The organism is Cyanobacterium sp., assembly GCF_054166785.1.
The window spans coordinates 115,343-173,013 of the sequence record NZ_JBSZCP010000018.1 but is presented as its reverse complement, the minus strand read 5'-3'; the positions used below and the strand labels follow the sequence as shown (position 1 = coordinate 173,013).

Sequence of the window (57,671 nt, the reverse complement as noted above, 5' to 3'; positions counted from 1 at the left end):
TCGGCATATTTTGCCCACAAAGTGACATTGTCGAGGGTAGCAGGTAAAACACGCCCCGTAATAGCCAATACCTTGGCACTAGCATCAATTCCCTTTTCCAAATCATGGGTAATATCTGCCATGGCGGTCAAAAAAAGATTACCAAAACTATGATTTTTTAACCCTTCCCCCTCCTGAAAACGATATTGGAATAATTCCGTTAATAGGGTTTCCTCCTTTGCTAAAGCCGCAATGCAATTGCGAATATCTCCTGGGGGTAATACCCCCAATTCCCTACGTAAAATACCCGATGAGCCACCGTCATCAGCCACCGTCACCACCGCCGTCACATTACCACTATATTTTTTAATTCCCCGCAAAAGAGTTGATAAACCCGTACCGCCCCCCAAGGCAACTATTTTTAGTCCTTTATTTCGCTGGCGACGATTCCACAATACATCAATCAACTGTTGATCGTTATCGGGTTGTAATACATCCGTAATTGATCCAAACGCTCCTTTTTGTCCCCAATATAAGAGCAAGATACCCACAAAAAAAGCCAATGGCCCAGAAATATAATTGGGAATTACATTGGTGATGCGGTTAAGAGAATCGATGATAAATTCTATCAGGCGATTAATGGGGGTTAGTTTCACCCAAATAGCCAACCCTAAAATGGTAAATAAAACACCTAACAAACTGATAATTAACCAACGTTTTACAGAAATGCCGGGGGATAGCCATCGATACCAGCCATTATTTTTTTTGCGATCGTTGTTTTTACCCATATCAGTTTATAAGTTCAGTGGTGGAAGGCTTTGATGATGTCAGGGGCCCAGGGGAAAGAATAAATTTCCTTCCGAAACAGGCTTTTGAGCATCTGAAAAATTCTCCCTTTCAAAACTCATGGTAGCCGATAAATGGGAATCTCCCAAATATATACCAAAGATTTAAGGCAAAAGTGATAGGACTAGACAGAGGGAAGAGGTAATATTTTTATGGTTATTTTTACTTCAAATGATGGTATTGTGAAAGAAATAAACACTAAAATTGTAAGTGTTACCAATTTTCTTTCAAAACCTGTACAGCCTAATAAGGTTTTAAATATGACTGGCAAACATCGACCTTAAATAATTGAGAATGAGTAGTAATATAGGTGATTTAGAAAAAGAACTTTTTTTGAAAGAAGTTGAAATAAATGAGAAACATCAACAATTAAGGGAAAACTTAAAGGGTCTTTATCATGAGCTATCTTCCGCACTTTTTAGTAACCATAAATTATCGATCAAAAAAGAGATAAACAACATAGAACAAGAGATTGAAAGTGATTTGTTAAGTCTTCAAGAGAAGAAAAAAATGATTGCTAAAAAAAAGGAAGATTTGATGATAAAAAGTAGTGAACTTCAACTAGCTTTTTATGAGGCAATAGAGAATAAAAAAGGCATCAAATCAACTAATAGGGATGATCAGAATCCGCTATTAGATCTTATTGAACAAATGGCTCTGGACGGAACAGATAGTATTAATTTTGATAATTTTTATAAGGAACAAATATCATTCTTGGATAAAAAAATAAAATTAAAGTTAATACAAAAGATAATGGAAGATATTCTGGAAGATACATAAAAAAATCAATAAAACTTCTAAATTTAAAAATTAATTATTAACTTGTTATATGAATCCGTTATTTCTCCTCATTGATGGACATTCCCTCGCTTACCGTGCTTATTATGCCTTTGCCAAGGCGAGAAAAGGGCCATTACGTACTTCCACAGGGATTCCCACCAGTGTTTGTTATGGTTTCCTAAATTCTTTGTTTCAATTAGTTGATAGTTATCAACCAGAATTAATGGCGATCGCATTTGACCTCAGAGAAGCTACTTTTCGCCATACTGCTGACGCTAATTATAAGGGCGATCGCAAAGAAACTCCCGATGATTTTATGGAAGATTTATATAACCTCCAGCAACTATTACAAGCCCTTAATATCAGCATTGTCACAGCCTCTGGTTATGAAGCGGATGATGTTTTAGGTACCCTTGCCCTTCAAGCATCCCAACAAAATTATGCCGTAAAAATAGTAAGTGGCGATCGGGATTTATTTCAATTAGTAGATGATAAAGCTCAAATTAGCGTCCTCTATCCCGACAAACATTTAGGGAAATATAACGAATTTACAGAAAAAGAAGTTTTTGACAAAATGCAGGTAAACACCAAGCAAATAGTCGATTTTAAAGCCCTCTGCGGTGACAAATCTGATAGCATACCAGGGGTGCTAGGAATAGGAGATAAAACAGCAGTTAAACTATTACAAGAATATGATAATTTAGCTAATGTTTATAAAAATATCAATAATATAAAAGGTGCGATTCAAAAAAAACTTATTAATGGAGAAAAAGATGCTCTTCATTCTCAGTATTTAGCTCAGATAGTTACTGATATAAATTTAGAAAATAATCTGAATAATTATCAATTGACTGGAATTAATACAGATCAAGCCATAGCATTATTAGAACAATTAGAACTAAAAAGTTTTGTTACTCAAATTAATAAAATTCAAGATAAATTAGGAGGAGAAGAATTTAAACTAACTTCCCCTAATGAGTCACCAGAAAATGAGCAATTATCTTTGTTTAATACTCCCTCTAAGCAAGAAATCATTAACCCTATTATTGTCGATACCGAAGAAAAGTTAAATAATTTTATCAATGTTTTAAAACAACAAACTGATGGGAAAAAACCCCCTGCATGGGATACAGAAACCAACTCCCTCGATACTCAACAAGCAGACTTAGTCGGCATTGGTTGTTGTTGGGGTGAGACGGAAAAAGAAAGCGTTTATATTCCCCTTAAACATACCCAAGGGCAACAGTTAAGCACCGAATTAGTCTTAGGAAAATTAAAGCCTATCCTTGAAAGTCATTCATATCCCAAAACCTTTCAAAACGCTAAATTTGATCGCTTAATTTTTGCCCATCAAGGCATTGAACTAAAAGGGGTTGTGTTTGATACCATGTTGGCAAGTTACGTTTTACAACCCGAACAAAGTCATAAATTAAGTAGTCTTTGTTTGCAATATTTAACAGATACAGTATCCCAAAACTATGATGATTTAGATATTAAAAAAGGGGAAACTATTGCTAATTTATCCATTGAAATCGCTGCTTCCTATGGTGCGTTAGATGCGATCGCCACTTATAAATTAACCCTAATATTACAAGAAGAATTAAATAAAATTCCCGAACTAAAAGAAGTATTTAACCTAGAACTAAAATTAGAACCAATTTTAGCCCAAATGGAAAGGGATGGCATTACCATTGACAAAGAATATTTAGAGCCATTATCCCAAAAAATAGGTAAAGATTTAGAAGAAATTGAACAAAAAGCCTATGAATTAGCAGGGGAAAAACTTAACCTTGCATCGCCAAAACAATTAAGCACATTATTATTTGAAAGACTAGGACTAGATACCCGTAAAACAAAAAAAACTAAAACAGGATATTCTACCAATCAAGTAATACTAGAAAAGCTAGAAAAAGATCATCCCATCATTCCTGAAATCTTGCAACATCGCACCCTTTCTAAATTAAAATCTACCTATGTAGATAGTTTACCTACCCTTATCAATCCAGATACCCAAAGAATCCACACGAATTATAATCAAACCGTCACCGCCACCGGGAGACTCTCATCATCCAATCCTAACTTACAAAATATCCCCATTCGTTCCGAATTTTCTCGCCAAATTAGACGGGCATTTATTCCCCAAGAAAATTGGTTATTTTTAGGGGCAGACTATTCCCAGATTGAGCTTAGAATTTTAGCCCATCTTAGTCAAGAACCCATTTTAATCGAAGCCTATCAAAATAATCAAGATATTCATACCGTTACTGCCCAATTATTATTAGATAAAAAAGACATCAATTCCTATGAAAGAAGCCTAGGAAAAACCATTAATTTTGGGGTGATTTATGGTATGGGGGCGCAAAAGTTTGCCAGAAAAACAGGGGTAAGTGTGAAAGAAGCTCAACAGTTTATTCAAATTTATCAGGAAAAATATGCTGGTATTTTTAATTACCTAGAAACTATGAAAAAAGAAGCTCTTGGCAATGGCTATGTAACTACTATTTTAGGAAGAAGAAGATATTTTAATTTTGGAAATAGCGCCTTTAATTCATTAAGAGGAAAAGCCCCAGAGTCTATTAATTTAGATGAGTTAAAGTTCAATAATTATGATGCTCAAGCCTTAAGGGCTGCAGCTAATGCTCCCATACAGGGTTCTAGTGCCGATATTATTAAGATGGCCATGGTTAAAATTAATGATTTATTGTCATCCTATGAAAGTAGATTATTATTACAAGTCCATGACGAATTAGTTTTTGAGATTCCTCCCCATGAAGTGGAAGAATTGACCATTAAGCTAAAAGATATTATGGAAAATGTGGTTAATTTATCAATACCTTTAATTGTGGATATTCACACAGGGAAAAACTGGATGGAAGCGAAATAAGTTAATTAATAATTGACCATTGACGGTTAACCATAACTATCTCTTTCCTTGTGTTTTCTATCTCTCCTCTTAAATTAGGCAAAAAACAAAAAATATTTTTGTCATAGCAAAGGGGCAAAAAATTCCGATAAAATAAGCTAAAGGCAATAATATTAATAAATTATCATGACTTCTGCAGAGGTTAACAACCCTAGTACCCTAGATAGTATCATCAAATTATTACGGTGGGATAAACCCGCAGGACGACTCATTTTAATGATTCCAGCCCTCTGGGCAATATTTGTGGCGGGGGAAGGTAAACCGCCCCTTAGTTTAATATTTATCGTTATTTTGGGAAGTCTGGCGACAAGTGCCGCCGGTTGTGTGATCAATGATTTATGGGATCGTAATATTGATGATAAGGTAGAAAGAACTAAAAAGCGTCCCCTCGCTTCACGGGCGCTGTCGGTGAAGGTTGGTATTGTTGTTTTTATTGTCTCCCTTGGTTGTGCGGCTGGGTTGGCTTTTTTTCTCAATCCCCTCAGTTTTTGGTTATGTGTGGCTTCTGTACCCGTGATTGTCTGTTATCCTTTGGCTAAGAGGGTTTTCCCTGTGCCTCAGTTGGTGTTATCCATTGCTTGGGGTTTTGCGGTGTTAATTAGTTGGAGTGCGGTAACGGGCAATTTGAGCGATAATGCTTGGATTTTATGGGGTGCAACGGTGTTATGGACTTTGGGGTTTGATACGGTTTATGCCATGGCGGATAAAAAGGATGATTTACAGGTAGGAATTAATTCTAGTGCCATCTTTTTTGGGGATTTTGTGGCGGATGCAGTGGGTTTATTTTTTGCTCTGACTGCTGGTTTATTTGCTTATCTTGGTGCTGTGAATGGTTTTTCCTTCATTTTTGGGGTGACATGGGCGATCGCCGTTATCCTGTGGGTAGGACAGTATATCGAGTTAAGAAAAACTGATGGGGAGTCGATTAACTATGGTGGTATTTTTGGGCAAAATGTGACCATTGGCTTTATTTTGTTGTTGGGTATTATTGTAGGCATTCGTTAGGGGTAAAGGACATTGAGTCAGGAAAATTGGTTAGGATTAATGATTGGTAATTCCCGTTTACACTGGGCTTATTTTGTGGAGAATGAGCTACAGCAAACCTGGAATACTATCAAGGGGGATTCTTTACGGGAGTTAGAGGATATAATTCCCCCAGAAATTAATGGTTATTTAAAAAAAGAAATTCCTCTCTATGTGGCTTCTGTGGTGCCTTCTGCCACTCGTTTATATCTACAATTACCCCAGACTATCATTATTGATGTACACTCTATTCCCATTGAAGGTATCTATAATACCATGGGGTGCGATCGCACTTTAGCCCTTTGGGGAGGGGGTTGTAAATATGGATTTCCTTGTCTGGTTATCGACAGTGGCACGGCTTTAACCTTCACGGGGGCAAATGATACTAGGAGATTAATCGGCGGTGCTATTCTACCCGGGGTAAAGTTACAAATGGAAACCCTTTTTTTTAATACTGCGGCCCTTCCCGAAGTGGAAATATTAGAGCAATTTATTCCCCGTTGGGCAAAAAACACCCCTAATGCCATTCAAAGTGGGGTAATCTATACTATTCTTGGGGGCATCAAAGGATTTATAGATGATTGGTTAGAAAAATATCCTTCTTCTTCTATCATTCTTACGGGGGGGGATACCATGTTATTAAAACAATATTTTGGAAAAATTTATCCCTCTTTAGCAGATAAAATTATCTTTGATTCTGATCTCATTTTCTATGGCATGAAAGAGTATAAAATCGAAGCAGTAAAGTAATTGAGAATGAATAATAAAAATAATAACCTATTAAAACTTAAACCCTATGGAAAATAGCTTAAAGTTATGAACCTAAAAATATCGATCAAAATTTTACTATTTGAAATTATTTTATCTTTTAGTCTTTTTTTAATCTTTAACTACATTGGATAATTGTGAATTTTCATTATCAACACCGTTGCTTACTCCACTGCTGATGCGGTTTATAATAGATTAGGAAACAATTGTATTAAAACCTGAGACAATAATGGCGATCGCACCTAATACCAGTATTAAACCAGAAAATCTTATCACCCCAGATATTTTTAAACCAGCCCGTTATTTAGGTAACGAATTAGGCTCAAAACATAAAGATTGGGAAAGTGCCTCGGTGCGCTGGGTGTTAACATATCCTGAAATTTACGAAGTAGGAGCGTCAAACCTTGGGCATATTATTCTCTACAATATCATCAATGCTCAACCACGGCAAATGTGCGATCGCGCCTACCTTCCTGCCCCCGACTTATCCCAAAAAATGAGGGATACCCATACCCCCCTCTTTGGACTAGAAACCAAAAGAGACGTAAAAGAATACGATATATTAGGCTTTAGCCTTAGCTACGAATTAGGTGCCACCAATATCCTCGAAATGCTCAGTCTTGCCCATATTCCCCTCACCTGGCAAGAAAGAAAAGATACCGACTATCCCCTCATCTTTGCAGGGGGGCAAACAGCCACCTCAAACCCCGAACCCTACGCCGATTTCTTCGATTTTGTAGCCCTCGGTGACGGAGAAGAATTGTTACCCGAAATTGGTTTGGTGATTGAAGAAGGAAAAAAAGACGGCTTAACTAGAACAGAATTACTACTTGACCTTGCCCAAGTGCCGGGGGTGTATGTACCGCAATTTTATGATATGCAACCCGATGGCAGTGTGAAGCCCAACCGTGACGATGTACCAGAAAGAATTTTGCGCAGGGTAGCCACCCCCATCCCAGCCTATTCTATCGGTTTAGTACCCTATGTGGAAACTGTCCATGATCGCCTTACGGTGGAAATCCGTAGGGGATGTACCAGAGGATGTCGCTTTTGTCAACCAGGGATGTTAACTCGCCCTGCTAGGGATGTGGAACCCGAGGCGGTGGTTGATAGTATTGTAGATGGTATGAAAGCCACAGGATTTAACGAGTTTTCTTTATTATCCCTCAGTTGTTCCGATTATCTCTCTTTACCTTCCGTGGGTATCGAAATCAAAAACCGTCTCAAGGATGAAAATATCTCCCTTTCTTTACCTAGTCAGAGGGTAGATCGTTTTGATGAAAACATTGCTAATATTATCGGTGGTACTCGTAAAACAGGGTTAACCTTTGCCCCTGAAGCAGGTACTCAACGAATGCGGGATATTATTAATAAGGGTTTAACTAACGAGGAATTGTTGCGGGGTATTCAAACCGCCGTCAGGGAAGGATGGAATCAGGTCAAACTTTATTTCATGATTGGCTTACCTGGGGAAACCGATGAGGATGTATTGGGTATTGTGGAAACCGTCAAATGGTTACGTCAAGAATGCCATCACCTCAGTAGTAAGCGTCTTAATTTTAATATCACCATCTCCAACTTTACCCCCAAACCCCATACCCCTTTTCAGTGGCACTCCGTTTCTACCTCGGAATTTTTGCGTAAACGGGATTTACTCAAGGATGCTTTTTATCATCTTCGGGGTGTGAAGGTGAATTATACCGATGTGCGTATCTCCGCCATTGAAGATTTTGTGGGTAGGGGCGATCGCACTTTAGCCCCCGTAGTCCGTCGCGCGTGGGAATTGGGTGCCGGGATGGATTCTTGGTGGGAAAGCATCGACAAGGCTTATCAGGCATGGGAAACCGCCATCGAAGAAGCCGGGTTGATCTGGAAATATCGTAAAGTCGAAAGCGGTGAATGGAATATTTTTGATGCTCAAAACCCAGAGGAAAACCATGATAACATCAACTATTATGCCCCGTTACCATGGGATCATTTAGATACGGGGATCGATAAAACATGGCTCAAAGAAGACCTAGAAAAAGCCTTGGCAGAAGCCACCGTGCCAGACTGTGCCTTTGATGGTTGCAGTAGTTGCGGTGTTTGTAGCCCCGATTTTGGTCATAACATCGTTGTCACCCCTCCCCCCATTCCCGACTATGTGGGCAACTTTAAACCTAACCAAGAAAAAGCCCAACGGATTCGAGTATGGTTTGGTAAACAGGGGGATATGGCATTATTAAGCCATCTGGACTTAGTACGTTTGTTCGATCGCGCCGTGAGAAGGGCAAGTCTTCCCATTTCCTACACAGGAGGTTTTCACCCCGGCCCTAAAATTTCCATCGCCCTCGCCCTATCTTTGGGGATGACAAGTAACGGTGAAATTGTTGATTTTGAAAATCATACCCGCATGGATATTGATGAGTTTGTGGAAAAATTACAGGCTCAACTTCCTATGGAATTACCTTTAATTAAGGTGGAAGAATTACCCATAAAATCGGCTAAGGCAACGCAAATATTAGACACAGCGGAATATTTGGTAACCCTATCTGCTGATAACAATATTAGTCTTCATCAGTGGCAAAATTGGATTAATGAGGTTAACAATGCCTCGGAAATATTGATGGAAAAAAACTCTAAAAAACGTAAGAAAAAAATGGTCAATTTAAGGGCTAATTTATTAAGTTTATGCTTGGCTGATGATAATTTTGAGAAGTCAGAAACTATTACTATTAAATATACAGGAAGTGCCAAAAATGATGGCTCTTTATTAACCCCTGATCATGTTTGTTATATGTTAGAGCAGGTTAGCTCAGAAACATTGACTATTACTAAAGCCCATCGAGAAATGATCCTCTTAACCGATCATATTACTCAATAAAAACCATTTAATAAGGGGTTTAACCCCCTTGCCCCCCCCGTGCTGATGATAGACCTTGATCTCGAATTGTTATGATGGATTAGAGCCACCTTTGGTATCTTATTAACCATGAAAAAATTTACTGCCAAAATATTCAGCTTAAGTTTCGTTACCCTAACCACTATCTTTTTATTGGTGGTGGCAAATGTGCCTACTCAAATTCTTTTAACCAAAGTGCGATCGCCCCAACCCCAAGCTATTTTGGTATTAGGCGGAGGCACAGGTAGGGAACATTTCGCCCTTGAGTTTGCCCAGAAACATCCTAATTTACCCGTATGGGTTTCTAGTGGTTCCCCTTCCGAGGGGCAGGTTTTAATTAATGGAGATCTTGATCCTGAGCGCGTTCATTTAGATAACCGTGCCACGGATACGGTTACGAACTTTACCACCACAGTAAATGCTTTACTGGAAAATAATATTCATCATGTTTATCTCATCACCTCAGATTTTCACATGAGACGCTCCCGTGCGATCGCAACGGTGGTGTTTGGGAGTAGGGGAATTATTGTAACTCCTGTTTCCGTATCCTCTGGACAACAAAGGGAAGAAACCTCTCGAGTTATTCGGGATGTGGCAAGATCTTTTTTATGGATATTTAGTGGCCGTACAGGGGCAAGTCTTAATCCCCGACTAACCCAACAAGCCCAATTTTCCATAACTGACCTGATTTAAGTACGTTTCATAAACAAAAAAAACCCCGTGATTACCATGGGGCTTAATTTTATCTTTGTGATTTGATATGGGCGATACTGGATTTGAACCAGTGACGTCCTGCTTGTAAGGCAGGCGCTCTACCACTGAGCTAATCGCCCTCGTTGCGTTCACCTCTATAATTATAACAACTCTTTTTTAAAAATGCAACATGCCTTCTGGAAAAAATCACGACCGAATTACATGGCTTTGTTTACCATGGATTTTCATCGGCACTATCATCGTCTCAAAAGACCTATTGACAGGCTTTGTAGTCGCTTCTGGATTTTTATTTAGCGGAATGATGTTTGGTCCTGATTTGGATATTTATTCTGTGCAGTTTAAAAGATGGGGTCACTTTAAGTTTATCTGGCTACCCTATCAAAAATATTTGCGTCACCGTTCTTTTTTTTCCCACGGTTTTATCATTGGCACGGTAATTCGTAGTCTATATCTTTCTTTGATCATACTATTACTTGGTTTTGTTTTAGGGGCGATCGCCCTTACAATTTTCCCTCAAATATGGCAATGGCAAGGAATAGTAAACAATCTAAGGATAGTTGGAACCATTTATATAAAAGAAATCGTAGCCCTGTTTATCGGTTTAGAATTGGGGGCAATGAGTCATTATGTAGCTGATGGTATCGGGTCATGGTTAAAAAAGAGAAGTAAAAAAAACAACAAAAAATCCCCTAGAAAACCTCAGTTAAAAAGAAAACCTACCAGAAAATCTCCTCGAAGGAAAAATTGACCCATACACTAGATAGTGATTATTCCCTGACGTTCGGTTATACTCATTTATGAAACCTAGGGCAACAGGTTATCATGAACATGTGCGAAACGTTATTAGTATGACATTAAGTAATGATTGTATCTGATCCTCTATCTCTCAAGTTAATAGATCTTTTTCCCTCCAATGGTTCTTTTAACTCTCAATTTGTTGGTGTTGCCTCTGAAAAAAGTGAGGTTAAGGCACAGCAAGAGTGGTATAGTGCGATCGCATCCATAGAACAACTATTACATCTAACGATTCCTGCCCACTCCCCGAAAACAGTACAAGGGGTAGTAATTTCATCACCAAGCCCAGCCATTACCCACACCGAATTATTACAAAATTTAGAAGTAGCGGTTTTTTCCTCCTCCCTCGAGCGACAAATGGTATTGCCTGTGTGTGAAAAAAATACCGTAGTCACAGAAAAAATATTTTCCCCCATCAACATCCCTTTACAAGATCAAGATTCCTTTAATAACGAAGATTTTTGTCTTGTGCTAACCAATGAATTTAGCTGTTTACTGGTAAAAGGAATAAACTCCCAAAAACAAGCTATTTTTAACTTTTCCTTTGACCCAGATTTAATTAATCAAGCATGGGCATTATTAAGAAAGAAAATAGTCCTTAACTATCAGTATCAAGAAAACTATTTACAAGAATTAATAACTACATTTAGTCCTAGAACTCCCCATTATAAAATAGTCAGTCACTTCAGCCAATTTTTATTGGAAAACTTAAGGTTAATTGCTTTAAAACCATCAGAAGAAATTATTTCTAAGCCCTCAGAAAAACGTCATCAAAGCATTTCTCTTAAAAAAACTCCCCTGCCTCCATACCCAGAAATTGAATTACTACAAGCCCTTACCCATGAAATCAGAACCCCTCTAACTTCCATTAAAACCCTCACAAAGTTATTACAAAAAAAAGCAAAAGCATTTCCTGAATTAACTAAATATTTAGAGATGATTGAGCAGGAATGTAGTGAACAAATTAACAGAATGGATTTAATTTTTCGGGTTGCCGAATTAGAAGCAACTCCCCATAAACACAAAGAGCTTAATCTAGTTCCTGTATGTTTAGAACAAATTTTAAATCAAACTATTCCTATCTGGAAAAGACAAGCACAAAGAAGAAACATTGTCCTCGATTTTATTGTACCGAAAAAGTTACCCCAAGTAGTAAGTGACCCCGTTATTTTAACGCAAATGTTGGGGGGATTAATGGAAAAATTTACTCGAAATATTCCTAGCGGTGGACATTTTCAGGTGTTAGTTTTACCGTCAGGGGATCAACTTAAGTTACAGTTTTTGTCGGAGTCCAATTTGAATAGTAATCAGGTAAAATGTTTGGGAAAATTACTTTTATTTCAACCAGATACGGGTAGTTTATCTTTGAATCCTGATGTTACTAAACATATTTTTAATGTTTTGGGCGGTAAGTTAATTATTAAGCAAAATCAAAATAAAGGGGAAATTTTAACTATATTTCTTCCCCTCGGAAAGCAACAGAGAATGATGGGTGGTGAATCATAGCCTACAGATGCCCAAGGCAAGGGGGTTTTATTGTTTTTGGGGCGTTGGTGAGTTAAGGTATGATTTTTGGTTTAGTTCGGCAATGGTAATGATAGTTCTAGTATTATAAACCGTTTCCTTCCCTAAGGGCATGATAGTCGGGGGTGTTTGTCCATGCAAATTTTAGGGAGTTGGTGAGGTTTTTATTACCACTTGTCATAAAGATGATTAGGGCGATGGTTGCCATGATTCCTGCGATGGTGAAAAGAAGGGTATAACCGCCAAGATCAAGAAATAATGTCCCAATCACGGCACTACCGAGGGCAACTCCCACATCAAAACCGCCGATACAGACGGAAAAAGCTCTACCTCTTTCTTTGAAGGTACATCGATCTGAAATGAGGGCTAGGGTAATGGGGATAAACATTCCAGCCCCTGCTCCTTCAAATAGGGCGGCGATGATAAGAGCGAGGGGGGTTGTGGCTTCTGCTAGTAAAATCATGGAGATGATATAGCAAAGAAGACTTAGGGTAATGAAACGTCCTCTACCATAGACATCGGAGGCTTGACCTGCAAAAAAGCGCATGGAAAATGAGGCGATCGCCGTTCCTGTATAAAAAAGACCTACGTTAAAGTTAATATCTAAATCTCTGATATGGAGGGGTAAAAAGGTAACAATGGTACTAAATAATGAACCGACTAAAAGTAAGGTTAGGGTAGGTACGAGAAATGAGCGATCTAAAAATAGTTCTTTGAAACTACGCCCTAGGTTATTTTGTGGGTTAGGGTTTTGAGAGGATTTTTTCTGTTCTTCTCTGATTTGTGCTTGTCTTTCGGGGGGAAATTCCCTCACTTTTGAGCCAAGAAATAATGATAATAGTCCACATCCTGCACAGAAGGAAAAGAGAATTTGATAGCTACCATAGGTTTGTAAGAAACCACCCACAGCCGGGCCAATGGCCATGCCGAGGGGAATTACTAAACTCATATAGCCGATTAGTTCTCCTTTTTGTTTGGGGGGTGATATGTCCACCACGAGGGCGTTATAACCTGTGGTAAAGGCGGCAATACTGATGCCATGAAATGCTCTAATGCCCATGAGTTGGGGAATTTCACTCAAGAATAAGTAACCTAAAGGAGCGATCGCCGCTACGGTGGCACCAATGAGGATAATTACTTTACGGCTGGGGTAATATACTAGATTACCAAAAAAGAATTTACCGACTTTAAAAATAAATTGGGTGATAGTTTTGGAGAGGGGAACTTTTTGCAGACAAACATCTAGGCTTTGATCGGCTAACTGCCCCAACCACACACGAGAGCCTAATAAACCGACGATAAAAAAGCTCATGACGATGGCTACTTGTTTGGGTTCTGCTCCCATGTCTTCAATGTAGGCAGGAAGGGTGGGAAGCAGGGATGACATACTCATCCAAAATAGTAGTCCACAGGCGAATAAAATGCCGATGTTAAAAAGTTGTGGGCGCTCGATGGTTTGAAATACCTTCAGAAAATTCACTGTTTGTGACGATTTTTGTTACAAAAGTTCATCTTCCATTATCCCTTAAAAAAAATATTATGGCAGTTCTACGGAGCTTGGTTTGGCAATATGGGGTAAGCCCCAACCTAGTTTTTCTCGGAGGATGCGGAAGAATTCGGGGGATTGGAGACGGATAAATTTGGCATTGTAGGGCGATCGCACCATACGCACTTCATCATCGGGTAATATATAACATCCAGCGTTACCATCCCCCACCATCACCATTTGATTATTGGTAGCAGGATAGATAGTAACAGGTTCTTTGTCAGAAAAAACCAAAGCCCTAGAAGCGAGAGAATGGGGGCAAATGGGGGCAAGTTGGAACACAGGCACATCAGGGGTGACCACCGGACCTCCTGCACTGAGGGAATAAGCGGTAGAACCTGTGGGGGTGGAAATAATTACCCCATCGGCGGCAATGTCCACGGGAGCATGGCGACCAATTTTGATTTCAAAATGACACATACTGGTGAGGGGTTCACGGTGTACTACCACTTCATTGAGACAAAGGGCTTCCCAGAGTTTTACTCCATCCCTGACTACATTTACTTCAATCATCGATCGCACCTCCATCTCAAAATCTCCCTCTAACACCTGTGCGATCGCCATATCTAGCTGATTAAGATAAATTTCGGTTAAAAAGCCCAAATGTCCTGTATTCACCGTCAAAACAGGGATATTGTGGGGAGCAACCTGACGACAGGCGGACAAAACAGTACCATCTCCCCCTAAAACGATGGCGAGTTCCATGGTTTGGTCAAACTCTGGTTCGGCTATCTGTTCGATAGGGCTATGACATACGGGGCGATCGGGATAAGAATAACCTAAAATACCAGTGTAGCCCGTGGCTAAATAAACATCGTAACCCTTTGCCATTAAACTTGATTGTAATTCCGCAGCGATTTGACAGGCAATAGGTTTCACATCGTTGTAGATAACACCGATTTTAGGCATCAATAAATATTCCTAGTAAAATTTGACCGAGAAAGACTTAAGTTCCCATAACACCATAGGCATTATACCAGAATCAGCGATTTTTCCCCATGTACTTTAACTATTTTCATGGAGATTGCAAACTGTTCATTTGATTTTGAGCATAGCCAATTAAATTTTGTGCTTGCGTATAGGATGTTGAATTTTTATCTACCTTTTTCAAGGTGTCTATGATGCGTTGAATTTGTACAATACGCCGATTAACATTATCAGTGGAATCATCCATATTTACCATGGTCGAACGATAGTTATTAATTAAATCTTCTGCCCTCTTAAAATAGTTTAGAGAATTTTCTTCTATTTCTTTTCTGAGTCTGACATCCCGCAAATTATTTTCATATTCAACAATAATACGATTAGCCTGACGATAACCATCTAAGTCCGTTTCGGGTATTCTATTTAATTCATTAATTGCTTTTTGCCAAAAATCTTCAATATCTGACCATTCACTGACGGTATAAGGGGGATTTTGCGATCGCACCTTAGCCAAATTAGCAAAATCTTGGGCGGTACTTACAAAAGTAGCTAATCTCTCATTATTAGCAGAAAAACCCACCATATCCTCAAAATCTAACTGATGGGCAACCAATTTTTGTCTGGCAATGGTACCCGCAAAAGTAGATGGAGAAATCAAATTAAACTCATTTAGCATAGTGCGCCATTGTTGAATAATTTGTCTTCTTTCTTGATCAGAATTACTATTTTGATATTGATTTTTTATTTGCCCTAACTGTTCTTCTAAATTGTTTAAAGTAACTTTAGCATTATTTCCCTGAAAAACTTTCGCCTCTAATTCCCCTACCTTTCTGCGCATTGTCATAAACTGAGATCCAGAAAAACTAGAACGATAAAAAAAACGAGAACCTCCATATCCCATCAATTCATTTTGAGCAATAATAGGAATTTTATCCAAATAAATCTTACCTTCTGCTAATCTTTGAGAACCTAATTCCAGATCTGGAAAATCTGTAGCATTATCAATTAATTGCTCTGCTTGTTCTGTTAAATTTAGAGCTTTTTTAAAGTTATTTTCTACCACAATTTGACTAGGTAAAAGTAGAATAGGAGCATGATTATTTATGGGGCGACGGATGGCGGCGTAGGGTAAATTGACAATATATAAAAATCCAATGGGAATGCCAATTCCAATACCGCTAATAATTAATCGTCTAATGGATGACTTAAATTTCGGCTCTTGTGTTTGAGGAGAATCTTTTGTTTTTGTATTATAAATCTCTTCTTCTAGTTGTTCTAACCTTGTTTTTGGTTCAATTTTTTGTGGGGCTAACTTTAGGCTATTATTTTCTTTTTTTTTCCTAAAAACCGTTTTAAAGAACATGGTAAGCTCAAATATTTTTTATGAATATTATATATTCTGCCCGTAAAACATCCCTAAACTCTCACCCAAGGGAAAAAAGACTAGGGGGAAAGTATCCCCCGACAATTAAGGAAAAATCAATAACTAGATTAAAAAATTAATTATCAATTATCCATGGTCAATTATTTATTAAAATATGCTTCTAAAGCTTCGGTAACGATTTGATTCATGGCTTTTTTCTCTTCTCCAGAAACGGTTTTTAGCTTTTGGTACCATTCCTCATTAACACTGATGCGATGTTCGTTACGTTTTGCACGGGGTTTTTTCTCGCCTTTTTTCATAGTTTTTTTATTGTTAGGTTGATAAGTTTGAGCATATTCTCTGAGCGCATCGAAACCAACACGGTTACAAAAATCGCCAAAGGTTTCATTTTTCTTTTTGCTATCACGGAAATAAACAAATAGAGGTTCTAAAAATTGTTCTAATTCTGCAATATTGAGCTTTTCTTGATAGGTACGAGCTAATCTAGTTTGATTGGGGCAACCTCCTAACCACATTTGATAGACGTTGGGTGCTGAACCTACAAAGCCTAATTCTGCCATATAAGGGCGCGCACAACCATTGGGGCAACCTGTCATCCGAATTACGAAGGTTTCCTCCGCCATACCTAGTTTTCCTAGGAGGGTATCAATGCGATCGACGATACTAGGCAAAATTCGCTCAGATTCGGTGGTGGCAAGTCCACAGGTGGGCATAGCAGGACATGCCATGGAATAACGGGTAAGATGGTTGACTTTGTCAGGATCTAATTCTACGCCGTTATCACGAAAAATTGTGTTAATGTCTTCTTGCCATTGAGGATCAATTTCATAGAGAATGATGTTATGGTTGGCTGTTAGACGGGTGGGTAATTCGTATTTGGTGATGACTTGTTTGAGGGCGCTTTTTAGTTGGAAGTTACCATCGTTTTTGACTCTACCGTTTTCTACGGAAATACCAAGGAATAGTTTACCGTCTCCTTGCTCATGCCATCCTAGATAGTCTTCATATTTCCATTTGGCTAGTTTTTTGAAAGGTTCTAATTTTTTACCGAGGTATTCTTCTACTTTGGTTTTAAATCTTTCTACTCCCCAATCGTTGATTAAATATTTCATTCGGGAATGACGGCGGTTAGTGCGATCGCCATAATCCCTTTGAGTAGCGACTACTGCTTTCACCAAATCAAAAACATCATCTTTTTTCACATAACCAATTTCATCGGCGGTGCGAGCAAAGGTTTCTTCTTTTCGGTGGGTACGCCCTAAACCACCCCCCGCAAGGACGTTAAATCCTTGTAGTTCGCCTTTTTTGTTGGTAATTACCACTAAACTAAGGTCGTGGGTATAAACATCAATGGAATTATCCCCAGGTACGGTTACAGAACATTTGAACTTACGGGGCATATACTGAGTACCATAAATAGGCTCAGGGGAGTCTTCAAAGTTGCTACCATTAAGGTTTTTTTGACGGGCTGCCTTAACTTCGGGGGCTTCTTCGGCGGTGATGGCTTTTTCTCCATCTAACCAAATTTCATAATAAGCACCACTTTGAGGGGCTAGTAAATCGGCGATTTTGTCGGCATATTCCCAAGCATACTGATAATCTAATCTATTTTTATAGGGGGCGGGGGGGGCCATGACGTTACGGTTTAAATCACCGCAAGCCCCAAGGGTAGAACCCATGTTCTGGACGATGGTTTTAATAACGGTTTTAAGATTTTTTTTGAGAATACCGTGGATTTGATAACCCTGTCTGGTGGTAACTCGGAGGGTATGGTTACCATATTCTTCGGATAGTTGTTCGAGGGCGAGGTAAAGTTGGGGAGGGATAAACCCCCCGGGGTTACGGGTGCGCAACATAAACTGATAGTCTTTTTCTTGCCCTTTTACCCGATTATCTCGGTTGTCTTGCTGATAGGAGCCGTGAAATTTTAATATTTGGATACCATCTTCACTGAAATGGGTTGTGTCTTGCGTTAACTCGGTGGCTACTGGTTCTCTTAAAAAGTTACTACGCTCTTTAATTCCTTCCACTTTTGAGCGTTTTTTCTCAATGGTTGAACTGTCTGTCATTACTTTTTTGTGTTTTTTGTCAGATTCCTATTTACTATTCTAGTGCGATCGCACTTAATCTGTCATTACAGACACAAAAGTTAAGGATAAATCAAAGGATACTCCTCCACGGGAATATAAACCCCATCACATTGGCCCTTATAACGATACTCCACCAAACTAAACTGATTATCGAGCCACTGATAAACCCCATAACTACCACAATCTCCCAAGCCCCTCGCTTTTCTATCCACTATCAACTGCTTCATGTCAGGGTCAAACTCCACCGCTCCCGTTAATAAAGAAGTTTCGCCAATTTGTAAACGTCCCCCTCGCTCCTCAAAAACCGTAAAACTTAAATCATAAATTTGATGTTGTGCTTGATTAGCATCATAAAAAAAATATTGATAACTCCCCTGATACGCCCCCACAAAACAAAAAACTTCCACCAAATATTCCGTAGTATTCAACTCATAAATATTAGTATTTTCAGTAGAGAGAAGGTGATTATCACTGTTGCAAATCCTTAAGCCCTCTTTTTCCCCAAGACTTTTAATAATTACCTCATCATCTAAAGAAGGAACATCCGCCAACCCTTCCAACCGAAGAAAAGAATTATTTTCACACCCCAAAACTAACTGTAGTGTCATTAGAACAAAAAGAAAGAAAAGATTATTGTTGTAATAAAAAATGTTTCGTTTTAACAATTTATAGGATGTAATGTATTTGCTTAAATGTAATCTTAACTTATATGATATAAGGTTAAACAACCAAATCATCGAGGGAAAAAGTTGAGTAGAAAATATTTATTTACCTCCGAGTCCGTCACCGAAGGTCATCCCGATAAAATATGTGACCAAATATCTGACACTATCTTAGATGCTTTATTAAATGAAGATCAATATAGTAGAGTAGCTGCGGAGGTTGTAGTCAACACAGGATTAGTCCTTATTACAGGGGAAATTTCCTCTAAAGCTCAAGTCAATTACATTGACCTAGCCCGTAAAAAAATCGCTGAAATTGGCTACACCGATGCTAATAATGGTTTTTCTGCCAATAGCTGTTCCGTCTTAGTGGCCCTAGATGAACAGTCCGCTGATATTGCCCAAGGGGTAAACCAAGCCCAAGAACAAAGGGAAAAACTCAGTGATGATGAGTTAGATAAAATCGGAGCAGGAGATCAAGGTTTAATGTTCGGCTTTGCCTGTGACGAAACCCCAGAATTAATGCCCCTACCCATCAGTCTTGCCCATAGGATGTCCAGAAGACTAGCCGCCGTTAGGAAATCTGGAGAATTACCCTACCTCGGTCCTGATGGAAAAACTCAAGTGACCGTAGCCTATGAAAACGATCGCCCCGTAGGCATTGATACCATCCTCATCTCTACTCAACACACCGAGACCATAGGTAATATTACCGACAACGACAAAATCCAAGCCACCCTAAAAGAAGCCATCCAAGAAACCGTCGTTAACCCAGTCTTCCACGACTTAGACATCAAACCATCCCACAAAACCCGTTTTCTGCTTAACCCCACAGGAAAATTCGTCATCGGTGGGCCCCAAGGAGACTCAGGCTTAACAGGTAGGAAAATTATCATTGATACCTATGGTGGTTATTCTCGCCATGGAGGAGGAGCATTTTCTGGCAAAGATCCCACAAAAGTAGATCGTAGCGCTTCCTATGCTTGTCGTTATGTAGCCAAAAACATTGTAGCCGCTGGACTAGCCTCAAAATGTGAAGTACAGGTAAGCTATGCCATCGGAGTCGCCCAACCCGTGAGCATCTTTATCGAAACCTTTGGTACTGCCAAAGTATCTGAAGAACAACTATTATTCGCCGTCAAAAATAACTTTGATTTACGCCCTGCCGGTATCATTCAAATGTTTGACTTGTGTTCTCTTCCGTCCCAGAGGGGAGGTCGTTTTTATCAAGACGTAGCCGCCTACGGACATTTTGGTAGAAATGATCTAGATTTACCTTGGGAAAAAACCGATAAGGTATCAGCACTTAAAAAAGAGTTGGGAATTTAAATCCCACAAGGGGAATACATATCATTTGGTGGGCATAGCCCACCGTAAAAACTATAGTTTTGGGGTTAATAATAGACCCTGACTTTGACCAAGAATAATATGGTTTAAATCTTTAATATCCTCAATATCTGGTAAATTGGGAGTAGTTAATTCTACTTTCCATTCCGTAGGATCTAACTGTAACCAATCAAGAAGGTTTATCTCTACCTTTTGTCCTTCCATATTGGCTACCATGACAATTTTTTTATCTGGATTTTTAGGATGAGACCTTACCCCATAAAAAATAGTAGCGTCATCCTCCTCAATCTTATTAAAACGATCGCCCCCATGCAAACTTTTCCCAAGCCATGGATGTTCATGGCGCAAATCTCTTAAACGAAGATTATACTTAGCAAGGGCAGGATCAACCGTTTTACTATAATGGGAAACATTACAAATCTCAGAGCAATCCTCCATAAACATCAAAGCCCACTGTTTGAGATTATCAATATCCAGATTTTGACAAAAAGCAATCATATTACTTTCCTTCATCTCCTTCATCTCTTGGATATTACAAGCCCCATCATCAAAACAAAGCTGACAAACCTTCACCACCTCCTGAAGATCATAATTACGAGCAATCATACTAGCATTAAGGGCGTGGGTAAACTCCCTCAACTGGTCCAACTTTTCAAAACCCAAAGACTTCATCCGTTGAAAAGCATCCTCCCGATGATAACGCTCCTCCGTCATCTGCCAGTCCAAAAAGCCCACTTCCTCCGATACCACCTTAACCCCATACTCCTCATCCGTATTACGGAAAAACATCCAAGGAGCGTGCATCAACACATTAATAAAATCCATCGGTAAACCCGGGCTAAAACCATATACCCACATCGACACCGCAGGATTATCATAAGCACCTCGAATTACATCATTAAGAGTTTCTCCCAAACGCCAATTAATCTCAAGGCGAGTATCCACCTGACTACCACGGCGTAAAGTATCATGATTTCCACACCCCGTAATCCAATTTTGTCCCTGGTACATCACCTCACATACCCGTTGCCATTTTTTACGCCAAAAACCTTTAATACTAGGAGTATTGTGAGCAAAAATTAACGGTCCCCATTGATAAGACTCTGGTTTTAGGTTAATCAAATCCATATAGGTTGATTTTGTTTCCCACCCTTCCTCTGGCCAAGGGCGCCCATCCTCAAAAATAGTAAATAATAATCTCTTATAACCACCAATTTCCTGAACTAAATCACTCATGGCAAGTAAATATTGATCATCCTGCTCTACCCTGCCCGTAAGGGGATTAAAGAAGCGAAAATCCTGACCACCATCAACCCGAATACCATCAGCCCCAGTATTAATTTTTCTCCGTTGCATTTCTAGCAAAATTGATCGAACCATGGGAAGTTGGTGGTTTAAATCCTGCCCATACATATTAGGTCCTTTGAAAAATTGATTATTAATTAGTAATTCTGCTTGGTTATCCGCATGACCATATACCAAATCATAAATTAGACCGATGGGCTTGTGAGGAAAATTATGTAATACGCCAATAAAATCATATAATTCATCAGGGCGTAAACTGGCTAAGATAGAAGGGCTAGTGGCGCTAGCTCCGATAATGGGCACATCATAACCCCAACCTTGAGTATTAGGTTTAGTAATTTTTACTTTAATGCCTTCAATGCTTTTGAAAATGTCATCTCCTTCGGGAATACTCCTTGGGGCAATACCGCAACATTCTTCGACAATCTCAAATAATCTACTATCCTGACTCAAGTCCTTACGATATTCGATGGTAGGCTCAACGGGAAGCAATTGCACCGCATCATAACCCACATAATGCTCTTCGTGGGGTTCGAGGGGTTGATTGGTGTTGATTTTTTTGGCAATGTTTTTATATATTTTTGTCAGGCCCGCCAAACTGCCTTCGGAAGACGCTGTACCTACATGGAGTTGTAATATATTAATGGGGGTAGAGGTGCGAGGGATATTTTCTTCGTCGGTGGTTCCCGTTAATTTAAAATATTCTAGGTCAGTTCTTTCTTTTTCTAATTTACCCATGTCGTACAACTCTGCGGGGGCAAACACTCCAAAGGGTAAGGAATGGGCTAGGGGATCTCTAATAATTTCAATTTGTCCGTAGGGGTTACGATAACGTAGCCAATAAAATGAGCCTAGGGTTTTTCTTGTACCTGCTTTCATTCCTTCGATGACACCCCAAAAGAATTTACCTCTTTTTTTGAGAAAAACACAATCTCTTCTTACTTCTATGATGTTACTTTCTGAGGATAAAATATCTTTTACTTTTATCTCTTGGGTGGGGGTAAATACTTCCAAATAAATCTCGTTAAGGTGCATTACTTCCCTTAGTAGTTGGGGAGTCCAAAAACCTATTTGGGTAAGTCCATCCTCTCTGTAGTTAGCTCCAAGATAAGTGGCTACTTGTTGGTTTTCTTCAAAAACGGTATTGGATGATTTTTCAATTTTTTTGATTTTATTGATCAGTTTTTTCGTTTCTGATTCTATGAGGGAGATTTTTGTTTTTGTTTTGGTTTCCACGGTCAATTATTCTCTATTTTTACAATCAATAGCTTTAAAATCACACTGATATTTTTATGAATAAAAACTACTTTTCATTTTCTTTATTATAGTCAATATCCTTTTTTTGATAGGATATAAAGGGGATTTCCTCTTAATGATCATTCATGACGGTAAAGCTATATTGACCAATTATAGACCAAGTTTTTCTATTTGCACTTTAGTTTAATTAGATGACATAATTTTTTGATAATTTAAAATACTGATAATAAAAATTATATTTTGATTTTATGATGAAATTTTATACTCTGGATGTTTTTACAAATCAACTTTTTTCTGGTAATCAATTGGCGGTGTTTCCTGATGGGGAGGGGTTAAGTGATGATGATATGCAAAAAATTGCCATAGAGTTTAATTTTTCAGAGACTGTATTTGTATTTGATGATGAGCAGACTAATTTTCAGTTAAGAATTTTTACCCCGGGAGGAGAAATTCCTTTTGCTGGACACCCTACCATCGGTACGGCTTTTTTGTTGGCTAAATTGGGTAAGTTTAATTTAAATGCGGGGGAAACGGAGGTTGTATTTCGAGAGGGGGTTGGGGATGTGCCTGTTACTGTTTTTCGGGATGGGCAGAATAAAATTTGGACTCAGTTAAAAGCCCCTTGCCCCCCTGATTTTTATACGGACTGTCCTTGTAAACAGGATTTGGCTCAAATGTTATCTTTGGAAATGGATGATTTGATGGTTGATAATTTTGTGGTGGAGGGGGCTTCCTGTGGTTTGCCTTTTTTGTTGATTCCTCTGGCTAGTAAGGAGGCTTTGGGTAAGGCAAAGATTGATCTAGGGATTTGGGAAAGGGTGTTAAAAAATTCTTGGTCGCCCCATGTCTATATTTTTGTGCAAACTGGGTACAGTAGTTTTCAGGTGAGAATGTTTGCTCCTGCTCTTAATATCACGGAAGATCCCGCTACGGGTTCGGCGGCCACGGCTTTTGCTGGTTATTTGGCTAAATATCAGCCCGAAAGTGAGGGGTGTTGGAGTTGGGATATTTTTCAGGGTTCGGAAATGGGGCGCCCTAGTAGGATAAAGGCGATCGCCCTTAAACAGAACAATAGGATTAAGGAAATTAAAGTGGGGGGAGAATCGATAATCGTAACAGAGGGAAATTTAAAGTTAAGTTAAATCACAAAAAATGTAAAGTAAATAGTTAATAATTAATTATTTTTTTAATAAAGTTAGCGAATAACTATAATATAAAGATATAGACGAATAAAAGATGAATATGTCCACCAGCCCAGACGATTTAATTCTTTGCCAGTGTATTTTTAGCACCCCCAAAGATACCGCCCTAAAAATACCCTTCGGAAAATTGGACGATAGCGAACATCTCTCTCGTTATGCCCTCGCTATTTCCTATGAGCAAGATACCATAGAACCCTTTGCCCAGAAAGGAAACATTTCCTACTACGAACTTTTAGTCACGGATACCCAACCAGAAAAATTATCATCCCTAGACGAAAATTTAGAGAAAGTAGTTGAATTTGACCGTAAGAGTCTGATGGAAGCGGGAATACCCGGTTTGGCTTTTCCATACCTAACTTTAACGGAATACTCTCCCCTCATTCCCGATTTACTAGATGCTTGGCAAGACCAAGAAGGACAAGAATACGTAATCATTAATCAAAGAAGTAATTGGGAATCTTTGAGCCAATATTTTACCCACAAAAATGTTCCTAGTAACCAAATTTTCCACCATCTCCAAACCATGGTTAAACTTTGGAAAGACCTACACAAGTTGAAATGTTCCCAAACTCTTTTAGAAAAAGATAACCTCGGGATTGGTGATTCGGGAGATTTGGAAATTAAAAAGTTATATTTTGATGATCTTGATAATCCTCCCCATGTCAGACAATTAGTGGAGTTCTGGATTATAACCTTAGAAGAAAGTAATCAAACCGACAGAGCCACCAGTATCAAAGCATTGATGACACAAATAGAAGAAGGTCACATCGACACCATCAAGGAGTTATCTGATGCTCTTAACCTAATCTATCAACAAGCTCAATTAGATGATTTATTAGATGATAGTGAAGGAGAATTGGTTATTCCCGCTGATGATGAACTAGAGGAACTTACGGATCAATTTGATTTTGATGAAGTTGATGATGATCAAGATGCCACGGTAATCAATAATGAGAACAGTATCGATGAACAACCCACCATTGTTTTACCCATGACTCTGTTAAGTTTGGCGGAGTGTGGCATGACTGACATTGGCATGAAACGTTCCCACAACGAAGATTGTTTTGCGGTGGAGACAAAAATTAATAAACGGGAAACTCCCCAAGGTACTTCTTGTACTGGCAAAGGATTCTTTCTGGTGTGTGATGGTATGGGAGGACACGCCGGGGGTGAAGTGGCAAGCGCTTTAGCTGTTAAAACCATCTATAAATATTTCCAAGAGCATTGGCAAGATGAGTTACCCGATGAAGAAACTATCAAAGAAGGTATTTGGGAAGCGAATCGAGTTATCTATGATGCCAACATTGAAAAGGGTAATCTTGGGGCAGGAAGGATGGGTACTACCGTAGTAATGACCCTTGTAAAAGATAACAAAGTTGCGATCGCCCATGTGGGAGATAGCCGTATTTATCGAATTACCAGAAAATGGGGCCTAGAACAAATTACCGTAGATCATTCCGTAGCTTACGCAGAGATGAAAAACGGCATTGAACCAGAAATTGCCTTTGCCCGTCCCGATGCCTATCAACTCACCCAAGCCTTAGGCCCTAGAAAAAGAGAATTTGTTCATCCTGATGTAAATTTTTTGGAAGTAAAAGAAGACACTCTATTTTTGATGTGTTCCGATGGTTTATCCGATAATGAACTATTAGAAAATAACTGGCAAAGCGCCCTTTTACCCCTACTCAGTGTCAAAGCAAATCTTCAAGAAGGTGCAGCCCATCTCCTAGAACTAGCCAATCAAATTAACGGTCACGATAACATTACCTGTATTTTGGCAAGAATAAAAGTTCAACCCAATTTAGAACAGAAAAATCCTCTATTATAGGGTGCTATCAAAGATAGCTTTAGGTTTTTCAGCGCTAGGGTTTGCAGGCGTTGGTGAATTAAGCTATGATTTTTAGTTTAGTTCGGCAATGGGCAATGGTAATAATAGTTCTAGTATTATATATTTGCTGTAGTTTAATGATGTTTCATACCCAAAATAAGCAACACCAGCTCACAGATTAATTGAAAATAATATTAAGAAAAATAGCTCATTTCATTGCACAATATAAAATTTTTCTAAAGATTTGGTGAACCTGATTTATAAATTCTGAGTCTATAGGGGCGTAGTAAAAAAACTACTTCGTACTAATTCATTTACTCAATATTTTCACTTAGATTTATCAAATCATTTCCTATGAAAAAAGTTCAATCTTTACTATCCAAATTCTCCATTAGCGCCTTTGCTCTTGTTTTTGCCGCCAACTTTACCATCCCTTCCCATGCCCTAAACACCTCCTCTGATACCGCCAATCAAAGCAATAATCTTGCCATGATGCACGGTGACGGTGAACACGATGAAGAAGCAATGGAGATGATGGAAGAATCATCAGAAGAAACCATGGAAATGGGCTTCAAAGTGATGACAGCCATGTTATCTGGTAGTAATATTTATCCCGAACCTGTCATGACCAATGCAGGAGGAGTGGCCGTAGCCATCTTGAGTGAAGACAACACTTTAATGGTATATGGTAGCTTCAACGGCTTGAGTAGCCCCCTCAGAGACTATGAAACCGATCCTTTAGATCCTCCTAACCCTGCCATCACCTCCGCTGTACACTTACATTTAGGTACCCCTGAAGAAAATGGTCCTTTCGTCCACGCTTTATCTGTCACTACCTCTGAAGATGGTCTAAGTGGTCTTTTCACTGGTACTTATCAATTATCTGACGAAGAAGTTATGGCATTAGGAGAGGGTAATTTATACATTGATATTCACACAACCATGAATCGTGGCGGTGAATTAAGAGGAGTTATTCAGCAGTAGATTCTTCGGGATTAATCAATTAGGGGATTTTTGATAAAATCCAATAGGGTGGGTGCATAGCCCACCTTTTATTTTGTCTAGCAATATTTACCTCAATAATTGATGAATCCTATTGTTTTAGTTCACGGTTTTATGGCTCGAAGTACGGTTTTTAATAGAATGTTATCTTATTTGACTAATCAAGGGCATAATGTCCATGCTTTTGATTTGATTCCTTGTTATGGTACTGCTGATTTAAAAGTGTTGGCTCAACAGGTAAAACAATACATTGATAATACTTTTGCAAAGGATGAAAAAATTAATTTAATAGGTTTTAGTATGGGGGGTTTAGTTACCCGTTATTATTTGCAAAGATTGGGCGGTACAGAAAAAGTAGATAAGTATATTAATATTTCTGCTCCTAATAATGGAACTTTCATGGCTTATTTATTACCCTTAAGGGGTGTTTGCCAAATGCGTCCGTTGAGTAATTTTTTGTTAGATTTAAATAAGGATATAACTACAAGTTTATCGAAGGTAAAATGTTTATTTTTGTGGACTCCCTTTGATCTTATGATTATTCCTGCTAAAAGTACAGTGATGGAGTCTTTTGTGGCTGAAAGTTTTCCCATCCTCAATCATCGATGTATGGTTAGTAATCCCAAGGTTTTAGAAAGGATTAATGATTTTTTTTCCGAAGACGGCTAAAGGTTTCTTGATAATATTGAGGATAGACGGGTAATCGTGGTTTTAAAAGCCAACCATGATTCGATAATATGTTGCTTAAATGGTTTAAGTTATTATGGCTATAATCAGGGTTAACTTCATCTTTGGGTACTATGCCCCCTAAATCTCTGACTCCTAATTCTAAACATTGAATGAGGGTTTTTTCATCTTCAATTAAGTTGGGGGGAATTTGAATAGTGATATTATTCGGTAATATTTGTTTTGCTTTTTTGATGGTGTCAAGCATTTCTGAGGAACTAAAATTATCGTGGGCATAATTATCTTTATTCCCCTTAGAATATGGTTGTAATATTACTTCTTGGATATGACCATATTTTTTTTGGATAAGTGCGATCGCCCTTAAACTATCCACACGATCCGATGGAGATTCCCCAATACCCAATAAAATACCCGTGGTGAAAGGAATCTGTAACATTCCAGCCCATTCAAGTTGTTGTAATCGAAGGTGAGGAATCTTGCTAGGGGCAAAACGATGGACAGTATCTAATAATGTGGGGGTAACTTGCTCCACCATCAAGCCCATAGAAGCATTTACCGCCTTTAATAACCCCATTTCTTCATAGCTCAAAGGTCCCACATTACTATGGGGAAAAAAGCCCATGGATAGGGCTAAATGGGCAATGTCATAAATTAGCTGTAACCAATCCCTACGCCTTTTTGAGAGAGGATGCACTTCCCCGCTAAGAATAAGAATTTCTGTCACCTCTTTCCCTTTTAGGGTAGATAAAATTTCCCTCGCCTTACCTAAAGTTAACCATACATCCTGTTGAGGATCGGTGCGAAAATTGCAGTAACTACATCGATTAAAACATTCATAGGTAGGCACTAGGGTAAAAGCAGGGCTATAGGTTACTATGCAGGGGTGATTCATTTTGGTTAGGGCGGGGAATGGGCAATAGGCAATGGTTTTTAGGCATTTATTTAATAATGGGTGCCAGATTTACGATGATGTACCGCTGTAATACCATCGTCTTTTAACAATTTACCAGCCTTGGCGATCGCATACATAACCCAATGATCACCACATTCGAGGCGATTTTTAACCTCACACTCCACATAGGCGAGGGCATTATTTAAAATCGGGCTACCGTTATCCGCCACATCATGATCAATATTCTGAAAACGATCTTCCCCAGGGGCAAAGGGTTTGAGAAAATGCTTCATTAACTCCACATATCTGCCCTCCTCAAGGATATTAAGGGCGAAACTGCTACCGATGGGCAACAAAGACTCGATCGCCCTTTCCTTCGCCACCGCAACGGTTAAACCGGGGGGGTTAAAAGTAGCCTGAGACACCCAAGAAGCCACCATGGCACCCTTTATCTCATCCCTTTGGGTGGTGACGATACATAACGAGCCTACCAAACGCCCCAAAGCCTGTTCAGTTCTGGCAGTGAGGGAATTGGCGGCGGCGGATTCCTTAGATTTAAGGGCTTTTTTACGTTTTTTCAGGGCTTGGGCAAAATCTGTTCCCGCTTCCTCACAGGTTTTTAACACCGCTTCGGTGGGTTTAAATTTGACTCGGATGGTATCAAAACCGAAACGATAACCCCCATCCCTAAATTTATTTTCCAACAAATCAATGGCTTCTCCACTCCAACCAAAAGAACCGAATGCCCCTACTAATTTATTCTTATCGGCGTTGGCAAGGGCGATTCCTAGGGCGCTTTGGATTTGGGTAGGGGCGTGACCGCCGAGGGTGGGAGAACCGAATATGAAGCCTTCACAGCCCTGTATGGCGGTTTTTATTTCCTCACTTCCTGCAAATTCAGCGTTGATGGATTCTACCCTTACCCCTGCTTTGGTGATGCCACGGGCGATCGCATTGGCTAGGGTGGCCGTATTACCATAGGCGGAGGCATAGACGAGGGCAACATTAAGGGTTTGATTTTTCTGGGCTTCTAGCCACTGTTGATATAACCCCGTTAATTCCGTTAAACCGTAACGCACTAAGGGGCCATGGTTGGTGGCATAGATGAAAGATTCTTTTTCCTTCACCTTCTCAATGGCTTTACTCACTTGGGTGGCATAGGGTGCGATAACACAATCGAAATAATGTCTTCTATCTTCCTGATAAATACTCCAACCTTCATCCAAAATTTGATCTCCGCACACATGGGCAGAGAATAATTTATCGGTGTAAAATACCTTAGTTTGGTGATCGTAGGTTAAAAGTTGATCAGGATAACGGGGGTTAGGGGTGGTGATAAATTCTAGTAAATGCCCTTTTCCTAAATCTAATTGAAATTCATTTTTGACGGCTTCTATTTTGAGGGGATTTTTGGCGATGGTTTCTTGATAGTTATTCTCGAAAATAGTTTGTAAGGATTTTGCCCCCGTGTTGGAGATGATGATGGTAATTTGGGGGGCTTTTTGTAGTAAGGTATTGATGGTTACTGCCCGATTGGGGTTGATATGTCCTAAAATGAGATAGTCAATTTTTTCTAGGTTGATTCTTTTTTCTAGGGCATCGATAAAAATATCGGTAAAAGATTCCCCTGGGGGATCAAATAGGGCGGTTTTTTCTGCTTCAATAACAAAAGAGTTGGCTGTGGTGCCTCGATTTAGTCCATATTCTACTTCAAATTTGAGTCTGTCCCAAGTACGAGAACGAAACAGTCTTGTATTAAGGGCGATCGGGGTAATTTGAACATCTTTTGATTTTGTCATATTATATTCGGGGTTTTATAATTTTTTTGTTAACGGGGAGTGAAATAAGCTATTTTTTATCGATATTGTATATTTTATCCCCTAACTCCCATCTGTCTCTAACTTATCAGTAAATGGAAAGAGGCTAATGGCTATGGGGCAAAGGGCAACGAGGTAAGGGGCTTAAGCCCCTTGTTAGAATATAGGATTAATACTCAATTTATGGAATACAAAACTAACAAAAATCAACAACTAAGTTTATTTGAACCTTCTGCCACCTATAAATTTAAAAAACCATCTTTAAAAGCTGAATATAAGATGAGTGAGGAGTATTTAGAAAGTTGGAAAAAAAGAATTTATAACTATCAACAGGAAGCGAAAAAAAAGCAGGAAAAACAAATTAATTTATTGACCGCTGAAAATAATATTTCTTGGGATACAGATAGTTTTGATCCTTTTTCTATCCCTACCCATACGGATCAGTTTTATAATTTACCTAAGTATAATGGGAGTGAAAGCTGTTTATATTTTATTTTAGATACGGAATTACCTTTATTATTGTACGTTGGAGAAACAAAATTATCTCCCTATCAACGATGGATAAATCACGATTGTAAAAGCTATATTCAAAAATATATTGAACTTCATCGTCAGTATAAACTTAATACTAATGTGCGATCGGCTTTTTGGTGGGGCATTTCCCCCGAACGTCATATCAGACAACGGTTAGAACGGGATTTAATTCTTAAGTGGCGATCGCCCTTTAACAAAGAATCATGGCAACACTGGGGACAACCCTTTAAGTAGGTGAAACCATTAATAGCTGTTTAATTTTAGTGACTAATTCCTTCATTTTCAAAGGCTTACTCAAATACTCATTAGCTCCTGTTTTTAAGCACTTTTCTTGATCTCCTTTCATGGCTAAAGCCGTGAGAGCGATAATTGGTGTATTCGATAGCTGCTCATTTTGACGTATAAGGGCGATCGCCTCAAAACCGCTCATCTTAGGCATTTGAATATCCATCAGAATTAGGTCTGGAGTATCCGATATAGCCAAAGAAACAGCCTTTTCACCATCTTCCGCAAAAATTAAACGATAACCCTTAGCCTTTAAATAATTACCAATAGTACGAACATTTGCCTCATTATCCTCCGCTAACAAAATCAATGGTTTTTCCAGAGTCGATGAAGATATATTAGGGGAAGAAGTATTCCAAAGAGTGCGATCATTATTAGAAGTTGTCTCAGTATTACAAGAATTACAAGGTAGCACAACCGTAAAACAACTACCGACCCCCAATCGACTGCTAACTATTACATACCCCCCATGCAATTCCACAATTTTTTTCACCAAAGATAATCCCAAACCAGTACCCGCATATTGACGATTTAAAGCACTATCAATTTGGATAAAAGGTTGGAAAAGTTTTTTGATATTATCAGGGGTAATACCTATACCCGTATCAATTACAGAAATGTAAATATAGTTTTTGAAAGAAGAATAATTATCACGATTCTCAAAAATGTGGGTAAAAAAGTCTGGATTTTGTAACGGAGGATTACAAGAAAATTTTAAGGTTACACTACCTCCTTTGGGGGTAAACTTAACAGCATTATTGAGTAAATTAATTAACACCTGTCGAATTCTTCTCTGGTCAACTATTAAATCGGGGAATGGAGAAGGTAAATCCGTATTTAACTGTACTCTTTTTTTCAAAGCTAGTTGTTTAACAAAAGCCAAACTAGAATCCGCAAGACTACTAATAGAAATCGAATCACAATCTAATTCCAGATGTTCAGCTTCAATTTTTGCCAAATCAAGAATATCATTAATCAACTCTAGCAAATGGGTACCACTACGCTCAATGGTTTTGAGAGCTTTAATTTGCCGATCATTAACATCTCCAAAAACCTTATCTGATAGCCCTTCCGCCATACCCAAGATGGCATTAAGGGGAGTCCGTAACTCATGGCTCATATTAGCCAAAAATTCATCCTTAAGACGATTTGCTCGAATTAACTGCTGATTACTCTCAAATAATTGTTTTTCTGCCAGTTTTTTTTGTTGATCAAGGCGAAAACCTTCTACTAAAATGCTACAGGTCATCAAAAATGGTTGTAAATACTCAATCAAAGTATTGTCATAACCTCCCACCGCATTGGCGATGCCCACAACACCCATTAATTTAGAGCCACTAAAAAAAGGTAAGCCCAAAAAACTATTTAAAGGGGGATGTCCTTCAGGAATGCCTCCTCGCCTTGAATCAGTGCTAGGGTTATTAGCAATTACTGGTTTACCCGTCACGACAACCGCACCAAATAGGGTTTCCATATTATGAAACTCCATACCCTGCTCAAAGTTTTCTTGATAATATTTTTCGGTTTCTTCATTCCAAGATATATTAGTAATACTCTGGGCTTTTAGGTGAGGAACACCTTTTATTTTCAATAAGTTTCCTTCCAAGAAAGCACTACCATCATCCTTGAAACATACCTCACTGATAAAACCATATTCACTGTCCGTTAATTCTAATAAATCAGAGAGTAGTTGTTCAAAAATAATTAGACGATTTTCGGCGGTAATAAATTGGGATTCAGCTTTACTAATGGTTGATAACAGTTTATTTTTCTTTGCGAGTTGTATTTGTGCCTGTTTGCGCTCGTTGATATTAGCTACATAACCAACGATATTTCGAGGATTTCCTTCGGTATCTTTACACAAAACCATTTCATCCTGTAACCAAATGTAATCGCCATTGCCTGTTAGAAAGCGATATTCAATGGAAGAATAACCATTATGAAAAAGTTTTTCTTTGAGGATTTGATCAATGTTTTCTTTATCTTCTGGGTGAATAAAATCATTCCAGCGTAATAAACCTGATAAAAAGTCCTCGGAATTGTAATTAACAATAGTTTGCACATTCGGGCTAATAAATTTAACGGGGAATTCTTCACGGCTAGCATCACAACTGTAAATAATAGCAGGGCTAGATGATAGGGCAAACTCTAGGCGTTCCCTTAAATTAAGGTTTTCTATTTCTGTTAATTTCCGAGAGGTAATATCAAAGCGAATGGCTAAATACTGAAAAGGTTGATTATTTTGGTCTAAAAACGGAACGATGGTAGTTTGTACCCAATATAGTTTTCCTGATTTAGCTTTATTACAAATTTCCCCACGCCAAATCTCCCCTTTTTGGATAGTATTCCAAAGATTTTTGAAGAAACTTGGGGGATGATAACCCGAATTTACTATTTTATGGGTTGTGCCTAATAGTTCATTGTTACTATAGCCAGATATTATTGATAATTGATCGTTGGCATAGGTAATGATTCCTTTTTCGTCGGTGATGGTGACAACGGCGGCTTTATCTAACCCTTGTTTGAAGGCGGACAATTCTTGTAATAGTTTTTGTTTTTCTATTTTGTCTTGTCTTTTTTGGGTAATATCGTTGAAAACGCCCACTAACCCAATAATTTCATTGCGTTCATTTTTGAGGGGGGCTTTATTCGCTTCTATCCACATTAAGTTACCATCGGGCAGGGTCATACTTTCTTCTATCATCAGTAGGGGTTTGCCTGTGGAGATTACTTGTTGGTCATCTTTTTTACATTGCTTTAATTCTTCGGCGGTGAAAGATAGTTTTATTTTACTTAGATCGCTAATATCTACGGTATCAGGGATATTCATCAGGCGGGTTAGGGTGCGGTTACAACCGAGAAAGTTTGAGTTTGTATCTTTCCAGAATACCGATAGGGGTAGGGTATCTAATAGGGTTTGGAGAAAGTGTTGGGATTGGGCTAGTTTTTGTTCTGCTTTTTCTCGATATATTCTGGCTTCTTCTTGTTTGGTAATGTCTTTACCGATGCCTAGAAAACCAATTATTTCTCCTTGCTCATTTTTAAGGGGATTTATGGTGATGGATAGGGGGAAGGAAGTACCATTTTTTTTGATGGGGTGGATGGTAAATTCTTGTTTTAAGTTTTGTTTGAGTTTGCTACTGAGGGATTTTAGATCAAGGGAGTTAAGGGAAATCTCTGGGGATGATTCTGGAGATATGGACAAACCAAGGGCTTGGACTTCTTCTATGTTAAGGAATTGTAGGGGGGTTGTTTTGTTTAAAATTTCGGTGGAGGTATAGCCCAACATTTTTTCTGCTCCACGGTTAAAGGTTTGTATATAGCCTTGGCAGTCGATGGAGATAATGGCATAGTCGGTACTATTAAGGATCGTTTTTTGAAGGTGATTAATTCTCCATAATTCTTGGGTACGGAGGGCGACTTTTTGCTCTAGTTGTTGATTTAATTGGGCTAGTTCAATTTCGGCTTGTTTTAGGGTGGTGATGTCTTGTACTGTGCCTCTGGAAATAATGGCTTTTCCTTCGGGGGTGTATTCTGTTTCGCATTGCTCTTGAAGATATTTTATTTGTCCATGGGGGGTGATGATGCGATGACACACGTTATATGGACTATGATTATTGAGGTGGTTTGTGTAACTTTTATGGACTAGGGGGCGATCGCCCGGATGTGTTAGTTCAAGAAAGCTATCATAAGTAGGGGTAAACTGATGGGGATCAAGTTCAAAAATAGAGAAACATTGCTGTGACCAATATAAAGTATCCTCAAGGTGGTCATATTCCCAATGCCCAAGTTTAGCTATTCTTTGGGCTTCTTGAAGACGGTGGGATATAATTTCTAACTCCTTAGTAGATTCAATTAGTTCTATTTCGTTTAATTTCCCTGCGGTGATGTCTTCAACGATGCCACACACCCTTGGGGGGGTAAAATCAGATGTTTTGACATGAAAGGTGCGATCTAAAATCCAGCGAATTTCTCCGTCAGGGCGAATGATGCGATATTCGAGGGTGGTTTGCTGTTCAAATTTTTGATTTTCGAGGGCTTGAAGGACGATATGTTTGTCTTCGGGGTGAACATTATCGAGGTAGGAGGTGGGGTTATCGTATAGACTTTGGCAAGATTTTCCCCAGATGGATTCGTAGCAAGGGCTGATGTAATAGGTTTCAGTGGATTCTAGGTTGGTGAGGTAAAATATTTGGTCTATGTTTTCGGCTAGTTGACGGAAGCGGTGTTCACTTTCTTTGAGTTGTTGTTCTGTTTTTTGTTTTTCTTCTAGTTGTTTGGTTTGCTCTTGATGGGATAATCTGATGAGGGTTTCATGGGTAACTAATCCCACCAAATTATCGTTCTCATCCACAATGGGCAAGTGACGGATATTATGTTGACGAAAAAGATTGATGGCGGAGGGTAAATCATTAAATTCCTTTTCTTTAAGGGTAATCACAGGAGATTGCATCACCTCACCGATAACCAGATTGTCTAAGGATGAATAATTAAGACTTATCTGGATAATATCTCTTTGGGTCAGAATCCCAACGACTTTGTTTGATTCTACTACCATCACGCAGGTAGAACGAATTTCTGTCTCGAGGATTTCCAATGGTCTATCATTATCTTGATTCCCATAACAGCCTTTCTCACCCATAAGGGCGATCGCACTTTTTAACCTAGTTTGAGGAGATACCATCAAAGGAAAACGAAGAATAGCAGACTCTAAATCTTCTCGTTCTATAAAACTATATTGTGTCATCAACCCTTTCCCTCACTAGGAATAATAAATTCAGTAAATAATGGGAAATTTAACCCTCATCCCCCATCGGTAAACTAACTGTTACCCTTGTTTCCTTTCCATAAACACTGTCAATTCTCATCATACCACCCACCGCTTGAGTGATCATCTGAACTAACTTTAAACCAATACCCACTCCCTGTTGCTGCTGTTTTTCACGGTCAAATTGCATTAAAATTCCCACCTTAGAAATTTGTTCCGCAGTCATTCCCCTACCCAAATCACTGACGCAAATATGCAATTGATTATCCTTAATATAGCTCACAACATTAATGGAAGAACCCTTCATCGAAAACTTAACAGCATTATCCACCAACTCTGATACTATCAAACACAAATATTTTTCATCCACAGCAACCATGGCTTCCTCTATGTTAAAAACAAAATCCTCCATCCGAGAAGCATCATAGGCACATTTTTTCACAATCTCATCAACTATTGACGAAGAAAAAGTACTCTCCCCTTGAACAAAATTTTTTTTGTCCGATTTAGCAATTTCTAGTTGTAAATAGGAAAGAAACCTTTGAGTTAAACACACCAATCGATTACTAGAAACCTTGGCATAATCTAATAACTCCAGAATTTCATCATTATCTAAATCAAAATCCCCCGAACTATTAAAATTATCAATCAGAATATCTAAAGTCCCCATAATCCCATTTAAAGGGGTATTCAATTCATGGGATAAACTAACCGCAATATTTCCTGTTAGCTCATCCATATTCTTAGCTAATATATTGATGGTATTCCTTTGTAAAATAGAAAACTTACTAATTTGATCGTGTTGAGTTTTTATCCTCAACATAGACTTTATTCTCGCTTTTAGTTCCACACTATTAACAGGTTTCCCAATAAAATCATCCGCCCCCGACTCCAAACAATTAGCTAAATCCTCTTTTGAATTTAGAGCTGTTACCATAATAATAGGAATACTTTTCCATCTAGTTCGACTTTTTATTTTTTTACATACCTGAATGCCATCCCACTCTGGCATCATAACATCGAGTAAAATTAAATCTGGTTCAAAATCTTCTAACCAAGCAATGGCATCATATCCACTAGAACAATAATAAAGATCATAATCTTCAGAGCTTAAAAAAGTTTCAATAACATCAAAATTATCGGGTTCATCATCAACTACGAGAATAGAGTAATTTGTCATGGGCTATGTAATAGTAAATTGCCTTAATTCTAATACATAAAATATATTTAATCAACGTGTCACACTATCGCCAAAGTATCAATACTATCTACAGAATATTAATTTCATTGCCTGATGTTTTAAGGTGCTTTTTGTTCAAAAGAATGTAGTAAAAAATAGTGTAGTGAAACAGTAAAGACAAACATTTGTATTTTTTATTTTCCTATTATATCTTTTGGATAACTCAAGGGTGCAACTTAATTCCATGAAATTGGGTATTCTAATAGGGAAATTAATGGTTTTAAAACAACTATATTTTGCCCTTGTAAATAAATCGAACTATGAAAGCAATTATGGTTGTGGGTACCACATCCCACGCAGGAAAATCAACCCTTATAACTGCCCTCTGTCGTCTTTTTTGGCGCCGAGGAAGCCTAGTAACCCCTTTTCAAGGACAAAGTACAGGTTTTGATCATTACATTACCAGTAGTGGAGGAAAAATTAGCTACTCTCAAGCATTTCAAGCATGGGCAGCAAACACAACCCCAAGGGTAGAAATGAATCCCATACTACTTAAACCCCAAGGAAAAAAATCATCTCAAGTGCTTTTCCATGGGCATTTAATGGGTACTGTCCATCCTCAGGAATATCATCAAAAATATTTTGAGCAAGGCTGGGAGATTGTGAAGGAGTCTTTATCAACCCTTGGGCAAGAATTTAATCTTGTTATCTGTGAGGGGGTGGGTAATCCCGCCGAGATTAATTTAAAACATCAGGATTTAAGTAACATGAGGATAGCAACCCATCTTAATGCTGATACTATTTTGGTGGCAGACATCGACAGAGGGGGGATTTTTGCCCATGTAGTGGGAACTTTAGCACTTCTTGAACCCCAAGAGAGAGCCTTGGTTAAAGGAATTGTAATTAATAAGTTTCAGGGAGATAAATCTGCTCTTAATTCTGGCATTGAATGGTTAGAAGAATATACGGGCATACCTATTTTGGGGGTGTTACCTTACTTTGATGCTGAGTTGCTTGTGAGGGATTCTTTTCGATTATTGAAGCGTAATTATGATGACAAGAATCATAGTTTGCACATAAAAATCATCAAGTTACCAAGGGTTTATAATTTTACTGATTTTGATCCCCTAGAGGCGGAGGAAAATGTTTTAATTGAATATGTAGAACTCCATGAGGACATAGGATTTCCCGATGCGGTAATCATACCGGGTACCACATCTGCCATGGCGGATTTGATGGTATTACAAGAGGCGGGGATGATCAAAAAAATTCAGAATTATGAAAATTCTGGGGGTACTATATTGGGCATTTGTGGCGGTTATCAGATGTTAGGGCATCAAATTTTAGATCCTGATAATTTTGAGGGAGTTTGTAGCCAAATGAAGGGTATTGATTTGTTACCGATTGAAACTACCCTTAAGCCTGAAAAAATTGCTCGTCAACGGGAAGTGTCTGCCAATTATCCTCAGAGTGGTTTTCCTGTGGATGGTTATGAAATTCATCAGGGTTATACAGAATTGCTTACTCCTTTGGTGAAAAAAAGAAAAGTTCAGTATATGGCTTTATTTGATGATTCTAGTTTAGGGTTAGTCAATAAAAGTTTATCGGTATGGGGTTGTTATCTCCACGGAATTTTCGATAATGGTGCCTGGAGGCGCTCGTGGTTAAATCATTTACGCCATAAACGGGGTTTATCTTCTTTGCCTACGGGTATTTCTAATTACCGTCAACATAGGGAGGAGTTAATTGATGCTTTGGCGGACTATGTAGAAGAACATTTAGATTTAAGTAATTTTTATTAATGAGCAATTACCTTATTTTTTCCCTATTGCCCCATTAGTGACTTCTCCCAAACTGCTTTGTTACCAAACCGAATATTTTTAATATCCATGCTGGGTAAGAAAATCGAGGGTAATGTTTTCTTGTATGGGTTGTTTGCCGAGGCGATGGCTCACTAATTTATCAACATATTTACCGAGGATGTCGCTTTCTAGGTTTACCCAGTCACCTATGTGCATTTTTGAGAGGTTGGTTTCGGCGTAGGTAACGGGAATGACGGCGACTTTGAAATAACTACTTTCATAATCACACTCGGCGATGGTAAGACTAATACCATTAATGGCAATACTGGCTTTGGAAACGATGTAGGGGGCGAGATATTTTTCCCATTCTAATTTTAGGGTTGGGGGGCTAGAAAAGGTCATTTCCCATGATTGTTGGGTTTGTTTGGATTCGGTGAGACAACCTATACCATCTACATGCCCACTAACAAAGTGTCCGCCAATTTTACTGCCTACTCTGAGGGAGGTTTCTAGGTTTACAGGGCTTTGATTTTGGGTACTTCTGGCTAGGGTGGTGCGAGCAAGGGTTTCGGGGGAGGCGGTAGCCACAAAGCCATCTTTGGTGATTTTTTCTACGGTGAGGCACACTCCATCTACGGCGATACTATCTCCTAATTCCATGGCTTGGGTAATTTTTTCATGGTTTTTGCGGTCAATGGCGATCGCATATAAATCGTTACCTAAAGATTTAACTTTCCCTGTACCTTGTATTAATCCTGTAAACACTCTTAAATTAGTTTATGCGAAATGGCTGGTGATTTTTTCTAACTGTATCACAAAAAAAGAAGGGCAAATCTTACCACTGGGCGAGCGCCCCTCCCCGCTCTATTAAATCTAAGTTTTCTGATTATCAGACTTAAACCGAGTTACCAAAAAATCCCGCTTTTTAAGATGCTTTGTTTTCCTACCCGAAACCCGCTTACGCCACATCCTAAAACTAGAGCTTTTCATTTCCTTCCTCATCAAAGCAATCACCTGCTTTTCCGACAACCCAAACTGTAACTCAATGGCATCAAAGGTAGTTCTATCCTCCCAAGCCATTTCTACAATCCTATCAATATCCCCCTGACTAAGTTTTGGTAATTTCATCATCACTCCCTAACTAACCTGTAAATCATCAAGGGCAGCCAAAACTTCCTGACTATGAATCACAGGACGTACCCCCAAAAACTTCGCCACCAAAATCCCTTCAGGATTTACAATATAGGTATGACGTAAAGAACGACCACTTAACCAAGAGCCATAAGCCTTACTAACCTTTCCATTGGTATCCGCCAACAGAGGAAACTTTAACCCCTCCGAATCGCAAAAATCCTCGTGGGATTGCACATCATCCACACTAATACCCACAATTTGAGTATTTCTTTTTTCATATTCGGCTAAATCTCGCTGAAATCTTTGAGCCTCAAGGGTACAACCCGGGGTAAAATCTTGGGGATAAAAATAAACCACTACCCACTTACCCCGAAAATCGTTTAAAGATACCTCTCCATCTTCGCCATTGCTAGGGAGAGAAAATTCTGGGGCTGGTTCATTTAAAGTGGGTTGAGTACCACCTAAAGCCAAGGCAGGGGTAGAAAACCCAAACCATAAACAAACTGAACAAATCAAAGCAATAATTACATTGCCCTTAAAAATGGATTTCCACATAATCAAAAATAAACTTAAAATATAATTACAAGGAATAGACTCCTTCCATACCATCGATCATAACTTGAAAAGGAAATCTCGAGGACATCAAACAAGCCCATGACTGATATAATTACTTATTTTTTCATTGCCATTGGTATTTTTTTCTGGTTTTGGGGTACTTCATCCCTATTATCATCAAGGACAGTATTATATAAAATTCATAATCTTACGGTTTCCGATAGTCTTGGGTCAATCTTAATTATTATCGGATTACTATTTCAGATTCCCCGAGAGCTTCCCCTACTCATCCTTGCGATCATTTCCATTGCCATTTGGAATACCATGTTAAGCTACGTCTATGCTTATTGTTCTACTGCTGAAGAGGATAAAACAAAAATTACCGTAGAAAACGAGCCAACAATTTAGCAAAAGAAAAAAGGGCAAGGAATCAACCTTTGCCCCAACCAAACTTACCAACTAGATTTGACAACCCCGGGTAATAAGCCCTTGTGCGCCCATTCTCTGAGGACGTTACGAGATAAACCAAAGTCACGATAATAACCTCTAGGTCTTCCCGTAACCCAACAACGGTTACGTTGACGGACAGGGGAACTATTGAGGGGTAATTGTTGTAGTTGACGTTGAAGTTCTAATTTTTCTAAGGGATCTTGAGCTTGTTTGAATTGCTCTTTTAGTTCTGCTCTTTTGTCAGCATATTTAGCAATTAGTTTTGCACGTTTTACTTCCCGTGCAATCATTGATTTTTTAGCCATTTAAATTATTTTTTCGTATAAACACAGCAAATCATATCATAACCGATTTTCCCTCTCTCTGTCAGTGGCAGGGCCGATTCATTCTAAAACTTTCTCGTGAGGGCAGGGAACAGGGAACGGGGAATAGGGAACAGTCAGAGAATTTATGGGTGGGCAATGCCCACCCTACTACTTAAAAATTTATAGTCTAGCTACTCCTGCTTCACGGGCAGCCTGTTGGACGGCGGCGGCGACGGTGGGAACGATACGTTCATCAAATACGGAAGGAATGATATGTTCTTTATCTAGTACGGTGGGGGGTACTAAAGAGGCGATCGCCTTTGCTGCCTGTAAATACATCTCGGTGGTAAGGGTTTTGGCACGACAATCTAAAGCCCCACGGAAAAGGCCGGGGAATGCCAACACGTTATTGATTTGGTTAGGATAATCACTTCTACCCGTAGCAATTACCGCCGCATCATCTTGGATTAATTCGGGTTGAATTTCGGGAATGGGATTTGCCATGGCAAACACAATGGGATCTTTTGCCATACTCCGAATCATATCCCTAGTTACCACTTTGGGCGCACTTACCCCAATAAATACATCGGCACCCACGAGGGCATCTTTGAGGCTTCCTTTTTCTTCTACCGCTAAAGATTGTTTTTCGGGGGTCAAGTTTTCTCTATCTTTACTAATGATACCCTTCGAGTCACACAGGACGATGCCATGGCATTCTGCTTTTTGGAGTAAACGGGCGATCGCAATGCCTGCAGCCCCTGCACCGTTGATAACTACTTTAATATCACTGATTTCCTTTTTAACCAATTTGAGGGCGTTAATCAGAGCCGCAATACTAACAATGGCTGTACCATGTTGATCATCATGGAAGATGGGAAAATCTAATTCCTCTTGTAATCTTCTCTCAATTTCAAAACAACGGGGGGCGGCGATGTCTTCGAGGTTTACTCCCCCAAATACGGGCATCATATTTTTAACGGTTTGGATGATTTCTTCTACATCCTGAGTATTTAAACACACGGGAAATGCGTCAATGTTGGCAAATTCTTTAAATAACATGGCTTTCCCTTCCATCACTGGCAAGGCCGCCTCAGGGCCTAGGTTTCCTAACCCCAAAACCGCCGAACCATCGGTAACAATGGCAATGGCGTTGCTTTTAATGGTCAAGGAGAAAACATTTTCAGGGTTATCGGCGATCGCCCGACAAATGCGCCCTACCCCGGGGGTGTATGCCATGGCTAAGTCGGAGGAGGAGGAAATATGGATACGGTTTTGGATATGGATTTTACCGCCTCGGTGGATGTCGAAGGTGCGATCGCTAATATGTAATACTTTAATTTCAGGAATACTTTTAATCGCCTGAACAATTCTCTCTGCGTGTTCGGTGCTAGAAGCGTCGATATGTAATTCTCTTTTAGTAATCTTTAAGCTACGTTCGATTAATAATACTTCTCCCAAACTACCGCCCACATCCGCAATAGCTTGGGTAACTTTTGCCAAAGTACCTGCCCTATTTAATAATTCTAATTTTACCGTCAAACTGAAGCTAGGGTTAGGGGTTAATTCTGCCATTCCTTTTCAATACCAATAATTATAATAGTCTTTAGAATTGTAGCTCACAGAAATTCTTTCGGAAAGAGATAATAGTACAGAAGGTAAGGAAATCAAAATATGATGAATGCCCTACTCCGTGAGTTTCGCCAATATTTACATTCCCAGTTTTTCAGAAAACCCTAAGTAAAAGAATTTGTCCGTTTTAAAAAACTTCTGAGTCTATCACTATTAGGATTAGAAAAAAGTTGCTCTGGTTTACCCATTTCTTCGATTATTCCACCATTGAAAAATAATACCAAATTAGAAACTTCCCTCGCAAACTGCATCTCATGGGTAACAACCACCATGGTCATACCTTCTTCGGCCAACTGTTTCATGGTAGAAAGCACCTCCCCCACCAATTCAGGATCAAGGGCGCTCGTAGGCTCATCAAATAATATTATCTCAGGTTCCATACATAAACTACGTGCGATCGCAACCCGTTGTTTTTGCCCTCCCGAAAGTTGCTCAGGATAAAAATTAGCCTTAGCAGATAACCCCACTTTATCCAGATAGTGTAAAGCTTTTTCCTTAGCCTCTGCGGTGGTTTTTTTTAGAACTTTTTCGGGGGCTAACATCAAATTTTGTAAAACTGTAAGATGAGGAAATAAATTAAAATGTTGAAAAACCATACTTACTTTACTTCTTAATTGATGAAGAGCTTTTTCTGCAATTTTAGGGGATGAAACTTCACATCCCATCACCTCTAATTTTCCTGATGTCACCGTTTCAAGACGATTTAAACAGCGAATAAAAGTTGTTTTTCCACAACCTGAAGGCCCAATTATTGAGACAACATCCTTTTTATATAACTCTACATTTACCCCTTTTAAAACTTCTAAATCACCAAAATTCTTGTGTAAATTGTCACTAATAATAACTGGGTGAGACATAAATATTTATTATTAAAAATAACCGATGAACAATTAAAATTTTATAAAATAGGCGTTGGCTGACTATATAGTTGCCACACTAATCTAATATTGCTATGTATATTTTAAGTTACGCAATTTAATTTTAATCAAATGTATTGCAAACTACAAAAGTTCTTTATTTTGCTAGTCATATTTAAGGCTTAATCCAATGAAATCCTAACAAAAAATATTAAAAAATAATGATTAAACACTTTCCTCAGCGATTCGGCAAACCTATCCTCTTAGCAATAGTCGTTTTCATGACTGTTATTTTGACAACCTTGAATCCTTTCGTATCGGCACAAAGTCAATCAATCCTTTTCAGGGTAGGTACTGAACCAACCTTTCCCCCTTTTGAAATGCCCTCAGAAGATGGTAGCGGATTGCAAGGTTTTGACATTGATTTAATGAAAGCCATCGGTAACGAAGTAGGCTTAGAGATACAATTTGATTCTATGCCCTTTGATGGTATTATCCCTGCACTACAAGCGGGAAGTTTGGATGCCGCCATCAGTGGTATGACAATTACAGCGGAAAGAGGGCGCACAGTGGCCTTTTCTAGCCCTTACTTTAAAGCTGGATTAGCCATTGCTGTCCAAGAAAATAATGATAATATCAAAGATTTTGAAGATTTAACTGGCCGTACCATTGCTGTACAAATAGGGACGACTGGGGCTATGGAAGCAGACAATATTCCCAATGCTGAAGTAATTTCTTTTGATTCTATCGTATTAGCACTACAGGAATTAGTCAACGGCAAAGTTGATGCTGTGGTAAATGATGCCCCCGTTACACTATACGCCATTAAAGATGCGGGATTACAGGGAGTCAAAGTAGTGGGGGAATTAGTCACGGAAGAATTTTATGGCATTGCCTTACCTTTCAACTCCGACAAAGTAATGTTACTTAATTATGGTTTATTTCAAATTTTACGCAACGGCACTTATAACCAAATTTATCAAAAATGGTTTGCAGGAGAACCTTTCGTTTTGCCTTTAATTGCACCCTCTCTAATTGGCACTACTTCTACGGATTTTGCCACTAACCCCCTGAGTGGTGATAGTCGTCAATCGGTATTAAGTTTACTAATCCAAAGACTACCCCAAGGGGCGATTATTACCCTGATTTTAACAGCGTGTTCTATCTTTTTTGGCTTCATTGGTGCTTCCTTGGTGGCTTTTGGCTTAATCTCCCATAATGCCATTGTGAAAAATATTTTACGCATTTATGTGGAATTTTTCAGAGGTACACCGATGTTAGTACAATTATTTATTATCTATTTTGGGCTTCCTGCACTTTTTCAGGGCATTGGCTTACAGTGGAGTTTGGAGCGTTTTCCTGCGGCGGTAATTGCTTTAAGTTTAAATGTAGCTGCTTATTTGGCAGAAATCATCAGGGGTGGCATTGAATCCATCGACAAAGGGCAATGGGAAGCCTGTGAAGCCCTAGGAATGAATCGATTACAAACTCTGAAAGAGGTGATTATGCCTCAAGCTTTTAGGCGAGTTTTGCCTCCTTTGGGCAATGAGTTTATCACTTTAATTAAAGATACCAGTTTAGTGGCGGTCATTGGTTTTGCGGAGTTATTCCGACAAGGACAATTAATTGTAGCTAGTACGTTTCAAGCCTTTCAAGTTTATCTTGCTGTGGCTTTAGTTTATCTATGTTTAACTACATTGTCTTCTTTTGCTTTTAAATGGTTAGAGCAAAAAATGAATCCCGTGGCACAAGCAAAACGCAAAAATGCTTCACAAAATGTTTAAGGTTATGGGTTGCTATGTATTTCTTACAAAGAGTTAAGATTGTTTTCAACTTATTAAAATTGTTTATATTTAAAAAAATGTGAATGGATAAAAAACCTAGTTTAATAGTTATTTGCAACGGTAGATCTTGTAAAAAGTATGGTAGTAATCAACTGCTAGAAGTTATCAAAAAAATTGATGATGACAATATTAAAATTACCACTAAATATTGCTTTGGTCACTGTGGTAATGGTATTACAGTTTTAATTTTACCAGAAGAAAAAATTTACCCTAACATAAGGGATAAGAACGAACTTTTAAATATACTCAATTATTAATAACTATTATGAGCAAAACAATCTTAATTACAGGGGTAAGTAAAGGATTAGGAAAGGCATTAACAGAAAAATTTATTCCTTTAGGTCATACCATTATAGGGTGCGCTCGTTCCTACAATACCATCAAAGAATTACAACATAAATATCCAGAGCATTATTTTTCTCCTGTCAATGTAGCTAATAATCAAGAAGTAAAAAAATGGATTAAATCTTTACCCCAAATTCCTGACTTAGTAATTAATAATGCCGCCATTATCAATCAACCAGCCCCCCTATGGGAAATACCCGTTGACGATTTTGATCAACTAATCGATGTCAACATCAAAGGCACGGCTAATATAATTCGAGAGATTGTACCCCTAATGATGGACAAAAAAGAGGGTATTATCGTTAATCTTAGCTCAGGTTGGGGAAGATCTACCTCCCCCGAAGTAGCCCCCTATTGTGCCTCTAAATGGGCTATGGAAGGGTTAACCAAAGCCCTTGCCCAAGAGTTACCCAGTAATTTGGCTACCGTCGCCCTCAATCCTGGGATTATCAATACTGAAATGTTAAATATTTGTTTTGGTGAACAGGCAAAGTTATATGATTCTATTGATGATTGGGTGAAAAAAGCTGTACCTTTTATCTTAAATTTATCTCTCAGAAATAATGGTGAGTCTTTAACTGTTAATTAGTCCTAAAAAGTTAACCTACTGAACATTTTTGCTACGGATAACTTTAACCTAATAACTCACTCCTAAATCCTAACACCTACCTACTCAATTCTAACGGGGTCCACATCAAAACTAAAAGAAACCGTACTGGGACAATATTGTTTTAGGGTTAATAATTCCTGTTTTAATTCAGGGGAAAAAGGTTCAAGGGATTTGAGTAAAATTTGCCAGCGATAACGCCTTGCTACCCTCATCACATTGGCAGGGGCAGGTCCCAAAATTTCCACATCATCGGGTAATATTTGTTCACAAACATCGGCGATCGCCTCTACCGTTTCCCTGACCTTATTTCCATCAGCCCCTGTACACTTGAGCAAAATTAAACTACCATAGGGAGGATAATCAAGCATCTCCCGTTGCTCCAATTCCGTAGCGATAAACGCAGCATAGTTGTGGGTGCGTACCGCCCCAATGACGGGATGCTCAGGGGAATAGGTTTGAATTATAACCTGTCCGGGGTCATCTCCTCGCCCTGCCCTTCCTGCTACTTGGGTTAAGGTTTGAAAAGCCCTCTCACTGGCTCGATAATCGGAATGGAATAGCAACCCATCGGCAGAAACCACCCCCACGAGGGTTACTTGAGCTAAATCGATGCCTTTGGTTAACATTTGGGTGCCTATTAACACATCCGCTTTGCCCGCCTCAAAATCCTCTAAAATACGGCGATGGGCATTTTTAGTGCTGGTGGTGTCACTATCAAACCGTAATATTTTTAATTCGGGAAACTCTTTTTGTAATTCTAATAATACCTTTTGCGTACCCGTGCCGAAAAACTTGAGATAGGGTGAACCACATTCTGGGCAATGCTTGGGATGAATTTGGGTATGGTTGCAGTAGTGACAGCGTAACAGTTGGGTAGCCCCTTCCTTGGGATAATGGTAAGAGAGGGAAACATCACAATGGGGGCATTCCATCACATAACCACAACTGCGACAAGATACAAAGGTACTATGTCCTCGACGGGAAATAAATAAAATCGCCTGTTTTCCTTCCTCCTTAAGATTGCTGAGGGCGTTGGCGAGGGAGTGACTAAAAATGCTACGGTTGCCTTTGCGTAATTCCTGACGCATATCGACAATTTCTACGGGGGGCAAGGGGCGGTTATATACTCGGTTAGGTAAGGATAGATAATGGTTTTTTTGCTCAGATTCTGGGTTTTTTTGCCCCTCTGTGGTGAGTTGCCATGATTCGAGGGAGGGGGTAGCTGACCCTAAAATTAGGGGGCAATTGATTAATTCTGCACGCCATTGGGCGACGGTTTTGGCGTGGTAGGGGGGAACGGGTTGGCTTTGTTTAAAGCTGGTGTCATGCTCTTCGTCGAGGATTATCATGCCCAGATTTGGTAGGGGGGCAAAGACGGCGCTACGGGTGCCGATAACTACTTGGGGTTCTCCTGTGAGCATTTGGCGCCATGTGTCGTACCTTTCTCCGTCACTTAATCCGCTATGGTAAACGCACACTTGTTGTCCGAATCTGGCTCTAAATCGGTCGGTGAGTTGGGGGGTTAAGCCGATTTCGGGTACTAAAACTAGGGCTGATTTTTTTTGTGCCAAAATAGGGGCGATCGCCCTTAGATATACTTCTGTTTTCCCTGATCCTGTCACCCCATGGAGTAGGCTAATATTAAACCCTTGTAAACTATTGATTTTGTCCAATGCACATTGTTGTTCATCTGTCAATATTTTTGGTAAATCTTTTTTAGGGGCGGAGTTTTGTAAAAGCCGTAAACTTTCCCTTTCTTGAATGACGACACAACCTTTTTTTGCCAAACTATTAATCACAGAGTTACTATTTAACTCGCACTGTTGCATCAAATCCTGTTGGGATAATTCTCCTCCGTTTGTTCTAAGGGTGGCTAAGACATCCCTTTGTTTTTGGGTGATGGTGGTGGCAGAATTTTCACTAATAAAAGTAACTACTTTTTGATATTTTGGTTTAGCTTTTGTGGGCGGTTGTAGATAGGTTTGCACCCAGTTTCTTTTTACTAAATCGTTTATTCCTCTCCTTGCTCCCTTAATTTTTTGATTGATATAACTAAAGGTATAGTCGCCATTTTTACTGTTTTGTAATAGTTCTAATACTCGCCATGCCATAGGAGGACAAAAGTTTTGCGCCCCAGGGGGAATATTATCAAATAAAAGCCTAACTCTTTTTTGGGATTTACCTAATAATTTTGGTGGTAATGCACATTTTATAACATAGATTAAATCTGTTAAATAGTATTCCGAAACCTTAGTTAATAATTCCCAATAACAAGGAGGAAAAAACCCCGATGTGATGACATCTTCTACTGTCTTAATCTGCTCGATTTTTAACCCTTCTGGGGGGTGGGATACCAGTCTAAGGGCGATCGCACCTACCACCGAATTACCAAAAGGTACACTCAAAATATCCCCTGCCTTTACCTCCATTTCATCGTTGATGCCATAGGTATATAAACCCTCTGCATAGGGGCAATCTACCAAAACCTCTACCCACGGATGATTTTTAGAACCATATTCTGTTTTAGGCTCTGCTAAAGTAAGCATGGATGAAGATTGAGGATACATAGCAATAATATAATTGACCGTTGTTCTATTATAAGGAAGATTAACTAATGACAAGATCTGTTAACCTATCCGTTTTCCCACTCTTTGAGATAGTATTGATACCTCTGTTTCAATTGATTGAAGGTTAAATTTTTGCTCCAATATTCCACTAAACCATGACCTAATGCCCAGGCTTCTTGGTCGGGAGTGCCGTTATTTTCCACTAAAATAGTCCATAGGGATAATAAGTCAAAGGATATTTTTTCATAGTCATCACTCAGCAAAGAAAACAAATCGTAGGCTAGTTGGAGTTTACCAATAACTACGGGTAATTGTTCTACGGGTATCCTTTCAGCGAGGATGTAGGCGAGTTGTGGTGAGCCTGTGGTTAAGGTGGAGATAAATTGTAAGACGGGGCTTTTTAGTAGGGCGGTTAACCCTTGGCTAGTGGTCATTTGCAGGGTATATTTATCAATAATCTTGGCAGCTGCAACGCTCCTGGCTTCTAGGTTACGGAAAAAACGGGCTAATCTGATTTGTTTAGCAGGGGCGATCGCCCTTAGAATATTAATAGCTAAAATATCATCATGCCAAGGCTCTCGAAAATTTTCCCCATAATCTGCCGTTACCAGAGGAAAAACCCCTTCACAAAATGAGCCTAAATTTTCCTGACGATAACTCACCGCATCCCGAATGGAAATTTCCTTGGGTTTATTACCCCGTTGCCAATCGTAGGGAGGTTGCCATTCTCGCATTGGACGAAGACGATCAACTTGGGTTATTACGGTAAAAATAGGAATATCTTGCCCATCCTCTTGCAGTTTAACCAAAAAATCTCGATCCATTTGCAACGCAGGATCAAGGGCTGGATTTAAAAGCAAAACAATATCTGCACGGCGAGAATAATCTAACACTTTCTCGAGATATTCAGGACGATTTATTTGTTCATAACCGGGGGTGTCGAGGAGACTTAACCTTTCTCCTGTATCCGTTGTCCATTGATAGCTTTTAATTTCAGTGGTGCTGGGTAAAAGGTCAACTTCTGCGGTTTGGGCATTGAATAGGGTATTAATTAAGCTACTTTTTCCTGCCCCTGTCCTACCCACCAATAAAATATTAACGGGTTTTTTCTCAATTTGTTCTGGTTTTTCCCTTTGCTCCAAAATTTCTTTTAATGTCTTTGTTGTGACGCTAGGAAGGGTTTTTTCGGAGGGTTGAAATTTATCGAGGGATAAACTATCTCCACCGTACAATAACGCCGTTTGACGGGCAAGATTTCCGAGGGCTACTTCCCTAATTATCTGACTGAGGTTAATTAATAATTCTTGGTTAGCTTGTTGGGTACTACTATTACTAGCTATCTTAGTAAGGGCTACGGCAGGATTAAGCACCCATTGCGCCCAACTCCACACCTTCATTAATTTTCGGGCAGAAGGCTCTAATTTACGATACATTTGATAACCCTGATACCCTTGGGCGATGGTAACTTGATTGAGGGCAGGGGATAGTTGATTCATCCATTTATCCATGTCATCCACCGTACCCCTAATGAGGCTATAGGCTTGGGGTATATAGATATTGAGCAGGGGGTATTTTTGTTCTGGATAATAAATAAGGGCGATCGCCTGTACCAAATCTTGACAACGTTGGAAAAATAGTTGCAAATCTTCCCACATGGGGGAATCTTCCTTACTCTCGTCGATAACCCTTTGTAAGGCAGACTCTAATTTTGCTAAAATCTCAGGATCATTATTATTAAAAGAAGGACTATTATCTAAATTTTCTTGGGCAGAGGCGATCGCATTTTTAACATCAGGCATCAAAGGCTTAGTCCATTTCACCAATAACCAACGCCAACCCACAAATAGGACAACAAAAATTGCCCATATCCAACTAATTCCCCATTGATGGATTTGTAGCCCCGTTGCCACAACAAAAAATAAAATTAATATCACCGCAGGGGTAGCTAAAATTAACCATTGCCAAGATTTTAAACGAATCATAATAATTAGGTCTTCAAAATGTTCTCACCATTGCCCATTCCCCACTCTTAATTTAAAATAGCCCCATCGAGGATAGCCCCTTCAAAATTAGTATTATTAGTTTGAGCATCAATTAAATTAGCATTACTCAAATTTGCCCTCATAAAATTAGACCATGATAACTTCGCCCCCGAAAAATTTGCCTTCGTAAAATCAGCACTACGTAAACTAACCCAAGTCACCATGGCATCGGTGAGATTTGCACCATGAAAAATACCACTGGCAAAATTACCCGCACTGAGATTAGCATGGCTAAAATTGGCCTTACTAGCATTGATACCCACCCCATTAACACTATTTAATTGAGCAAAAGAAAGATTAGCCCCCTCTAGGTTAGTATTGAGCAAAAGAGCATTGGTAAGGTTACACCCCTGTAGATTAGCCCCTTGAAGGTTAGCACCGCTTAGGTTTGCCCTACTCAAAAGACAATTTGTCATCTGGGCTTTGGTTAAATTTGCATCTTTGAGAATGGAGTCATGGAGAAGGGCATAAATTAATGTTGATTCACTGAGGTTAGATTCTGTGAGGTTAGCTGCCCGTAAACTAGCTTCGGTGAGATTAGATTTTGAGAGGTTACAGTTGGTGAGATTAGAGGTAATTAGATTTACCCCAGTTAAGTCTCCTTGAATAGTGGCATTTTGCAGATTAGAGCCTTTGAGATTGGTTTCAACCAATGAACAATTGACAAATTCAACTCCGCTTAAGTCCGACTCTTTGAGGTTGGCACGGCTTAGGTTTAGGTTACTCATAAAAACTTGACCGTGAAGATCTAATTTTTGAAAGTTGGTTTCCCCTGCTTCATATCTTTTTATTAGTTCTTGTATATCCATATTAAATATTTTTGATGTTAAGTAAGTTGATTAATTAAATGATGGGCTATTTTACGAGATGCACCCTGATTTCCCATTCTGGTTCTCCCATTTTCGGCTACAAATTGCCAATAGTCTGGATTTTCTAAGATTGTTTTAATTTTGCTTACTATTTCTTCGGGTTTCTCTAGTAGTTGAATGGAATTTCCGAGGAGATAACTTTGGTTTTGGGCAAATTTACGGTTAAATTGAGGCCCTTTGCCAATAATTGTCATGGCACTTTTTCCTAATCCTACAAATTGCTCGGTGGCTGTTCCTGCCATGGCGATCGCCATGTCTCCATAATTAAGACAATCGGCATAGTTACTCTGACTAATACTTAATCTACCTCGTTTTGTCGTAAAATTCACCATTTTTTTATCTTCAATGGGTAGGGGGGGTTTGAGGTTTTCTTTCATGGTCCATAAAGGGCTAAGGGCTTCTATAAATGGCTCTAGGGGTAGGGAAGGGGCGATCGCACCTAGGAACAAAAATTGATAGTTAGTAGATTCCAATAAACAATTTACCGCCCCCAGAATCAACCGCCAATTGTCAAGGGCTTCGGGCATTCTCGAACCGGGTAAAAGCACTATTTTTAAGTAATCTTCATAGGGATCAAATTCTAAGGTAAAATCATGGTCTGCGATACCATCCATCATGGGATTACCCACATCAAAGGCATTAAGATTATATTTTTGAAGACTATGGGCGGTGATACTATCCCTCGGAAAAATTCCCCGACATCGAGGATTACCCATCAACCATCTTTCCCAAGGATAAAAAACACTGCCAAAAAAATGATCTAAACCATTAGTATGGGGTAGCCAACCCGTTTCGTCTTTCCATAAATACTCCGATTTTGCCGTGGGTACAAAACTAAATTCCGCCCCACTCCACCAAGCAAAAATTAAGGGTAATATATCCCCCACCGCCAAGATTTTTCCACCGCCCCTTGCCCATTTTTTCACCGCTTTATATTGAGCTATGGTAAGTTGAACTAACCCCTGCCTTACGTCTCCTAATAGTTGTTTTTTGTCCATATAAATAAAACCACCCGAAGGCATCTGTTTTACGGGGGCGATGATGGGTATATTAGCTTGACGATAGGCAAACCCTTCCCCCACCAAGGGCAAAGAGGCGATCGCCATTTCAGGCTCTATTAACTGTAATTCCTTAATGATTTTAACGGCGATGGTATCCTCTCCATGACCATTACTCAATACTAATAATTTCATCTATAACAATTGACAATGAACAATGGACAATAGACAATGAAACTTTAGCATAGTTGTACAATTATCAACAGACTCCCCATCGTACTTTTTTATCAAGCCCCGATTGACTTACCAACTATGGAAATTTTAATTGTAGAAGACGAAAACGAAATCGCCCAACTGATCAACTCCTGCCTGACGAGGGAAGGATTCCATTGTAATATTGTTTATGACGGTTTATCAGCCCTTGAAAAAGCGAAACAAATACAACCTGATTTAATTGTCTTAGACTTAATGCTACCGAAGCTAGATGGGTTAGAAGTATGTAACCGATTGCGTAATCAACCCTTAGAAAAAGATCCCTATATTCTCATGTTAACCGCCAAGGGTGAAGAAATTGATCGCATCGTAGGGCTTTCTACGGGGGCTGACGATTATTTAGTAAAACCCTTTAGCACAAGGGAATTAGTCGCTAGGGTAAGGGCTTTATTGCGTCGTAGTTTACGCCATGGGGCGATGCAACAGGCACAAATTTATCAAACTAATCACTTTAGCGTTAATTTAGATGAATATACCGCCACCAGACAATTAGAAGGGGAAAAAATTGAGGAGTTAGATTTAACAGCCCTCGAGTTTAATTTACTTTCTACTTTTGTCAGCTATCCCCATAAGGTATGGAGTCGTACCCAATTAATTGATAAACTTTGGGGGGCAGACTTTTTTGGGGATGAAAGGGTGGTAGATACCCATATCCGTCGTTTACGCAAAAAAATTGAACTAAATCCAGCCCAGCCCATTTTTTTAAAAACTGTGGTAGGAGTCGGTTATAAATTTGAAGACTAAAAAACCCCCAAAAATTTGAGGGTTGTAATAATCTTTTTTTTTAGGTAGGATTATTGAACAATGATTTTTCCGTTCATTCCAGCACCACGGTGAGGCTCACAGTAGTAGCTATATTCCCCAGGTTGGTCAAAGGTTGCTTCAAAAGATTCTCCAGCAGCAAAGGCTAAACCTTTATGGCTCAATTCCGCTGCATTAGGTGCAGAAGGATCAAATACTACGTTGTGGGGAGCTAATTTGTTGTTAATCCATTTTACGCTATCACCAGCTTGGATGGTTACTTCGGCGGGTTGGAAGGCTAACATTCCGCTGTCTGCACCCATTTTTACTTCTACGGTAGCGGCATTAGCGGGGGCAGTTGCAGAGATTACTACCATCATTGCTAATACTAAGGAAGATAAAAATAATCCAATTTTCTTAAACATTGTTGCTTTGTTTTTTAAATAATTCTTTATTACTTAAGATCATAATATGAAGTTTGACCTATTGTCAATTGTTTGGGATCAAATATTTTTCTAAGGGTGTGGGTAGGGAATACTTAGTTATGGTCGGGGTTTTTTTCTTCTATGTAAAATCTTTTTTTGTGGGAGTCAAAGAATATGTCGTAGGCTTCTAATTCTTGGGGGGTGGCTTTTAAAAAGTTATCGTAGCCTGAATGTTGAACAAAACTGGTTTTTTTGAGAATTTGCCATACTTCGTGGCGGGGTAGGTATTTTCTTTGTTCTTCGGGGATGTTTTTGCTAGGTTTTAAGGGGGGAATATTTTTACTTTTTGATTCTTTTGATTGATTTTGCAGTTTTTTTTCTAAGGTTTCTATTCTTTCTATCAAAGGGGCGATCGCCCTTTCTACTATTTTATTAATATCTGATCCATCATAGGTTAATGGTTGAGAATTATCGGAATTATTTTTATTATCTAAAAATTCATTAATTAATTGATGTAATAATAAATTAAGACTAATATTATCTTGCTGACAAATTTGAGTTAATTGTTCTAATTTATCGGAAGGAAGTTTAATTAATATCTCTAATTCATCAGGATAATTATTCATAAAAAAAGACGGAGTAAAATAGTTAATAACTAGCTTGATTGACCATACAACGGGCTTCTTGATTTACTTCTGTGGCTAGTCTAAACAACTCTTGAGCCGTATGTAAACAATCATAATCATAGCTCATGGTAAACCTTTGTAATTCTTCAATGGCATCACTAATATGATTTAAACAGTAATAACAATTAGCCGCTACCCCTGCATATCGTGGCGGATTTGGTTGAGACTTTAAAATTGATTTTCCCCTTTCATAATGTCTCTGACAATTATCTAAATAATCACAAAACATAGACATCAAATCATCATCAAAAGGATCAGCCGATAACTCCTCCAATTCTTCTTCGAGGGGGTTAATTATTTCCTCAATTAAATTGTTTAATGGAGCATAAACATTGGTTAACCATTCAAACTGAGAAATATCCTCCGCTTGGTGCGATCGCCTCTTAGCATGATAATATTGAGAAGCCGACTCACTTTTCCACTGGCGATAATTAACCCCATGGTATTGTTTATCCGCTAAAGTGCGATCGTAAATTAAGCGATTTTTTTGATCCCCCAATACCTCATAAGCCTGATTAACCTTGATAATTTCCTCATGGTTAGCGGTTTCCTCTTGACTGTCAGGATGATATTTTTTCACCAAACGACGATAAGCCTGTTTAACTTCTTGTGCAGAAGCCGAGGATTTAATTTCTAAAACTTGGTAATAATCCATAATGGCAAAAGAGGAATGGGTTTTAAATGTTCAACTATTATGCTTAGGGTTTAGATTCCATTAATCCTTAAAAATCTTTAAATAAAGGAGTGCTAAGGTAACGCTCACCAAAACTAGGTTGAATCATTACAATAATTTTATCCTTATTTTCTGGTCTTTGAGCCAACTTTATGGAAGCCGCCAACGCTGCCCCCGTAGAAATTCCCGAAAGAATCCCCTCCTCCCTTGCCAATTTTCTACCATAATTAATGGCTTCATCATCAGTGACAGTAATCACCTCATCAATTAAATCAACCCTTAAAACCTCAGGGATAAATCCAGCCCCAATTCCCTGTATTTTATGGGAACCGGGTTTATTTCCCGAAATAACAGCACTATTCACAGGCTCAACCGCAATGGTTTTAAATTCTGGCTTTTTACTCTTAATTACTTCACTAATACCCGTAATTGTTCCCCCAGTGCCAACCCCAGCCACCAAAAAATCCACCTTGCCATCGGTATCTTCCCAGATTTCCAACCCCGTGGAAAGACGATGAATCTCAGGATTTGCAGGGTTATTAAACTGTTGCAACATATAAGCATGGGGCATGGTTTCCACAATTTCCTGCGCCCGAGAAATACAACCGCGCATCCCCAAACTACCGGGGGTTAACTCCAATTTTGCCCCAAACGCCCTCAACATAGATCTTCTTTCTTCGCTCATGGTTTCAGGCATGGTTAAAATTAATTGATAACCCTTCGCCGCCGCTGCCATGGCAAGGGCAATACCTGTATTACCAGAAGTAGGCTCAACTAAAATGGTTTTATTGGGGGTAATAAGTCCAGCTTTTTCCGCCGCATTTATCATATTTACCCCAATCCTATCCTTTACCGAAGCCGATGGGTTCATTCCTTCTAGCTTTACCAATATATCAGCCCCACATCCTTCTGCTTGGGGGATACGGTTTAATCTAACCAAAGGAGTTTTGCCAATTAATTCGGTTATATTGTGAGCGATTTTCATACTATTTTATTATTAGTCACTTATTTATATATTATTGATCATAATCACGACGGTTATCTAGGTTTGCAATTTCTAATCTCATTAAAATTACTTAAGTTAACCTAAAATTCAACAAAAAGTTAAAATTTAGACTAAGATATTCTCTTGATCGTTATAAAATTTGGGAGCTAATAATAAAATGGGGTTTTTTGATCGTTTTTCTGAATCTCAAGACATGGGCATTGACTTAGGTACGGCTAATACCCTCATTTATGTACCAGGTAAAGATATTGTTTTAAATGAGCCTTCTGTGATTGCGGTAGATATAGAAAAACAAGTCACCATTGCGGTGGGGGAAAGTGCTAGAAATATGTTGGGGCGTACCCCTGCCTCTATCAAAACTATTCGCCCTCTCAAAGATGGAGTTATCACTGATGTAAAAGTTACGGAAATGATGCTCAGGGAGTTTATCAGAAAGGTTAAGGGTAATAATTCTTTGAGTCGTTCCCGTATTATTATTGGTGTACCTAGTGGCATTACTTCCGTGGAAAGGAAGGCGGTAGAAGAGGCCATGGAAAGTTCTGGCTCTGGGGGCATCGAGAATATAGAATTTATAGATGAGCCTATTGCGGCGGCCATTGGGGCTGGTTTGCCCGTGGAGGAGGCTGTGGGCAGTATGATTGTAGATATTGGTGGCGGTACTACGGAAGTGGCGGTATTGAGCTATCAGGGCATTGTTTATAGTGATTCTGTGAGGGTAGCAGGAGATGAAATTAGTGATTCTATTACCCGTCATCTCAAGAAGGTTTATAACCTGATTATTGGCGAGCGCACCGCAGAACAAATTAAGATAGAATTAGGTTCGGCTTATCCTGGGGATCATGATCAGCAGGAAATGGAAATCAGAGGGTTATATATGGTTAGTGGTTTACCGAAAACTGTGACGATTAATGCTGAGG

General features: G+C 39.0%; 46 protein-coding genes and 1 tRNA gene (2 of these 47 running past the window's edge). 21 read left to right on the top strand and 26 right to left on the bottom strand.

All coding sequences use genetic code 11. The features are described 5' to 3' along the window. Nucleotides 1–767, bottom strand: partial view of a gluconeogenesis factor YvcK family protein gene (locus ACXITR_RS03260; RefSeq protein WP_457995796.1) — the 5' portion only. 583 nt of this gene lie to the left of the window's left edge; the window shows 767 of its 1,350 coding nt (coding positions 1–767); it begins with the start codon at nucleotides 765–767; its stop codon lies beyond the left edge, outside the window. A 352-nt stretch (nucleotides 768–1,119) separates the two neighbouring features. On the opposite strand from ACXITR_RS03260, the gene ACXITR_RS03255 reads away from it, so the two are divergent. The 6 genes from ACXITR_RS03255 (at nucleotide 1,120) to ACXITR_RS03230 (ending at nucleotide 9,893) form a co-directional block, all read left to right on the top strand. Continuing rightward, complete coding sequence (locus ACXITR_RS03255) at nucleotides 1,120–1,605, top strand: hypothetical protein (protein WP_457995795.1); 486 nt, start codon at nucleotides 1,120–1,122, stop codon at nucleotides 1,603–1,605. A 49-nt stretch (nucleotides 1,606–1,654) separates the two neighbouring features. After that, nucleotides 1,655–4,489, top strand: a complete 2,835-nt coding sequence (polA, locus tag ACXITR_RS03250) for a DNA polymerase I (RefSeq protein WP_457995794.1) — start codon at nucleotides 1,655–1,657, stop codon at nucleotides 4,487–4,489. A 165-nt stretch (nucleotides 4,490–4,654) separates the two neighbouring features. Then, on the top strand, nucleotides 4,655–5,533 hold the full coding sequence (locus tag ACXITR_RS03245) for a 4-hydroxybenzoate solanesyltransferase (RefSeq protein WP_457995793.1): 879 nt from the start codon (nucleotides 4,655–4,657) through the stop codon (nucleotides 5,531–5,533). 12 nt (nucleotides 5,534–5,545) lie between these two features. Continuing rightward, nucleotides 5,546–6,301 (top strand): pantothenate kinase, encoded by a 756-nt coding sequence (locus ACXITR_RS03240; RefSeq protein ID WP_457995792.1) that lies wholly within the window; start codon nucleotides 5,546–5,548, stop codon nucleotides 6,299–6,301. A 247-nt stretch (nucleotides 6,302–6,548) separates the two neighbouring features. After that, entirely contained in the window at nucleotides 6,549–9,182 is a 2,634-nt protein-coding gene (locus ACXITR_RS03235; RefSeq protein WP_457995791.1) for a TIGR03960 family B12-binding radical SAM protein, read from the top strand. A gap of 108 nt (nucleotides 9,183–9,290) precedes the next feature. Next, complete coding sequence (locus ACXITR_RS03230) at nucleotides 9,291–9,893, top strand: YdcF family protein (RefSeq protein ID WP_457995790.1); 603 nt, start codon at nucleotides 9,291–9,293, stop codon at nucleotides 9,891–9,893. Between the two features lie 68 nt (nucleotides 9,894–9,961). On the opposite strand, the gene ACXITR_RS03225 is transcribed toward ACXITR_RS03230, so the two are convergent. After that, nucleotides 9,962–10,033: transfer RNA gene (locus ACXITR_RS03225), tRNA-Val, on the bottom strand. A 50-nt stretch (nucleotides 10,034–10,083) separates the two neighbouring features. On the opposite strand from ACXITR_RS03225, the gene ACXITR_RS03220 reads away from it, so the two are divergent. Both ACXITR_RS03220 and ACXITR_RS03215 read left to right on the top strand, forming a co-directional pair. Next, nucleotides 10,084–10,662: a metal-binding protein gene (locus tag ACXITR_RS03220; RefSeq protein ID WP_457995789.1), complete on the top strand. Its 579-nt coding sequence runs from the start codon at nucleotides 10,084–10,086 to the stop codon at nucleotides 10,660–10,662. Nucleotides 10,663–10,775: 113 nt separating this feature from the next. Then, nucleotides 10,776–12,215 (top strand): sensor histidine kinase, encoded by a 1,440-nt coding sequence (locus tag ACXITR_RS03215; protein ID WP_457995788.1) that lies wholly within the window; start codon nucleotides 10,776–10,778, stop codon nucleotides 12,213–12,215. Nucleotides 12,216–12,318: 103 nt separating this feature from the next. Here the strand turns inward: ACXITR_RS03215 and ACXITR_RS03210 are convergent, their stop codons facing one another. The 5 genes from ACXITR_RS03210 to ACXITR_RS03190 all read right to left on the bottom strand — a co-directional run bounded on the left by ACXITR_RS03210 (nucleotide 12,319) and on the right by ACXITR_RS03190 (nucleotide 18,785). Beyond that, nucleotides 12,319–13,713, bottom strand: a complete 1,395-nt coding sequence (locus tag ACXITR_RS03210) for an MFS transporter (RefSeq protein ID WP_457995787.1) — start codon at nucleotides 13,711–13,713, stop codon at nucleotides 12,319–12,321. Nucleotides 13,714–13,770: 57 nt separating this feature from the next. Next, on the bottom strand, nucleotides 13,771–14,688 hold the full coding sequence (locus ACXITR_RS03205; protein ID WP_457995786.1) for an NAD(+) kinase: 918 nt from the start codon (nucleotides 14,686–14,688) through the stop codon (nucleotides 13,771–13,773). 106 nt (nucleotides 14,689–14,794) lie between these two features. After that, nucleotides 14,795–16,066, bottom strand: coding sequence for a hypothetical protein (locus ACXITR_RS03200; protein ID WP_457995785.1), 1,272 nt, complete (start codon nucleotides 16,064–16,066; stop codon nucleotides 14,795–14,797). Between the two features lie 161 nt (nucleotides 16,067–16,227). Beyond that, nucleotides 16,228–18,156 carry a sulfite reductase, ferredoxin dependent gene (gene sir, locus ACXITR_RS03195; protein WP_457995784.1) on the bottom strand — a complete coding sequence of 643 codons (1,929 nt, stop codon included), beginning with the start codon at nucleotides 18,154–18,156 and terminating at the stop codon, nucleotides 16,228–16,230. An 80-nt stretch (nucleotides 18,157–18,236) separates the two neighbouring features. Then, the gene (locus ACXITR_RS03190) at nucleotides 18,237–18,785 is read right to left on the bottom strand and encodes a DUF1176 domain-containing protein (protein ID WP_457995783.1); all 549 of its coding nucleotides are present in this window, start codon (nucleotides 18,783–18,785) and stop codon (nucleotides 18,237–18,239) included. A 141-nt stretch (nucleotides 18,786–18,926) separates the two neighbouring features. On the opposite strand from ACXITR_RS03190, the gene metK reads away from it, so the two are divergent. Continuing rightward, complete coding sequence (gene metK / locus ACXITR_RS03185) at nucleotides 18,927–20,168, top strand: methionine adenosyltransferase (RefSeq protein WP_457995782.1); 1,242 nt, start codon at nucleotides 18,927–18,929, stop codon at nucleotides 20,166–20,168. Between the two features lie 51 nt (nucleotides 20,169–20,219). On the opposite strand, the gene gghA is transcribed toward metK, so the two are convergent. After that, the gene (gene gghA / locus ACXITR_RS03180; RefSeq protein ID WP_457995781.1) at nucleotides 20,220–22,727 is read right to left on the bottom strand and encodes a glucosylglycerol hydrolase; all 2,508 of its coding nucleotides are present in this window, start codon (nucleotides 22,725–22,727) and stop codon (nucleotides 20,220–20,222) included. Nucleotides 22,728–22,996: 269 nt separating this feature from the next. Between gghA and ACXITR_RS03175 the strand changes: the two genes are divergently transcribed. From ACXITR_RS03175 to ACXITR_RS03160, 4 genes are all read left to right on the top strand, one after another. Further along, on the top strand, nucleotides 22,997–23,890 hold the full coding sequence (locus ACXITR_RS03175; RefSeq protein ID WP_457995780.1) for a PhzF family phenazine biosynthesis protein: 894 nt from the start codon (nucleotides 22,997–22,999) through the stop codon (nucleotides 23,888–23,890). Between the two features lie 94 nt (nucleotides 23,891–23,984). Continuing rightward, complete coding sequence (locus ACXITR_RS03170; protein WP_457995779.1) at nucleotides 23,985–25,778, top strand: serine/threonine phosphatase; 1,794 nt, start codon at nucleotides 23,985–23,987, stop codon at nucleotides 25,776–25,778. A 354-nt stretch (nucleotides 25,779–26,132) separates the two neighbouring features. Further along, on the top strand, nucleotides 26,133–26,762 hold the full coding sequence (locus ACXITR_RS03165) for a CHRD domain-containing protein (protein ID WP_457995778.1): 630 nt from the start codon (nucleotides 26,133–26,135) through the stop codon (nucleotides 26,760–26,762). A gap of 102 nt (nucleotides 26,763–26,864) precedes the next feature. After that, nucleotides 26,865–27,449, top strand: coding sequence for an esterase/lipase family protein (locus ACXITR_RS03160; RefSeq protein WP_457995777.1), 585 nt, complete (start codon nucleotides 26,865–26,867; stop codon nucleotides 27,447–27,449). Here the strand turns inward: ACXITR_RS03160 and cofG are convergent. Both cofG and ACXITR_RS03150 read right to left on the bottom strand, forming a co-directional pair. Next, on the bottom strand, nucleotides 27,421–28,359 hold the full coding sequence (cofG, locus tag ACXITR_RS03155) for a 7,8-didemethyl-8-hydroxy-5-deazariboflavin synthase subunit CofG (RefSeq protein ID WP_457995776.1): 939 nt from the start codon (nucleotides 28,357–28,359) through the stop codon (nucleotides 27,421–27,423). The two genes, ACXITR_RS03160 and cofG, sit on opposite strands and share 29 nt — an antisense overlap. A gap of 50 nt (nucleotides 28,360–28,409) precedes the next feature. Beyond that, nucleotides 28,410–30,158 carry a diflavin flavoprotein gene (locus ACXITR_RS03150; RefSeq protein ID WP_457995775.1) on the bottom strand — a complete coding sequence of 583 codons (1,749 nt, stop codon included), beginning with the start codon at nucleotides 30,156–30,158 and terminating at the stop codon, nucleotides 28,410–28,412. A gap of 201 nt (nucleotides 30,159–30,359) precedes the next feature. Between ACXITR_RS03150 and ACXITR_RS03145 the strand changes: the two genes are divergently transcribed. Continuing rightward, nucleotides 30,360–30,944, top strand: a complete 585-nt coding sequence (locus ACXITR_RS03145; RefSeq protein ID WP_457995774.1) for a hypothetical protein — start codon at nucleotides 30,360–30,362, stop codon at nucleotides 30,942–30,944. Here the strand turns inward: ACXITR_RS03145 and ACXITR_RS03140 are convergent. After that, nucleotides 30,937–35,742 (bottom strand): PAS domain-containing protein, encoded by a 4,806-nt coding sequence (locus ACXITR_RS03140; protein WP_457995773.1) that lies wholly within the window; start codon nucleotides 35,740–35,742, stop codon nucleotides 30,937–30,939. The genes ACXITR_RS03145 and ACXITR_RS03140 overlap by 8 nt on opposite strands. A gap of 49 nt (nucleotides 35,743–35,791) precedes the next feature. Beyond that, a complete protein-coding gene (locus tag ACXITR_RS03135; RefSeq protein ID WP_457995772.1) occupies nucleotides 35,792–36,943 on the bottom strand; it encodes a hybrid sensor histidine kinase/response regulator in 1,152 nt (383 codons plus the stop codon). 320 nt (nucleotides 36,944–37,263) lie between these two features. Between ACXITR_RS03135 and cobQ the strand changes: the two genes are divergently transcribed. Continuing rightward, a complete protein-coding gene (gene cobQ / locus ACXITR_RS03130) occupies nucleotides 37,264–38,745 on the top strand; it encodes a cobyric acid synthase CobQ (RefSeq protein ID WP_457995771.1) in 1,482 nt (493 codons plus the stop codon). A gap of 78 nt (nucleotides 38,746–38,823) precedes the next feature. Here cobQ and ribE read toward each other — a convergent pair whose 3' ends face one another. From ribE to ACXITR_RS03115, 3 genes are all read right to left on the bottom strand, one after another. Continuing rightward, nucleotides 38,824–39,510 (bottom strand): riboflavin synthase, encoded by a 687-nt coding sequence (gene ribE / locus ACXITR_RS03125; protein ID WP_457995770.1) that lies wholly within the window; start codon nucleotides 39,508–39,510, stop codon nucleotides 38,824–38,826. Nucleotides 39,511–39,618: 108 nt separating this feature from the next. Further along, the gene (locus tag ACXITR_RS03120; RefSeq protein WP_457995805.1) at nucleotides 39,619–39,873 is read right to left on the bottom strand and encodes a TIGR03643 family protein; all 255 of its coding nucleotides are present in this window, start codon (nucleotides 39,871–39,873) and stop codon (nucleotides 39,619–39,621) included. A gap of 9 nt (nucleotides 39,874–39,882) precedes the next feature. Continuing rightward, nucleotides 39,883–40,434, bottom strand: coding sequence for a peroxiredoxin (locus ACXITR_RS03115; protein ID WP_457995769.1), 552 nt, complete (start codon nucleotides 40,432–40,434; stop codon nucleotides 39,883–39,885). A gap of 99 nt (nucleotides 40,435–40,533) precedes the next feature. On the opposite strand from ACXITR_RS03115, the gene ACXITR_RS03110 reads away from it, so the two are divergent. Beyond that, nucleotides 40,534–40,842: a monovalent cation/H(+) antiporter subunit G gene (locus tag ACXITR_RS03110; RefSeq protein ID WP_457995768.1), complete on the top strand. Its 309-nt coding sequence runs from the start codon at nucleotides 40,534–40,536 to the stop codon at nucleotides 40,840–40,842. Nucleotides 40,843–40,886: 44 nt separating this feature from the next. Here ACXITR_RS03110 and rpsN read toward each other — a convergent pair whose 3' ends face one another. The 3 genes from rpsN to ACXITR_RS03095 all read right to left on the bottom strand — a co-directional run bounded on the left by rpsN (nucleotide 40,887) and on the right by ACXITR_RS03095 (nucleotide 43,675). Then, nucleotides 40,887–41,189: a 30S ribosomal protein S14 gene (gene rpsN / locus ACXITR_RS03105; RefSeq protein ID WP_457995767.1), complete on the bottom strand. Its 303-nt coding sequence runs from the start codon at nucleotides 41,187–41,189 to the stop codon at nucleotides 40,887–40,889. Nucleotides 41,190–41,369: 180 nt separating this feature from the next. Beyond that, nucleotides 41,370–42,761, bottom strand: a complete 1,392-nt coding sequence (locus ACXITR_RS03100) for an NAD-dependent malic enzyme (protein WP_446682545.1) — start codon at nucleotides 42,759–42,761, stop codon at nucleotides 41,370–41,372. A gap of 161 nt (nucleotides 42,762–42,922) precedes the next feature. Then, nucleotides 42,923–43,675, bottom strand: coding sequence for an amino acid ABC transporter ATP-binding protein (locus ACXITR_RS03095; RefSeq protein WP_457995766.1), 753 nt, complete (start codon nucleotides 43,673–43,675; stop codon nucleotides 42,923–42,925). Nucleotides 43,676–43,896: 221 nt separating this feature from the next. Between ACXITR_RS03095 and ACXITR_RS03090 the strand changes: the two genes are divergently transcribed. The 3 genes from ACXITR_RS03090 to ACXITR_RS03080 all read left to right on the top strand — a co-directional run bounded on the left by ACXITR_RS03090 (nucleotide 43,897) and on the right by ACXITR_RS03080 (nucleotide 46,453). Next, nucleotides 43,897–45,459, top strand: a complete 1,563-nt coding sequence (locus tag ACXITR_RS03090) for an ABC transporter permease subunit (protein WP_457995765.1) — start codon at nucleotides 43,897–43,899, stop codon at nucleotides 45,457–45,459. Nucleotides 45,460–45,542: 83 nt separating this feature from the next. Then, on the top strand, nucleotides 45,543–45,776 hold the full coding sequence (locus ACXITR_RS03085) for a (2Fe-2S) ferredoxin domain-containing protein (protein ID WP_457995764.1): 234 nt from the start codon (nucleotides 45,543–45,545) through the stop codon (nucleotides 45,774–45,776). Between the two features lie 8 nt (nucleotides 45,777–45,784). Next, nucleotides 45,785–46,453 carry an SDR family oxidoreductase gene (locus tag ACXITR_RS03080; protein ID WP_457995763.1) on the top strand — a complete coding sequence of 223 codons (669 nt, stop codon included), beginning with the start codon at nucleotides 45,785–45,787 and terminating at the stop codon, nucleotides 46,451–46,453. 80 nt (nucleotides 46,454–46,533) lie between these two features. Here the strand turns inward: ACXITR_RS03080 and priA are convergent, their stop codons facing one another. The 4 genes from priA to ACXITR_RS03060 form a co-directional block, all read right to left on the bottom strand. Next, complete coding sequence (gene priA, locus ACXITR_RS03075; RefSeq protein WP_457995762.1) at nucleotides 46,534–49,041, bottom strand: primosomal protein N'; 2,508 nt, start codon at nucleotides 49,039–49,041, stop codon at nucleotides 46,534–46,536. Between the two features lie 65 nt (nucleotides 49,042–49,106). Next, entirely contained in the window at nucleotides 49,107–51,023 is a 1,917-nt protein-coding gene (locus tag ACXITR_RS03070; RefSeq protein ID WP_457995761.1) for a GTPase family protein, read from the bottom strand. Between the two features lie 47 nt (nucleotides 51,024–51,070). After that, the gene (locus tag ACXITR_RS03065) at nucleotides 51,071–51,892 is read right to left on the bottom strand and encodes a pentapeptide repeat-containing protein (protein WP_457995760.1); all 822 of its coding nucleotides are present in this window, start codon (nucleotides 51,890–51,892) and stop codon (nucleotides 51,071–51,073) included. A gap of 17 nt (nucleotides 51,893–51,909) precedes the next feature. Then, nucleotides 51,910–53,145, bottom strand: a complete 1,236-nt coding sequence (locus ACXITR_RS03060) for a lipid-A-disaccharide synthase-related protein (RefSeq protein WP_457995759.1) — start codon at nucleotides 53,143–53,145, stop codon at nucleotides 51,910–51,912. Nucleotides 53,146–53,262: 117 nt separating this feature from the next. On the opposite strand from ACXITR_RS03060, the gene ACXITR_RS03055 reads away from it, so the two are divergent. Further along, nucleotides 53,263–53,967 (top strand): response regulator transcription factor, encoded by a 705-nt coding sequence (locus ACXITR_RS03055; protein WP_457995758.1) that lies wholly within the window; start codon nucleotides 53,263–53,265, stop codon nucleotides 53,965–53,967. A gap of 50 nt (nucleotides 53,968–54,017) precedes the next feature. Here ACXITR_RS03055 and petE read toward each other — a convergent pair whose 3' ends face one another. The 4 genes from petE to cysK form a co-directional block, all read right to left on the bottom strand. Continuing rightward, nucleotides 54,018–54,389, bottom strand: a complete 372-nt coding sequence (gene petE, locus ACXITR_RS03050) for a plastocyanin (RefSeq protein WP_457995757.1) — start codon at nucleotides 54,387–54,389, stop codon at nucleotides 54,018–54,020. 113 nt (nucleotides 54,390–54,502) lie between these two features. Further along, entirely contained in the window at nucleotides 54,503–55,015 is a 513-nt protein-coding gene (locus ACXITR_RS03045) for a hypothetical protein (protein WP_457995756.1), read from the bottom strand. Between the two features lie 22 nt (nucleotides 55,016–55,037). Further along, complete coding sequence (locus ACXITR_RS03040; RefSeq protein WP_457995755.1) at nucleotides 55,038–55,730, bottom strand: DnaJ domain-containing protein; 693 nt, start codon at nucleotides 55,728–55,730, stop codon at nucleotides 55,038–55,040. 67 nt (nucleotides 55,731–55,797) lie between these two features. Next, nucleotides 55,798–56,733: a cysteine synthase A gene (gene cysK, locus ACXITR_RS03035; protein ID WP_457995754.1), complete on the bottom strand. Its 936-nt coding sequence runs from the start codon at nucleotides 56,731–56,733 to the stop codon at nucleotides 55,798–55,800. Nucleotides 56,734–56,911: 178 nt separating this feature from the next. Between cysK and ACXITR_RS03030 the strand changes: the two genes are divergently transcribed. Beyond that, on the top strand, nucleotides 56,912–57,671 hold the 5' portion of the coding sequence (locus tag ACXITR_RS03030) for a rod shape-determining protein (RefSeq protein WP_457995753.1). The gene runs 281 nt beyond the window's last position; the window shows 760 of its 1,041 coding nt (coding positions 1–760); its start codon is at nucleotides 56,912–56,914; the stop codon falls past the right edge of the window.

Excerpts from the sequence above, each read along its gene's own strand:
- ACXITR_RS03255 (WP_457995795.1), top strand. The coding sequence starts at position 1,120 with ATGAGTAGTAATATAGGTGATTTAGAAAAAGAACTTTTTTTGAAAGAA.
- polA (WP_457995794.1), top strand. The coding sequence starts at position 1,655 with ATGAATCCGTTATTTCTCCTCATTGATGGACATTCCCTCGCTTACCGT.
- ACXITR_RS03245 (WP_457995793.1), top strand. The coding sequence starts at position 4,655 with ATGACTTCTGCAGAGGTTAACAACCCTAGTACCCTAGATAGTATCATC.
- ACXITR_RS03235 (WP_457995791.1), top strand. The coding sequence starts at position 6,549 with ATGGCGATCGCACCTAATACCAGTATTAAACCAGAAAATCTTATCACC.
- ACXITR_RS03230 (WP_457995790.1), top strand. The coding sequence starts at position 9,291 with ATGAAAAAATTTACTGCCAAAATATTCAGCTTAAGTTTCGTTACCCTA.
- ACXITR_RS03220 (WP_457995789.1), top strand. The coding sequence starts at position 10,084 with ATGCCTTCTGGAAAAAATCACGACCGAATTACATGGCTTTGTTTACCA.
- ACXITR_RS03215 (WP_457995788.1), top strand. The coding sequence starts at position 10,776 with ATGATTGTATCTGATCCTCTATCTCTCAAGTTAATAGATCTTTTTCCC.
- ACXITR_RS03205 (WP_457995786.1), bottom strand. The coding sequence starts at position 14,688 with ATGCCTAAAATCGGTGTTATCTACAACGATGTGAAACCTATTGCCTGT.
- ACXITR_RS03200 (WP_457995785.1), bottom strand. The coding sequence starts at position 16,066 with ATGTTCTTTAAAACGGTTTTTAGGAAAAAAAAAGAAAATAATAGCCTA.
- sir (WP_457995784.1), bottom strand. The coding sequence starts at position 18,156 with ATGACAGACAGTTCAACCATTGAGAAAAAACGCTCAAAAGTGGAAGGA.
- ACXITR_RS03190 (WP_457995783.1), bottom strand. The coding sequence starts at position 18,785 with ATGACACTACAGTTAGTTTTGGGGTGTGAAAATAATTCTTTTCTTCGG.
- ACXITR_RS03175 (WP_457995780.1), top strand. The coding sequence starts at position 22,997 with ATGATGAAATTTTATACTCTGGATGTTTTTACAAATCAACTTTTTTCT.
- ACXITR_RS03170 (WP_457995779.1), top strand. The coding sequence starts at position 23,985 with ATGAATATGTCCACCAGCCCAGACGATTTAATTCTTTGCCAGTGTATT.
- ACXITR_RS03165 (WP_457995778.1), top strand. The coding sequence starts at position 26,133 with ATGAAAAAAGTTCAATCTTTACTATCCAAATTCTCCATTAGCGCCTTT.
- ACXITR_RS03160 (WP_457995777.1), top strand. The coding sequence starts at position 26,865 with ATGAATCCTATTGTTTTAGTTCACGGTTTTATGGCTCGAAGTACGGTT.
- cofG (WP_457995776.1), bottom strand. The coding sequence starts at position 28,359 with ATGAATCACCCCTGCATAGTAACCTATAGCCCTGCTTTTACCCTAGTG.
- ACXITR_RS03150 (WP_457995775.1), bottom strand. The coding sequence starts at position 30,158 with ATGACAAAATCAAAAGATGTTCAAATTACCCCGATCGCCCTTAATACA.
- ACXITR_RS03145 (WP_457995774.1), top strand. The coding sequence starts at position 30,360 with ATGGAATACAAAACTAACAAAAATCAACAACTAAGTTTATTTGAACCT.
- ACXITR_RS03140 (WP_457995773.1), bottom strand. The coding sequence starts at position 35,742 with ATGACACAATATAGTTTTATAGAACGAGAAGATTTAGAGTCTGCTATT.
- ACXITR_RS03135 (WP_457995772.1), bottom strand. The coding sequence starts at position 36,943 with ATGACAAATTACTCTATTCTCGTAGTTGATGATGAACCCGATAATTTT.
- cobQ (WP_457995771.1), top strand. The coding sequence starts at position 37,264 with ATGAAAGCAATTATGGTTGTGGGTACCACATCCCACGCAGGAAAATCA.
- ACXITR_RS03120 (WP_457995805.1), bottom strand. The coding sequence starts at position 39,873 with ATGAAATTACCAAAACTTAGTCAGGGGGATATTGATAGGATTGTAGAA.
- ACXITR_RS03115 (WP_457995769.1), bottom strand. The coding sequence starts at position 40,434 with ATGTGGAAATCCATTTTTAAGGGCAATGTAATTATTGCTTTGATTTGT.
- ACXITR_RS03110 (WP_457995768.1), top strand. The coding sequence starts at position 40,534 with ATGACTGATATAATTACTTATTTTTTCATTGCCATTGGTATTTTTTTC.
- rpsN (WP_457995767.1), bottom strand. The coding sequence starts at position 41,189 with ATGGCTAAAAAATCAATGATTGCACGGGAAGTAAAACGTGCAAAACTA.
- ACXITR_RS03100 (WP_446682545.1), bottom strand. The coding sequence starts at position 42,761 with ATGGCAGAATTAACCCCTAACCCTAGCTTCAGTTTGACGGTAAAATTA.
- ACXITR_RS03095 (WP_457995766.1), bottom strand. The coding sequence starts at position 43,675 with ATGTCTCACCCAGTTATTATTAGTGACAATTTACACAAGAATTTTGGT.
- ACXITR_RS03090 (WP_457995765.1), top strand. The coding sequence starts at position 43,897 with ATGATTAAACACTTTCCTCAGCGATTCGGCAAACCTATCCTCTTAGCA.
- ACXITR_RS03085 (WP_457995764.1), top strand. The coding sequence starts at position 45,543 with ATGGATAAAAAACCTAGTTTAATAGTTATTTGCAACGGTAGATCTTGT.
- ACXITR_RS03080 (WP_457995763.1), top strand. The coding sequence starts at position 45,785 with ATGAGCAAAACAATCTTAATTACAGGGGTAAGTAAAGGATTAGGAAAG.
- priA (WP_457995762.1), bottom strand. The coding sequence starts at position 49,041 with ATGTATCCTCAATCTTCATCCATGCTTACTTTAGCAGAGCCTAAAACA.
- ACXITR_RS03070 (WP_457995761.1), bottom strand. The coding sequence starts at position 51,023 with ATGATTCGTTTAAAATCTTGGCAATGGTTAATTTTAGCTACCCCTGCG.
- ACXITR_RS03065 (WP_457995760.1), bottom strand. The coding sequence starts at position 51,892 with ATGGATATACAAGAACTAATAAAAAGATATGAAGCAGGGGAAACCAAC.
- ACXITR_RS03060 (WP_457995759.1), bottom strand. The coding sequence starts at position 53,145 with ATGAAATTATTAGTATTGAGTAATGGTCATGGAGAGGATACCATCGCC.
- ACXITR_RS03055 (WP_457995758.1), top strand. The coding sequence starts at position 53,263 with ATGGAAATTTTAATTGTAGAAGACGAAAACGAAATCGCCCAACTGATC.
- petE (WP_457995757.1), bottom strand. The coding sequence starts at position 54,389 with ATGTTTAAGAAAATTGGATTATTTTTATCTTCCTTAGTATTAGCAATG.
- ACXITR_RS03045 (WP_457995756.1), bottom strand. The coding sequence starts at position 55,015 with ATGAATAATTATCCTGATGAATTAGAGATATTAATTAAACTTCCTTCC.
- ACXITR_RS03040 (WP_457995755.1), bottom strand. The coding sequence starts at position 55,730 with ATGGATTATTACCAAGTTTTAGAAATTAAATCCTCGGCTTCTGCACAA.
- cysK (WP_457995754.1), bottom strand. The coding sequence starts at position 56,733 with ATGAAAATCGCTCACAATATAACCGAATTAATTGGCAAAACTCCTTTG.